Origin of the sequence: Bradyrhizobium agreste (assembly GCF_016031625.1) — a bacterium.
Taxonomy (GTDB): Bacteria; Pseudomonadota; Alphaproteobacteria; order Rhizobiales; family Xanthobacteraceae; genus Bradyrhizobium; species Bradyrhizobium agreste.
Window position 1 is genome coordinate 1 of sequence record NZ_JACCHP010000034.1, and the last position, 49,382, is coordinate 49,382.

At 64.7% G+C, this 49,382-nt stretch carries 45 protein-coding genes and 1 pseudogene; 22 read left to right on the forward strand and 24 right to left on the reverse strand.

Features of this window, described 5'->3' with window-relative positions; all coding sequences use genetic code 11:
• The 3 genes and pseudogenes from HZZ13_RS33710 to HZZ13_RS33720 form a co-directional block, all read left to right on the forward strand.
• Positions 1–226, forward strand: a pseudogene (locus HZZ13_RS33710) (IS481 family transposase); the annotation flags it as partial.
• Positions 227–519: 293 nt separating this feature from the next.
• On the forward strand, positions 520–2,109 hold the full coding sequence (locus HZZ13_RS33715) for a gamma-glutamyltransferase family protein (protein WP_197963758.1): 1,590 nt from the start codon (positions 520–522) through the stop codon (positions 2,107–2,109).
• Between the two features lie 143 nt (positions 2,110–2,252).
• Complete coding sequence (locus tag HZZ13_RS33720) at positions 2,253–2,474, forward strand: hypothetical protein (RefSeq protein ID WP_197963759.1); 222 nt, start codon at positions 2,253–2,255, stop codon at positions 2,472–2,474.
• Between the two features lie 50 nt (positions 2,475–2,524).
• Here the strand turns inward: HZZ13_RS33720 and HZZ13_RS33725 are convergent, their stop codons facing one another.
• The 4 genes from HZZ13_RS33725 to HZZ13_RS33740 are packed head-to-tail and all read right to left on the reverse strand — an operon-like array spanning position 2,525 to position 5,992.
• Positions 2,525–3,808, reverse strand: coding sequence for an NAD(P)/FAD-dependent oxidoreductase (locus HZZ13_RS33725; RefSeq protein ID WP_197963760.1), 1,284 nt, complete (start codon positions 3,806–3,808; stop codon positions 2,525–2,527).
• A gap of 12 nt (positions 3,809–3,820) precedes the next feature.
• A complete protein-coding gene (locus HZZ13_RS33730; protein WP_197963761.1) occupies positions 3,821–4,552 on the reverse strand; it encodes an amino acid ABC transporter ATP-binding protein in 732 nt (243 codons plus the stop codon).
• Complete coding sequence (locus tag HZZ13_RS33735; RefSeq protein WP_197963762.1) at positions 4,549–5,202, reverse strand: amino acid ABC transporter permease; 654 nt, start codon at positions 5,200–5,202, stop codon at positions 4,549–4,551. Before HZZ13_RS33735 ends, HZZ13_RS33730 begins: the two co-directional genes overlap by 4 nt.
• 31 nt (positions 5,203–5,233) lie before the next feature.
• Positions 5,234–5,992: an ABC transporter substrate-binding protein gene (locus tag HZZ13_RS33740; protein WP_197963763.1), complete on the reverse strand. Its 759-nt coding sequence runs from the start codon at positions 5,990–5,992 to the stop codon at positions 5,234–5,236.
• A 177-nt stretch (positions 5,993–6,169) separates the two neighbouring features.
• On the opposite strand from HZZ13_RS33740, the gene HZZ13_RS33745 reads away from it, so the two are divergent.
• A complete protein-coding gene (locus tag HZZ13_RS33745; protein WP_197963764.1) occupies positions 6,170–6,820 on the forward strand; it encodes a helix-turn-helix domain-containing protein in 651 nt (216 codons plus the stop codon).
• Positions 6,821–6,917: 97 nt separating this feature from the next.
• Here the strand turns inward: HZZ13_RS33745 and HZZ13_RS33750 are convergent, their stop codons facing one another.
• Both HZZ13_RS33750 and aptA read right to left on the reverse strand, forming a co-directional pair.
• Positions 6,918–8,183, reverse strand: coding sequence for a D-amino acid dehydrogenase (locus tag HZZ13_RS33750; protein ID WP_197963765.1), 1,266 nt, complete (start codon positions 8,181–8,183; stop codon positions 6,918–6,920).
• A gap of 66 nt (positions 8,184–8,249) precedes the next feature.
• Positions 8,250–9,578 carry an omega-aminotransferase AptA gene (gene aptA, locus HZZ13_RS33755; protein WP_197963766.1) on the reverse strand — a complete coding sequence of 443 codons (1,329 nt, stop codon included), beginning with the start codon at positions 9,576–9,578 and terminating at the stop codon, positions 8,250–8,252.
• Positions 9,579–9,726: 148 nt separating this feature from the next.
• On the opposite strand from aptA, the gene HZZ13_RS33760 reads away from it, so the two are divergent.
• Positions 9,727–10,275: a cupin domain-containing protein gene (locus HZZ13_RS33760; protein WP_197963767.1), complete on the forward strand. Its 549-nt coding sequence runs from the start codon at positions 9,727–9,729 to the stop codon at positions 10,273–10,275.
• Between the two features lie 154 nt (positions 10,276–10,429).
• On the opposite strand, the gene HZZ13_RS33765 is transcribed toward HZZ13_RS33760, so the two are convergent.
• From HZZ13_RS33765 to HZZ13_RS33775, 3 genes are read right to left on the reverse strand one after another with little or no spacing between them, the layout of a single operon-like run.
• On the reverse strand, positions 10,430–12,691 hold the full coding sequence (locus HZZ13_RS33765; protein ID WP_197963768.1) for a xanthine dehydrogenase family protein molybdopterin-binding subunit: 2,262 nt from the start codon (positions 12,689–12,691) through the stop codon (positions 10,430–10,432).
• Positions 12,684–13,739 (reverse strand): FAD binding domain-containing protein, encoded by a 1,056-nt coding sequence (locus HZZ13_RS33770; protein WP_197963769.1) that lies wholly within the window; start codon positions 13,737–13,739, stop codon positions 12,684–12,686. Before HZZ13_RS33770 ends, HZZ13_RS33765 begins: the two co-directional genes overlap by 8 nt.
• Entirely contained in the window at positions 13,736–14,233 is a 498-nt protein-coding gene (locus HZZ13_RS33775; protein WP_197963770.1) for a (2Fe-2S)-binding protein, read from the reverse strand. The genes HZZ13_RS33770 and HZZ13_RS33775 overlap by 4 nt, the downstream gene beginning before the upstream one ends.
• 241 nt (positions 14,234–14,474) lie before the next feature.
• On the opposite strand from HZZ13_RS33775, the gene HZZ13_RS33780 reads away from it, so the two are divergent.
• From HZZ13_RS33780 to HZZ13_RS33795, 4 genes are all read left to right on the forward strand, one after another.
• Positions 14,475–15,113, forward strand: coding sequence for a TetR/AcrR family transcriptional regulator (locus HZZ13_RS33780; protein ID WP_197963771.1), 639 nt, complete (start codon positions 14,475–14,477; stop codon positions 15,111–15,113).
• 1,029 nt (positions 15,114–16,142) lie between these two features.
• On the forward strand, positions 16,143–17,120 hold the full coding sequence (locus tag HZZ13_RS33785; RefSeq protein WP_197963772.1) for an ABC transporter substrate-binding protein: 978 nt from the start codon (positions 16,143–16,145) through the stop codon (positions 17,118–17,120).
• 461 nt (positions 17,121–17,581) lie between these two features.
• Positions 17,582–18,988: an FAD-dependent oxidoreductase gene (locus HZZ13_RS33790; RefSeq protein WP_197963773.1), complete on the forward strand. Its 1,407-nt coding sequence runs from the start codon at positions 17,582–17,584 to the stop codon at positions 18,986–18,988.
• A gap of 131 nt (positions 18,989–19,119) precedes the next feature.
• Complete coding sequence (locus tag HZZ13_RS33795; protein WP_197963774.1) at positions 19,120–19,524, forward strand: DUF4864 domain-containing protein; 405 nt, start codon at positions 19,120–19,122, stop codon at positions 19,522–19,524.
• 231 nt (positions 19,525–19,755) lie between these two features.
• On the opposite strand, the gene HZZ13_RS33800 is transcribed toward HZZ13_RS33795, so the two are convergent.
• Entirely contained in the window at positions 19,756–21,021 is a 1,266-nt protein-coding gene (locus HZZ13_RS33800; protein WP_197963799.1) for an MFS transporter, read from the reverse strand.
• Between the two features lie 149 nt (positions 21,022–21,170).
• On the opposite strand from HZZ13_RS33800, the gene HZZ13_RS33805 reads away from it, so the two are divergent.
• The 9 genes from HZZ13_RS33805 (at position 21,171) to HZZ13_RS33845 (ending at position 31,464) form a co-directional block, all read left to right on the forward strand.
• The gene (locus HZZ13_RS33805; RefSeq protein WP_197963775.1) at positions 21,171–21,599 is read left to right on the forward strand and encodes a hypothetical protein; all 429 of its coding nucleotides are present in this window, start codon (positions 21,171–21,173) and stop codon (positions 21,597–21,599) included.
• Between the two features lie 76 nt (positions 21,600–21,675).
• On the forward strand, positions 21,676–21,957 hold the full coding sequence (locus tag HZZ13_RS33810) for a hypothetical protein (RefSeq protein ID WP_197963776.1): 282 nt from the start codon (positions 21,676–21,678) through the stop codon (positions 21,955–21,957).
• 9 nt (positions 21,958–21,966) lie between these two features.
• On the forward strand, positions 21,967–23,394 hold the full coding sequence (locus HZZ13_RS33815; protein WP_197963777.1) for a TolC family protein: 1,428 nt from the start codon (positions 21,967–21,969) through the stop codon (positions 23,392–23,394).
• Between the two features lie 14 nt (positions 23,395–23,408).
• Positions 23,409–24,746, forward strand: a complete 1,338-nt coding sequence (locus HZZ13_RS33820; protein WP_197963778.1) for a copper oxidase — start codon at positions 23,409–23,411, stop codon at positions 24,744–24,746.
• A gap of 32 nt (positions 24,747–24,778) precedes the next feature.
• The gene (locus HZZ13_RS33825; protein WP_197963779.1) at positions 24,779–25,234 is read left to right on the forward strand and encodes a cupredoxin domain-containing protein; all 456 of its coding nucleotides are present in this window, start codon (positions 24,779–24,781) and stop codon (positions 25,232–25,234) included.
• A gap of 16 nt (positions 25,235–25,250) precedes the next feature.
• A complete protein-coding gene (locus tag HZZ13_RS33830) occupies positions 25,251–25,550 on the forward strand; it encodes a copper-binding protein (RefSeq protein ID WP_197963780.1) in 300 nt (99 codons plus the stop codon).
• A gap of 335 nt (positions 25,551–25,885) precedes the next feature.
• Positions 25,886–28,027 (forward strand): flagellar biosynthesis protein FlhA, encoded by a 2,142-nt coding sequence (flhA, locus tag HZZ13_RS33835; protein WP_197963781.1) that lies wholly within the window; start codon positions 25,886–25,888, stop codon positions 28,025–28,027.
• A 294-nt stretch (positions 28,028–28,321) separates the two neighbouring features.
• Positions 28,322–28,522 carry a hypothetical protein gene (locus tag HZZ13_RS33840; protein WP_197963782.1) on the forward strand — a complete coding sequence of 67 codons (201 nt, stop codon included), beginning with the start codon at positions 28,322–28,324 and terminating at the stop codon, positions 28,520–28,522.
• Between the two features lie 2,132 nt (positions 28,523–30,654).
• Entirely contained in the window at positions 30,655–31,464 is an 810-nt protein-coding gene (locus tag HZZ13_RS33845) for a response regulator transcription factor (protein ID WP_197963783.1), read from the forward strand.
• A 22-nt stretch (positions 31,465–31,486) separates the two neighbouring features.
• On the opposite strand, the gene HZZ13_RS33850 is transcribed toward HZZ13_RS33845, so the two are convergent.
• The 9 genes from HZZ13_RS33850 to fliI all read right to left on the reverse strand — a co-directional run bounded on the left by HZZ13_RS33850 (position 31,487) and on the right by fliI (position 42,116).
• Complete coding sequence (locus HZZ13_RS33850) at positions 31,487–32,722, reverse strand: ABC transporter permease (protein WP_197963784.1); 1,236 nt, start codon at positions 32,720–32,722, stop codon at positions 31,487–31,489.
• Positions 32,719–33,420: an ABC transporter ATP-binding protein gene (locus HZZ13_RS33855; RefSeq protein WP_283817202.1), complete on the reverse strand. Its 702-nt coding sequence runs from the start codon at positions 33,418–33,420 to the stop codon at positions 32,719–32,721. Before HZZ13_RS33855 ends, HZZ13_RS33850 begins: the two co-directional genes overlap by 4 nt.
• Complete coding sequence (locus HZZ13_RS33860) at positions 33,421–34,800, reverse strand: efflux RND transporter periplasmic adaptor subunit (protein ID WP_197963785.1); 1,380 nt, start codon at positions 34,798–34,800, stop codon at positions 33,421–33,423.
• 823 nt (positions 34,801–35,623) lie between these two features.
• Positions 35,624–36,850, reverse strand: a complete 1,227-nt coding sequence (locus tag HZZ13_RS33865) for an NAD(P)/FAD-dependent oxidoreductase (protein WP_197963786.1) — start codon at positions 36,848–36,850, stop codon at positions 35,624–35,626.
• 131 nt (positions 36,851–36,981) lie between these two features.
• Entirely contained in the window at positions 36,982–37,941 is a 960-nt protein-coding gene (locus tag HZZ13_RS33870) for a helix-turn-helix transcriptional regulator (RefSeq protein WP_197963787.1), read from the reverse strand.
• A gap of 150 nt (positions 37,942–38,091) precedes the next feature.
• Complete coding sequence (locus tag HZZ13_RS33875) at positions 38,092–39,156, reverse strand: anti-sigma factor (protein ID WP_197963788.1); 1,065 nt, start codon at positions 39,154–39,156, stop codon at positions 38,092–38,094.
• A gap of 233 nt (positions 39,157–39,389) precedes the next feature.
• On the reverse strand, positions 39,390–39,935 hold the full coding sequence (locus HZZ13_RS33880; protein ID WP_197963789.1) for a sigma-70 family RNA polymerase sigma factor: 546 nt from the start codon (positions 39,933–39,935) through the stop codon (positions 39,390–39,392).
• 314 nt (positions 39,936–40,249) lie between these two features.
• Positions 40,250–40,669 carry a flagellar export protein FliJ gene (fliJ, locus tag HZZ13_RS33885; protein WP_197963790.1) on the reverse strand — a complete coding sequence of 140 codons (420 nt, stop codon included), beginning with the start codon at positions 40,667–40,669 and terminating at the stop codon, positions 40,250–40,252.
• Positions 40,670–40,790: 121 nt separating this feature from the next.
• Positions 40,791–42,116 carry a flagellar protein export ATPase FliI gene (fliI, locus tag HZZ13_RS33890; protein ID WP_197963791.1) on the reverse strand — a complete coding sequence of 442 codons (1,326 nt, stop codon included), beginning with the start codon at positions 42,114–42,116 and terminating at the stop codon, positions 40,791–40,793.
• A 433-nt stretch (positions 42,117–42,549) separates the two neighbouring features.
• Here fliI and ctrA point away from each other — a divergent pair, with 433 nt between their 5' ends.
• From ctrA to HZZ13_RS33910, 4 genes are all read left to right on the forward strand, one after another.
• A complete protein-coding gene (ctrA, locus tag HZZ13_RS33895; protein ID WP_016848562.1) occupies positions 42,550–43,251 on the forward strand; it encodes a response regulator transcription factor CtrA in 702 nt (233 codons plus the stop codon).
• 163 nt (positions 43,252–43,414) lie between these two features.
• Entirely contained in the window at positions 43,415–43,819 is a 405-nt protein-coding gene (locus tag HZZ13_RS33900) for a DUF350 domain-containing protein (protein WP_197963792.1), read from the forward strand.
• Between the two features lies 1 nt (position 43,820).
• Positions 43,821–44,216: a hypothetical protein gene (locus tag HZZ13_RS33905; protein ID WP_197963793.1), complete on the forward strand. Its 396-nt coding sequence runs from the start codon at positions 43,821–43,823 to the stop codon at positions 44,214–44,216.
• A gap of 3 nt (positions 44,217–44,219) precedes the next feature.
• The gene (locus HZZ13_RS33910) at positions 44,220–45,380 is read left to right on the forward strand and encodes a glutathionylspermidine synthase family protein (RefSeq protein ID WP_197963794.1); all 1,161 of its coding nucleotides are present in this window, start codon (positions 44,220–44,222) and stop codon (positions 45,378–45,380) included.
• Positions 45,381–45,562: 182 nt separating this feature from the next.
• Here HZZ13_RS33910 and HZZ13_RS33915 read toward each other — a convergent pair whose 3' ends face one another.
• From HZZ13_RS33915 to HZZ13_RS33935, 5 genes are all read right to left on the reverse strand, one after another.
• Positions 45,563–46,435, reverse strand: coding sequence for a CheR family methyltransferase (locus HZZ13_RS33915; RefSeq protein WP_197963795.1), 873 nt, complete (start codon positions 46,433–46,435; stop codon positions 45,563–45,565).
• Entirely contained in the window at positions 46,432–47,628 is a 1,197-nt protein-coding gene (locus HZZ13_RS33920; RefSeq protein WP_197963796.1) for a protein-glutamate methylesterase/protein-glutamine glutaminase, read from the reverse strand. Before HZZ13_RS33920 ends, HZZ13_RS33915 begins: the two co-directional genes overlap by 4 nt.
• 75 nt (positions 47,629–47,703) lie before the next feature.
• A complete protein-coding gene (locus HZZ13_RS33925) occupies positions 47,704–48,069 on the reverse strand; it encodes a response regulator (RefSeq protein ID WP_007600538.1) in 366 nt (121 codons plus the stop codon).
• 64 nt (positions 48,070–48,133) lie between these two features.
• Entirely contained in the window at positions 48,134–48,601 is a 468-nt protein-coding gene (locus tag HZZ13_RS33930) for a chemotaxis protein CheW (RefSeq protein WP_197963797.1), read from the reverse strand.
• Positions 48,602–48,635: 34 nt separating this feature from the next.
• Positions 48,636–49,382: response regulator (locus tag HZZ13_RS33935; protein WP_197963798.1), on the reverse strand; the 747-nt coding region annotated here is incomplete at its 5' end.

Consider the following 49,382-nt stretch of genomic DNA (forward strand, 5'->3'; position numbering starts at 1 on the left):
ATTGCCAAGCAAGCTGCCCGAGCCTGAGTACGAGGAAGGAGCAATCGTGCGCAGGGCCAGTCAGCTCAAGGCCAACTTACGCTTCGGCAAGCGGCGCTGGCGCGTCCCGGAGGCCTTCCGCGGCGAGCTTTTGGCCATCAGGCCACTCGCCACCGATGGGCAATTCGGCGTCTACTTCGGAGCCCATCAAATCGCATCCATCGATCTACGAGGTGATGCAAAATGAACCCGTTACCCATGTCTCCGAACGGTGTTACCCATGTCCCCGGTCCGCACACTTGTCCCGGCCATCCACGTTTTGGGAGCGCGGATACGAAGACGTGGATGCCCGGGTCAAGCCCGGGCATGACGGTGGGGACAGCCCCCGCACCTCACATCCCGCGCCTGTTTCACACCAGCCATGTCGCGCCTCCCTTTGGATGTTCTCGTTGGCGGCAATGTGCCATTGTCCGCGCGCTTCGCCAATTGCGGAGCCTCGCATTCAACGCAGCGAACCATCGACGAGCATCAGACGACATCATGCCTCAGCAGTTCAGCCTCAACCAAACAATCCGCAAGCCCGCCGTCACATCCAAGGGCGGCATCGTCGCCTCGCAATCGCGGCGGGCGGCTGAAGTCGGGGCAGAGGTGCTGGCCGCGGGCGGCGATTGCGTCGACGCGATCGTCGCGACCACGTTTGCCCTCAACGTCCTCGAGCCCTGGAACAGCGGCATCGGCGGCGGCGGTGCGATGGTGCTCTACCGCGCCAAGGAAAATCGCTACCAAGTGATCGACTACGGCATGTGCGCACCGCAGAGCCTGCGCGCCGCCGATTATCCGCTCAGCGGCGAAGGCGCGGCGTCCGATCTGTTTCCATGGCCGCGGGTGAAGGATGACCGCAACGTCCACGGCCCCGGCTCGATCGCCGTGCCCGGCGTCGTCGCCGGAATGGAAGAGGCGCACCGCCGCTACGCCAAATTGCCGTGGAAGGATCTGGTCACGCCGGCAGCTCGGCTCGCCGGCGAAGGCCTGCTGGTCGATTGGTGGACGACGGTGACGATCGCGGGCTCGGCCGCCGATCTCAGACGCTACCCCGCGAGCGCGGCCGCATATCTGAAGGACGGCCTGCCGCCGACCGCGCCATGGGGCATCAAGGCCGAGACGCGGCTGCCGCAGGACGCCCTGAAGGCGACGCTGTCACATCTCGCCGACGCGGGCCCGCGCGATTTCTATCAAGGCGATCTCGCCAGGAGCATTGCTTCCGACATCCAGACCGACGGCGGCTCGCTGTCGGTGGAGGATCTCGGCGCCTTCCGCGCCCACCTGCGCGAGCCGCTGGCGATTCCCTATCGCGAGGGCAAGGTGTTCGCGACCCCGGAGCTCACCGCGGGCCCCACCATGGCGCACGCGCTGCGCCTGTTGCAGCAGAGCTTGGCGCCGGCAGGCGCGCCGGATGCCGGCGCTTATGTCGAATATGCGCTGGCCCTGCAGGCCGCCTTCCGTGAGCGGCTCAAGGACATGGGCGATGCCGACGGCAAGCGCTCGCTCGGCGCCGAATATCTGGCGCCGGCCTGCACCACGCATTTCTCGGTGGTCGATCGTCACGGCAACATCGCGGCGGTGACGCAGACGCTGCTCTCGTCCTTCGGCTCGCGATACGTGACACCGCACAGCGGCATCACCATGAACAACGGCATCATGTGGTTCGACCCGACGCCCGGCACCACCAACTCGCTGGCTCCGGGCAAGCGCTGCCTCTGCAATTACACGCCCGTCATCGCCGAGACCAAGGACGGCAAGCGCCTCGCGGTCGGCGCCTCCGGCGGCCGTCGCATCCTGCCCGCGGTGACGCAGCTCGTGTCCTTTGCGATGGATTACGGCATGGACCTGGATGCCGCCATCCACCAGCCGCGCATCGACGCCAGCGAAGGCGCAGTGGTGATCGGCGATGCGCGCCTGCCTGAGGAGGTGCGCAAGGCGCTTGCGGCGCGCTTCGACTATGAAGAGAGCCGGGTGCAGGCGGTGCCGCAGAAATTCGCCTGTCCGAGCGTCGTGATGCGCGATGGCGCGCTCAACTCCGGCGCGGTCGAGATTTTCCAGCCGTGGGCCGATGCGGTGGCGGAGGCTTGAGTCGGCTGGAATTGCCAGCGCGCGTTGAGCTCCAGCGCGATTACGCATCCAGGAGAGCGTCACGACTCCTCCACATTCGCAGGGAACTTACCTGCCCGGCGTTCGTTCACTGAACGGACAATGCGCTCGCCCCACTGGAGGACATGATGAAGAAACTTGCGCTCGCCGCGTCGCTGATCATTGCGGCCGGCTTCACCTTTGCGAGCCCGGCGCTGGCGAAGGGTGGGCATGGCCACGGACATGGTCATGGCTATAAGATAGGCCATCATCACTATGGCACGCCGCCCGGATGGTACCATGGGCGCAAGGTCGGCTGGCGCGGTTACGGCTGCCCGCCCGGACTGTGGAAGCAGGGCCGCTGCTGATGCCATCTTGCAATTCTTGAGAAGGCGCCGCCCTCACAAGGCGGCGCCTTTCATATGCCGAGCCGGTCCCGCACCCGGCCCGCAATCACGGCGGTGGTCACGCCGACCGGCCAGAACGCGTGCATCGGGATCGGCTTGATGCCCGTGATGGGCATGTCGATCTCGGCCTTGGTGCCGCCGATCAGGCGGCGGGCGAGCTGCGCGCCCATCGCGGTCGAGAGCGCGACACCGCGGCCGTTGCAGCCGAGCGAGATCAGGACGCTCTCAGCAGGCTCGTGCACGTGGGGATAATGGTCCTTGGTGATGGCGAGCCGGCTGTTCCAGCCGTGGGTCCAGGCAATGCCCTTGAGCTGCGGCCAGAGCCGCTCCGCGTAACGCATGAGATAGGCGACGTCATGCGGCGACTTGATCCAGCGCATCGGGCCGCGTCCGCCCATCAAAAGACGATTCTGCTGATCGATGCGATAGTAGACCGTGATGTGGCCGCTCTCGTAGAGCACCGGACGCGTCGGCATGATCGAACGAGCGACCGCGTCGGAGAGCGGCGCGGTGGCGGCGATCGAGGAAAACACCGGCACGATGGTGCGGCGGAGCGCCGGCCAGAGATCGTCGGTGAAGCCGTTGGTGGCGAGCAGGACCTTGTCGGCATGAACCACCGCCCGCGGCGTCTCGATGCGCCAGCGCGTTCCCTCGTGGCGGAGCGATAACGCCGGCGTCTCGCCATGAACCTTCGCGCCCGCCGAAATCGCGGCGCGCGCAAGACCACGGGCGTAGCTGAGGGGATGCAGATCGCCGCCGCGACTATCGAGCATGGCGCCGATGTAGCGGTCGGTACCGGTCATCTCGCGCAGCTGCGCGCGGTCGAGATACGTCACCGGCATGCCGCGGCGGATGCATTGCTGCGCGGTCTGCTCGATCGCGGCGGCGCTGCTCTCATTGTAAGCCGCGCGCAGCGTGCCATTCTGCCGCGCCTCGCACGGGATCTGGTAGCGGCGGATCAAATCGTGCGTGAAGTTGGTCGTGCCGTAGGCGAACGCGATCATACGGCGGCCGAGCTCAGTGCCGAAATCGGCCTCGATCTTGTCAGGATCGTGCTTCAGTCCGGGATTGGTGTGGCCGCCATTGTTGCCGGACGCGCCCCAGCCCGGCTCCTGCGCCTCCAGCACCAGCGCCTCGACGCCCTGCTCCGCCAGATGCAGCGCCGTGGAGAGGCCGGTGTAGCCGCCGCCGACGATCGCGACGGAGACGCTCTTGTCGACGTCGAGCGGCGGCGTGGCGACCGGCGCGACGGCGGTGTCGGCATAGAGCGAGGGTGGCAGAGGCAGGCGCGTCATGGCAAAGCCCGGTCAGAGCGGATGCAGCACGCGGCGCAGAAAGTCCTGCGTCCGCGCGTGCTGCGGTTGATTGAGCACCGATTTAGCCGGCCCCTGCTCGACGATGACGCCGCCATCGATGAACAGAACACGATCGGCGACATCGCGGGCGAAGCCCATCTCGTGGGTCACGACGACCATGGTCATGCCGTCGTCGGCGAGCTTGCGCATGACGCCGAGGACGTCGCCGACGAGCTCGGGGTCGAGCGCCGAGGTCGGCTCGTCGAACAGAATCGCCTTGGGCTGCATGGCGAGCGCCCGCGCGATCGCGACGCGCTGCTGCTGGCCGCCGGAGAGCTGCGGCGGATGCGCGTCGGCCTTTTCGGCAAGCCCGACCTGGGCGAGCAGCGCCCGGCCGCGCTCCAGCACCTGGGCTCGCGGCTCCTTCTTCACGAAGAGCGGCCCTTCGATCACGTTCTCCAGCGCGGTGCGATGCGGGAACAGGTTGAAGCGCTGGAACACCATCGAGACCTGGGTGCGGATGTTCACGATCGACGGCGCATCGCGATCGACCTTCAAGCCTTCGACGCTGATCTCGCCACGGTCGTAGCTTTCGAGACCGTTGATACAGCGCAGGATGGTCGACTTGCCGGAGCCGGAGGGGCCGATGATGCAGACCACCTCGCCCTTCTCGACCGAGGCCGTGATGCCCTTGAGCACCTCGACCTTGCCAAAGCTCTTGTGGACGTCGCTCAGCTCGATCATCGCTTGCCGGCCCGCTTCTCGAAGTGACGGACCAGCAGGATCAGCGGAATGCTCATGGTGAGATACATCAGGGCGACCAGCGTGAACACGCTGGTGTTCTTGAAGGTCGAGGAGGCGATCAGCTTGCCCTGCAGCGCCAGCTCGGCGACCGTGATGGTCGAGGCCTGCGAGGAATCCTTCAGCATCATGATCATGACGTTGCCGTAAGGAGGCAGCACGATGCGCACCGCCTGCGGCAGCACGACGCGGCGCATGGTGAGCCACCATCCCATGCCGATCGACTGCGCCGCCTCGATCTGCCCCTTGTCGATCGCCTCGATGCCGGCGCGGAAGTTCTCCGCCTGGTAGGCCGAATAGGCGATGCCGAGCCCGAGGATCGCGGCCTGCAAGGCCGACAGCGTGACGCCGAGATCGGGCATCACGAAGTAGAGGTAGAACAGCAGCACGATGATTGGGATGCCGCGGATCACGTTGATCAGGCTGGCGCTGAGCATCGACAGCGCTCTGATGCCGGAGACCCGCATCATCGCCCAGACGAGGCCGAGCACCGTCGAGAGCAGCAGCGAGCCGATCGTGACGATGATCGTCAGCGCGACGCCGTTCAAGAGGATCGGGAAGAACTCGACGGCGTCGCGCCAGAAGCCTTTCATCGGGCAGCCTTCATCGATCAGACGCTGACGATCAACCCTGGGCCTTCAGGCCCCATTTATCGAGGATCTTGTCGATGGTGCCGTTGGCTTTCAGCTTCGCGAGCGAGGCGTTGATCTTGCCGAGCAGGGCGGTCTCGCCCTTGCGGACGCCAATGCCGACCGAGCCGACCGTGACCGGCTTGTAGCCGTCGACCAGGCGCACCTCGGGGAAGCCGCCCTGCTTCAGATTGTAGGCGAGGATCGGATAATCGGCGTAGCCAGCCTTGAGGCGGCCGGTGTTCACGTCGCGCAGGATGTCCGGGATTGTGTCGTAGGCCTTTACTTCGGCGAACAGGCCGGTCTTCTTCAGCGCGTCGACGAAGGCGGTGCCGACCTGGGCGCCGACCGTCTCGCCTTTCAGATCGTCCTGGGTGGCGTAAGCCTTGGTGTCGGTCTTCGGCACCACGAGGCCCTCGCCGTAGGTGTAGATCGGGTCAGAGAAGTCGATGACCTCCTTGCGCGGCGCGGTGATGAACATCGCGGCCGCAATGATGTCGATCTTGCTCGAGGTCAGCGAGGGGATCAGCGCCGAGAACTGCATCGGCTCGATCTGCACGTTGAAGCCGGCATCCTTGCCGATCTCGGTGATGAGATCGACCATGATGCCCTGGATGGTGTTGGTCTTGGTGTCGAGGAAGGTGAAAGGGATGCCCGTCGGCGTCGAGCCGACCTTCAGCACCTGTTGCGCCGAGGCCGGCACGGCTATGGCAATGGCGAGCGCCGCGAAAACGGCTTGAACAAAACGCTTCATCGCATCCCCCTTTTGGGCCTGGCCGGCGGCGGCGCGCGCATGTCGCGGTCAGACGTTGCGGGCGGGGCCGTTTCGGCCTATTTTCACCAATATGAAAATTGGTCACACTTTCGCGGATGATGCAAGCGGTTTTCATGCACATGAAGGAAGCGGTTTGACGTGAGCGGTGGCAAAAGAATGCGCAAACCGGCCGCCGCAAAGCCGGCCAGGAAAAAGCCGGCTAAGGTGAAAGCCAAAGCCAAGCCGGCCGAGCCGGCGATGGACGTCGCGGTCGGTCGCCGCATCCGGGATCTCAGGCGGGTCAGGCAGTTCTCGCTCGAGACGGTCGCCGCGCGCTCGGATTTGTCGATCGGCTTCCTCAGCCAGATCGAGCGCGGGCTGTCGTCGCCGTCGCTGCGCGTGCTGGCGACGCTCGCCGACGTGCTCGGCGTCGGCATCGCCGCGCTGTTCGGCGCGAGCCCGAGCGCCGACGGCGCATCGGATCAGGTGGTGACGCGCGGATTGCAACGGCCCGAATTGAAGCTGTGGCGCACCGGCGTGTCCAAACAATTGCTGAGCCCGGCCAGCAGCGACAACAAGCTCAATCTGTTCCTGGTGCATCTGGAGCCGGGCGGATCCACCGGCGACGAGCTCTACACCCACGACGGCGAAGAGGCCGGGCTCGTGCTCGAAGGCGAGATGATGCTGACGGTGGACAGCCAGACGTGGTCGCTGAAGACCGGCGACAGCTTCCGCTTTGCGAGCCGACGGCCGCACCGGTTTTCGAACCCGGCGCAGGATGCGAAGGCCGTGGTGCTGTGGGTGAACTGCGTGACGGGGGCGGGGTAGCCGATTGCTGTCATTCCGGGGCGATGCACAGCATCGAACCCGGAATCTCGAGATTCCGGGTTCGCCTCTTCGAGGCGCCCCGGAATGACAGCATCAATTACCCGAACCTGTACTTATACCGCTCCACCGTCAGCGCACTGACGTCGATCTCCGGCTTCCTGCCCGACAGCATGTCGGCGAGCACGCGGCCCGAGCCGCAGGACATGGTCCAGCCCAGCGTGCCGTGGCCGGTGTTGAGGTGGAGGTTGGCGTAGTGGGTCGGGCCGATCACGGGCGGGCCGTCCGGCGTCATCGGGCGCAGACCGCTCCAGAACGTCGCCTTGGACAGATCGCCGCCGCGCGGGAACAGGTCGGTCAGCGAATGATCGAGCGTGGCGCGCCGCGCAGCGTAGAGCTTGTCCGAATAGCCGGAGATTTCGGCGGTGCCGCCAACGCGGATGCGATTGCCGAGGCGGGTGATCGCGACCTTGTAGCTCTCGTCCATCACGGTCGATTCCGGCGCGCCGGAGGCGTCCTTGATCGGCACCGTGATCGAATAGCCCTTCACCGGATAGACCGGCAGCGAGATGCCGAGCGGCGCTACGAGCCGCGACGACCAGCTGCCGAGCGCGAGCACGTAAGCGTCCGCCTGCAACAGGCCGGCACTGGTCGCGACGCCGCTGACGCGCGCACCCTCGGTGACGATGCGGTCGATCGAGGTGTTGAACAGGAAGCGCACGCCGAGCGCCTGGGCATGCTTGGCGAGCGCCTGCGTGAACATGTGGCAGTCGCCGGTCTCGTCCTGCGGCAGGCGAAGCCCGCCGACGAACTTCTCCTTCACGCCCGCGAGCGCCGGCTCGACCGCGATGCAGCCCTCGCGGCTCAGCACCTCGAAGGGCACGCCATATTGCTTGAGCACGGCGATATCTTCGGCGGTGCCGTCGAGCTGGGCCTGGTAGCGAAACAGCTGCAGCGTTCCTTGCGAGCGCTCGTCATACTGGACGCCGATGTCGCGGCGCAGATCGCGTAAAGAGTCACGGCTGTATTCGGCGATCGGAATCATCCGGCTCTTGTTGACCGCGTAGCGCGCGCTGGTGCAGTTGCGCAGCATCTTGAGCAGCCAGACCCACATCACCGGATCGAGCTTCGGCCGGATCACCAGCGGGCCGTGCTTCATCAGAAGCCACTTGATCGCCTTCACCGGCACGCCGGGGCCGGCCCAGGGCGAGGAATAGCCGGGCGATACCTCGCCGGCATTGGCGAAAGAGGTCTCCAGTGCCGGCTCCGGCTGACGGTCGACGACCGTCACCTCATGACCGGCACGCGCGAGGTAGTAGGCAGAGGTGACACCGATGACACCGCTGCCGAGGATCAGAACTTTCACGCTTCGTCAAACTCCCGCGGCGCTCGCCGCTGCAAGGACACAACTCGCTAGCGGCGAGAGCAAATATCAGGCCACCTTCTTGATGGCGTCACCGAGGATCGACATCATCTGGTCGATGTGGCTCTTCTCGACGATGAGCGGGGGCGACATCGCGAAGCTGTCACCGCTCATGCGCAGATAGAGGCCGGTGTTGAAGCAATCGACCATCACGTCATAACCGCGCGCGCCGACCACACCGTCGCGCGGCGCCAGCTCGACCGCGCCCATCAGCCCGCAATTGCGGATATCGACGACGTTGGGCAGACCTTTGAGCGAATGCAGTGCATCGCGCCAGTATTCCGCGATCGAGGCACCGCGCGTCAGCAGGCCTTCGTCCTTGTAGATGTCGAGCGTCGCGATGCCCGCGGCGCAGGCGGTCGGATGCGCGGAATAGGTGTAGCCGTGGAACAGCTCGATCTGGCTCTCGGGACCGACCATCAGGCCGTCGTGCACCTTGCGGCTGGCGAACACGGCGCCGCAGGGAATGGTGCCGTTGGTGATGCCCTTGGCCGTCGTCATCAGGTCCGGCGTCACGCCGAAGAAATTGGCGGCGAACGGCGTGCCGAGGCGGCCGAAGCCGGTGATGACCTCGTCGAAGATCAGGAGGATGCCATGCTTGTCGCAGATTTCGCGCAGGCGCTGCAGGTAGCCCTTCGGCGGCGGCAGCACCGCGGTCGAGCCAGGCACCGGCTCGACGATGACGGCGGCGATGGTCTCGGCACCATGCAGGGCGACCAGACGCTCGAGATCGTCGGCGAGCTCGGCGCCATGCTCCGGCTGGTCCTTGGCGAAGGCATTGCGGGTGAGATCATGGGTGTGGCGGATGTGGTCGACGCCCGGCAGCAGCGTGGTGAAGGCGCGGCGGTTGGCGACCATGCCGCCGACCGAGGTGCCGCCGAAGCCCACGCCGTGATAGCCGCGCTCGCGGCCGATCAGCCGGGTTCGGCTGGCCTGGCCGTTGGCACGGTGATAGGCCAGCGCGATCTTCAGCGCGGTGTCGACCGACTCGGAGCCGGAATTGGTGAAGAAGACGCGGTCGAGGCCTTTAGGGGCGATCTCGGCAAGACGCTCGGCGAAGTCGAACGCCAGCGGATGGCCCATCTGGAACGACGGCGCGAAGTCCAGTGTCATCAGCTGGCGCTCGACCGCGGCGGCGATCTGCTTGCGACCGTGGCCGGCATTGACGCACCAGAGCCCGGCGGAGCCGTCGATCACCTGACGGCCGTCGACGCTGGTGTAGTACATGCCCTCGGCCGAGGAGAACAGGCGCGGCGCCTTCTTGAACTGCCGGTTGGCCGTGAACGGCATCCAGTACGAATCGGTCTTGATGGTGTTCGGAATCTGATGAAGGGTCACGGCCGCGCTCCTTTGCTGATCCCATAGCTGAGCCATGGCTTGGAAAGCGCAACAAGCCCTTTTCTGGCGACCTGCAAGCCATTGATTTGGCTGGGGCTGCCGGTCCATATTTGCGCGATCCGCAACACCTGCAACACGGGACTTGGATATGAGCGTCGACATCGGTGGACGGCTGCGATTCATCCGGGCGCGCCACAAGCTGTCGCAGCGCGAGCTGGCCAAGCGCGCCGGCGTGACCAATTCGACCATCTCGCTGATCGAATCCAACCAGATGAACCCGTCGGTCGGCGCGCTCAAGCGCATCCTCGACGGCATCCCCATGGGGCTCGCCGAGTTCTTCGCGTTGCAGCCGGAGTCCAGGCGCAAGATCTTCTACCGCGCCGAGGAGCTCACCGAAGTCGGCAAGAAGCCGATCTCGTATCGGCAGGTCGGCGACAATCTGTTCGGCCGCAGCCTGCAGATCCTCAAAGAGCGGTACGAGCCCGGCAGCGACACCGGCCGCGTGCATCTCGTCCATGACGGCGAGGAAGGCGGCATCGTGATCTCAGGCAAGCTCGAGGTCACCGTCGAGGACGAGCGCCGCATCCTCAATCCCGGCGATGCCTATTATTTCGAGAGCCGCCGCCCGCATCGCTTCCGTTGCGTCGGCGGCAAACCGTGCGAAGTGATCTCGGCCTGCACGCCGCCGACGTTCTGACGGCGAGATCGGCGCATCCGGCACGGCTCGTTCACCTCTCCCGCTTGCGGGAGAGGTCGCGCCCACAGGGTCGCGCCGAAGGCGCGCCCGATGACAGGCTCCGGCGCGGGTGAGGGCTTTCTCGTCTTGGGGATTGTCCCATTGTGGAACCGCTTCAGAGCTGCGTCAGCAACTCCTCGATCCGGATCGGAAATTTGCGGACGCGCACGCCGGTGGCGTGCCAGACGGCGTTGGCGACCGCGCCGGCACTGCCGGTGATGCCGATCTCGCCGACACCCTTGATGCCGAGCGCGTTGACGTGCGGATCGTGCTCCTCGACGGTGATGACGTCGAGCGGCGGCACGTCGGCATTCACCGGGAGGTGGTATTCGCCGAGATTGGCATTCATGATCCGCCCGGTCCGCCGGTCGGTGATGGCCTCCTCGTGCAGCGCAAAGGACAGGCCCCAGATCATGCCGCCGAACAGCTGGCTCTGCACCATCCGCGGATTGATGATGCGCCCGGCGGCGAAGGCGCCGACCATGCGGCTGACGCGGATCTGGCCCAGCTCGGGATCGACCTTCACCTCGGCGAACACCGCGCCGTGGGCATGCATCGCATATTGCTCCATCGCCGCAGGGTTCGCTGCGCCGGTGCCGCGGGCCTCGATCTCGGCGACGCCGGCGCGCGCGAGAATCTCGGAATAGCTCTCGCTCCGACTCTCGTCGTCGCGGCGGATCAGCCTGCCCTCGCGCGCGATCACGCCGGCATTGCCGGCGCCGAACAGCGGCGAGCGCTCGTCGCTGGTGGCGAGATCGGCGAGCTTTGCGATCACGGCCGCACCGGCGCTGTGGATCGCAGCGCCTGCCGTTGCCGTGTGCGCCGAGCCGCCGGCAATACCGGCGTCGGGCAGGTCGGACGTGCCGGACTTGAAGTCGAGGCTGTCGATGTCGAGACCGACGGCGTCGGCCGCGATCTGGGCCAGCGCCGTCCAGGCGCCCTGCCCCATGTCGTGCGCGCCGATCTCCATCACGCCGGAGCCGTCGCGGCGGATCGCCGCGCGCGCCTCGGCCTGGAACATCAGCGCCGGGAAGGTCGCCGTGCCCATGCCCCAGCCGACCAGGAGCCCGGCATCGTCGCGCATCTGCCGCGGCTGCAGCGGACGCTTGGCCCAGCCGAAGCGCGCCGCACCCTGCTCGTAGCAGGCGCGCAGCGCCTTGGAGGAGAAAGGCCGTCCCGTCATCGGCTCGACCTCGGCGTAGTTCTTCAGGCGGAAAGCCAGCGGATCCATGCCGCAGGCCCAGGCCATCTCGTCGATCGCGCTTTCGAGCGCGATCGAGCCGGTCGCCTCGCCCGGCGCGCGCATGAACAGCGGCGTGCCGGTGTTGACGCGCACGGCATCGTGCGAGGTGCGAATCGCGGGCGCCGCGTAGAGCGTGTGCGAAGCACCGGCCGCAGGCTCGTAGAAATCATCGAACGTGCTCGATACGGTCCGCGCATGGTGATCGAGCGCGGTCAGACGTCCCTCGGTGTCGGTGCCCAGGCGCAGGCGCTGGCGCGTCGGCGCGCGATGGCCGACCGGGCCGTACATCTGCTCGCGGCGCAGCACCAGCTTGACCGGCCTGCCGACGAGCTTTGCCGCCATGATGCCGAGGACCGGCGGCCCGCCCATGAGCCCCTTCGACCCGAAGCCGCCACCGAGGAACGGGCTACGAACGTGGATCTTGTCGTGGGCGATACCGAACAGCTCGGCGATGCGCGCGAGCGACAACTTCAGGCCCTGGGTTGGCATGTCCACGGACAGCCTGTCGCCATCCCAGTGCGCCACGACCGCATGCGGCTCCATGGCGTTGTGATATTGCGGCGGCGTCTCGTAAGTCGCATCGATCTGCTTGTCGGCTGCAGCGAGGCCCGCTTCGACATCTCCGTGGTAACTTTCCGCGGGATTGCCGACGCCGACGACCGGCGGCACAAAACTTTCGCCCGCGTCGAGTCCGACCAGCGGAGGCAGGGTCTCATAGCGCGGCGCCAGCAGCGCGGCACCTTCCGTCGCGGCTTCGAGCGTCTCGGCGATCACGACGGCGATCGGCTGATTGGCATAGCGGACTTCGTTGCTCTGCAACGCCTCCATTCGGAACACGAACGGATTGGTCTTGATCTCCGGATCGATCGCGAGCGGCGGCTTGTGCTCCGGCGTCATGACGTCGACGACGCCGGGATGACGCTTGGCCGCGGCAACATCGAGCGAGACGACGCGGCCGCGCGCAATGCTGGCCGCAGCGATCACCGCAAACAACATGCCGGGCGGATGATTGTCTGCGGCATAGGTCGCCTGCCCCGTCACCTTGAGGATGCCGTCACGACGCGTCAGCGGCTGGCCGATATTCGAGCCGTGCCTGAGATGGGCGGGAGCGCTGGTCAAATTGAGCTCAGACATGGAGGGCTCCGGAAATCGAGGCAAAGGGAGAGGCCGGCAGCGCGGGGATCCGCGCAGGCGTACCAGTGGCGGCCAAGGTCAGCGCGCGCAAGACGATGCGGCGCGCGAGCTCGATCTTGAAGGCGTTGTCGCCGGACGGCTTTGCGCCCTTGAGCGCGTGCGAGGCCGCCTCCTGGAACGCGTCCGCGGTCGGCGCCATACCCTTGAGGACGTCTTCCGCGGCGCGGGCGCGCCAGGGCTTTGCGGCAACGCCGCCGAGCGCGAGCCGCGCTTCCGCGATCCTGCCATTCTCGATCCGCAGCGCAGCCGCGGCCGAGACGACGGCGAAGGCGTAGGAGGTGCGCTCGCGGACCTTGAGGTAACGCGCATGCGCGGCAAAGCCGCGCGCGGCGGGCGGCAGGCGCACCGCGACGATGAGATCGCCGGGCTCGAGCACGGACTCGCGCTCGGGCGCTTCGCCCGGCAGGCGGTGCAGCTCGTCGAGCGCGATCTCGCGCCGGCCGCCCCTGCCCTCGATCTCGACGATGGCACCGAGCGCGACCAGCGGCACGCAGAAGTCGGAGGGGTGCGTAGCGATGCAGCTCTCGCTCCAGCCGAGCACGGCATGGCTGCGGTTCTCGCCGTCGCGCGCGTCGCAGCCGGAGCCAGGTGCGCGCTTGTTGCAGCGGCTGGCGGTGTCGTAGAAATAGGCACAGCGCGTCCGTTGCAACAGGTTGCCGCCGACGGTGGCGGCATTGCGCAATTGAGCCGACGCTCCGGAGAGCAGCGCTTCGGCCACCGCGGGATAGGACCGCGCGAACTCCGCATCATGGGCGAGATCGGCGTTGCTCACCAACGCGCCGATGCGCAAAGACCCGTCAGCGAGAGTCTCGATTTGATCGAGCCCGTCGAGATGCGTGACGTCGACCAACCGGTCCGGACGGCTGACGCCGCCTTTCATCAAATCGAGCAGGTTGGTGCCAGCGGCGAGATAGGCCGCACCCGGCTGGGCCGCGGCAGCAACGGCTTCCGTGACCGTGGCCGGCCTGACATAATCAAACTGTTTCATGCGGAGCGCCTCTGATTGGTCTCGTCCATCTGTCCTTGCGCTTCCAGCACCGCATCGACGATGCCGACGTAAGCGCCGCAGCGGCACAGATTGCCGCTCATACATTCGCGGACGCGTTCGGGATCGTTGCCGGCTTGGCCTTCGCCGATCATGCCGATCGCGCTCATGATCTGGCCGGGCGTGCAGAAGCCGCACTGAAAGCCGTCATGGGCGATGAAGGCGGCCTGCACCGGGTGCAGCTGGTCGCCGCGCGCGAGGCCTTCGATGGTGAGGATGTCGGCGCCGTCATTGCTGATGGCGAGCGCGAGGCAGGAGTTGATGCGTTTGCCGTCGACCAGAATGGTGCAGGCGCCGCATTGGCCGCGGTCGCATCCCTTCTTGGTTCCGGTCAGATCGAGGCGCTCACGCAGGAGATCGAGCAGCGTGACGCGCGGATCGTCGAGGACGAAATCGCGCCGCGCACCGTTCACGGTGAGGCTGATGGAGTGGTTCATACAAGGCTCCGATCAGATTTGGACATGAGTGATCGCGCAGCGCGCCACCGCCGTGGCCGCTGTCGAATAGCGCCGCCCGAACACGATGCGGCCGGCGCTTGATCCGAAGATACGGAGGCACCCTCCGCTTAACAAGGGCCGTGCGAAAAAATCTGGAATTCGTCAAAAGCGCGTGCGCCACCAACGCGATAAGACGACCTGAGGGTTCAATCTAACCAATTCGTGATCTACATTGCGCACCATGGACGACCACACCGACCAGACCCGAAAGCCCCGCGCCGACGCCGTGCGCAATCGCGAGCGCGTGCTCGAAGCGGCGAAGCTGGTGTTCAGCGCTGGCGGTTCGGAGGCGAGCCTGGAAGCCGTGGCGAAGCGGGCCGGCGTCGGCATCGGCACGCTGTATCGGCATTTTCCGATGCGCGAGGCCTTGTTCGAGGCGGTGTACCGCCGCGAGGTCGAGCAGCTCGGCGAGCTGGCCGAGCAATTGAAGAACGAGAAAGACCCGATCGAGGCGCTGCGGCGCTGGTTGCACTCAGGGGTCGCGTTCGTTGCGACCAAGAAGGGAATGATGGCCGCGCTGGCGCTCGCGGTGCAGAGCGGGTCGGAGCTGCATGCTTTCTCCTTCGAGCGTCTGACCAAGGCGATCGGCTCGCTGCTGGACCGGGCGGTCGCAGCCGGCGAGATGCGCGCCGACATCAACCCCGAGGATCTGCTGCGCGCCTTCTTCGGCATGTGCTACGTGCACGACCAGCCCGGCTGGCAGGCGACGGCGCTGCGCCTGCTCGACGTGTTCGTCGACGGCTTGCGCGTGCAGCCGCCCGGCAAAGCCAAGGCGCGCTCGTCCAAGATGGCGAAGCCGGCGACGAAGCGAAAGCGCTAGCGGCGCGTAGAGCGACTTACGCCGCAGGCGAAGCGCTTTGCGACGCGGGTCGCAAATCACAATCCAAGATCATGTGAAAACCGGCAACACGATCTCTGATTTATGAAGGCGCTCTTTTCAGGAGCGCCTGCCCACGCTGGTAGCGTGTTTCGGCTCCAGACTAGGTCTGGATCGCTGCTACAACATTGTTCATGACTGCCCTACAAAGGTGACGAGCACGCCATGTGCGGCGAGCACAGATATAAGTTGTGAGGGCTCAACTCATGACGCACTTTTCAAACAGCGTTGTGCCCCATGTCCTTGTAGTCGCCATATCCATAGTGACGATCACGATTGCAGCAACATCGGTGGGTGAGTCAGTTATTGAAGGCATCGCTGCTTCTATACCAGGCCCATTCCATCTCGCACATGCAGGTGCGGTATCGAACCAACCGAAGCTCGCTCGTGCGCCAACAGGTTGTGGGCTTCGATCTGCTCCTCTGCAATGGAAGGTGGACTGGCTTTTCGAGCCTGGGCATCCCGTGCCATGAGTCCTCGCCAGGAGCCGCAGGCCGCAACTCTTCGGCTTAACTTGGAAGAAGGCAAGCCGACGCTTTGCCTCTCTTCGCTGCACCGCATCACCGTCACCTCCGCCGAAGATAGTGACTGCTTGTGAAGTAGTTTACATCTCCTCGCTCATGGCGCGGCCTAGTGTGAAGACAAGTTCTTGCTTTGACGGAGGCCTCCCATGCTCTCAGCAATCAAGTGGAATTCTCGGCGCAGCACTCGCGAATGGGCAATGCTGGCTATGACATTTGTTGTCGGCCTACAGGCAAACCGGCAGGAGGACGAAAGGAAGCAAAGGAAGCCACTCTGGAAGCATTTCGACGATACCCATCATTGGGATGCGACCGCTGAGGAATGGGTCCCCAACCAAGATCACTGATCGTGCAATGCGCCAAAGCGGCGCCTATGACAGTCAACGGACATTTCCCTTCTGATGAATTGCTCGGTCTCTACGATGGCTTTTAAGTACAGCTGGAGTCGGGGATGAACCGGAGGCAGTTCATTGCAGCCGCGGTTTGCACGATCGGGTGGCCACTCGTTGGGCTGGCGCAGCGGACGGGGAGTGTTCCTCGCATCGGATTTCTCGGTCTTGGTAAGTCCGAGGATTGGACCGACCAGATCGAAGCCTTGCGCCTGGGACTGAAGCGCTTCGGATATCGCGAAGGTCGCAATCTGCTGATCGAGTTTCGATGGGCCGCCGAAGTTGCTGAACTAGATAGACACGCCGAAGAACTTTCGAAGTTGAATGTCGACATCATCATCGCGCCGGCGTCGACGCAGGTTGAACCCGCACTACGGGCCACGAGGACGATCCCGATCGTTTTTGCGCAGCACGCGGATCCGGTCGGAGTTGGACACGTGGCCAGTCTCGCGCACCCGGGCGGCAATGTTACCGGGGTATCCATGGTCCTTACCGAAATGGCTGCCAAAGGATTGGAAATTCTAGTCGAGGCACAACCGGGGACGAAGCGTGTGGGGGTGCTGTGGAATTTGACCACGCCAACGCACGCCCGTGTACTGTCCGCCCTTGAAGAAGCGGCTATGCGCAAGAGCATCGATTTGGTGGGAGCGCCGATCAGAACGGCCGACGATTTCAACCGAGCTTTTGAGCTGATGGTGAACGACAACGTTACGTCGGTGCTTGTCCCATCGTCGCCGATTACAAACGCTCGCCGCCGGTCGCTCGCCGAGCTGGCTATCAAGCACCGATTGCCGACCATGTTTGCGAACAGAGCGAACGTGGAAGCCGGTGGGCTCATGAGTTATGGACCGAACTTCAACAGCATGTATCGTTATGTCGCCTTCTTTGTCGACAAGATACTGAAAGGGGAAAAGCCAGGCGACCTTCCTGTTGAGCAGGCTTCAAAATACGAGCTGGTACTCAACCTTGCGACGGCACGTCTCATTGGAGTCGACTTGCCATCGATACTCATTGCTCGCGTCGATGAGGTGATAGAATAGCGTCGGAATGTCTGAGCGGGCCTCTCGCCTCAAGCTGCAGCCACGCTTGGCGCAATGCGGTCGAGCAGCTCGCAGCGTTGATGCTGACCTGTCGGACGACGAGCTGCAAGGGTGAGACCACTTCTGACCCCATACTGACATTCCTTGTTGGCCACGGACGGCCGGCTTCCGAGGGCTGAGCGAAGGAATGCCGGCTCCTGAGGCGCGAGCCGAAATCTGGCGACCGGTCAAGGCATTGCTGCTTGCGGATCCGGGAGCGGAGCAATGCGACGTCACCAATGACAACCGCATCTTGAAGGCAAAGCTGAGACACGCTTGAACCTCCGGTTCGCCACACCGACTCAATCTCTTGAGGAACCCGTGGCCACGTGAGTGGGCGTCGTTGTCGTTCGCCCGGAGGAGACGATGACGATTCACCGCCGCTTCTGCGGCCCGCCGAACCCGAACAGGTGGGGAAGAAGATGAGCAAGATCGTAATTTGCGGTGGAGGCGTGATTGGATTGAGCGCAGCGACGATGCTCGGTCGCGACAGCCACGATATCACGGTCCTGGAGGCTGATCCGGCCGGTCAACCTGTGGCCTCTGCCGAGGGATGGGACACGTGGGAACGTCCAGGAGTTGCTCAATTCAGGCAACCACATAACCTCAGTTCGCGCTTTCGGATGATCAGCGATCTGGAATTGCCAGGATTGACGGATGATTTGCTGCGCGCCGGATGCGTTTGGGTGGACTATCTCGACAGTCGATCTCTTCCCCCAACGCTAACGGACAAGACACCGCGTCCGGGCGATGAGGCCATGCGCTTCGTCACTGGCCGGAGGCCGATTGTAGAATGGGCCGTAGCTGCAATGGCGCAAGCCGCGCCTAACGTGACTATTCGTCGGGGGACCAAAGTTCGCGAAATTATCATTGGCGCATCGGCGGTCCCGGGTGTGCCGCACGTCACGGGGGTACGCACGACATCCGGCGAAGAGATTCGCGCCGATTTGGTCATCGACGCCATGGGACGGCGAAGCGCGGCTTGTGACTGGATCCGCTGCGCGGGTGCCCGCAGCCCGTTCGAGGAAGCCGAAGACAGCAACTTTGCCTATTTTACGCGGTATTTCTCGGGGCAGCAGCGGCCTCGCAGGATGGGACGCGCGCTCACTCCGATGGGCTTGTTCTCGATCCTTACCCTGGACGGGGACAACGACACCTGGTCGGTCACATTGTTTACCTCGTCGAAAAACAAGGCGATGCGCGGCTTGCGGGATACGGCGACATTCCATCGCGTCGTCTCAGCGTGCCCACGGCAAGCCCATTGGCTCGACGGCGAGCCAATAACACCCGTCCTTCTGATGGCGGGAGTTATCGACCGATACCGGCGATTTGTCGTCGATGGTCGCCCCGTCATCACGGGATTCGCTGCTGTCGGCGATGCATGGGCGTGTACCAACCCGTCCGCCGGACGGGGCTTGAGCGTCGGCCTTCTGCACGCACAGGTGCTTCGCAACGTTGCCCGCCGACACCTCGACGATCCCGAAGCCTTCTCCCGGGAATACGACGCCGAGACCGAAATCCAAGTCGGTCCGTTTTATCGCAACCAGATCGCCGCGGATCGCGCGCGGATCGCTGAGATGAACGCTCTGGAACACGGCACGCCGCTGCCCGCACCCAACCCGGTCATGGCCAAGCTTCTCGCTGCCTCGTCTCAAGACGCCGACGTACTCCGCGGCATGATTGAAATCGCAATGTGCGTTGCGCTGCCTCAGGAGGTCATCACCAGACCGCGTGTCGCCGCAAAACTGGCCGAAATGGACGGCTATCAAATACCACCCGATCCCGGCATCATCGACCGACACCGTATGGCAGCGCTGCTGGACGGCTGATCATAAGCAAGCCAGACCATCATTCCCGCGTGTGGCGCTAACGCACCAAGTCAAGCGCGGGATGAGTGCCCGCCCTGGCGTCGCAAATGTGCTAGGATCGCCTCCGCCGGGATCTCAACGCGGAGCTTGTCATGCGCATCGCAGCTTTGCTGGTCGCTCTCATCGTTGCCTGTCATCATGCAGCGTTTGCCGGCGATGTCGCGGCGGCCCAAAGCGTCATCCGCGCCCAGGAGCGGGCCTTCGTTCGCGACGATGCGACGGCGGCCTATTCCCATGCGGCACCGGCGATCAAAGAGATCTTTCCCGCGCCCGACATCTTCATGTCGATGGTGCAGAACGGCTACGCGCCGGTCTATCGTCACAAGAGTTTCGAATTCGGCGAGAGCAAGACCGAGGGCGGCTGGATTGCCCAGCGCGTCCATATCATCGATGCCAATGGCGAGGCCTGGGAGGCGCTCTACACGCTCGAGCAGCAGGGCGACGGCAGCTACAAGATCACCGGCTGCTCGCTCCTGAAGGCGGGACAGGCCGTTTAAAGCGGAATGGCTTTAGGTTGAATCGATTGTCGCGGCTCGTTCACCTCGCCCGCTTGCGGGAGAGATCGGCGCGTCCGGGCGATGCGCAGCATCGTCCCACGCGCCGGGTGAGGGCTTTCTCCTCTTGGGGATTGTCCCATTGCGGAAGCACCCTCTCCCCAACCCTCTCCCGCAAGCGGGAGAGGGAGCGCACCTCCGTCGTTGCGCTATCAAACCTCAATTCATCGCGCTTTAGGTGGCAAAACCAGGGCCGGTCTCGACCGAGCCCGTCCGCGCGCGGATCAAGAGCAGCACGACGATGCCGATGTTCAGCGCATTCCAGGCGACGCCATTGGCGAACGCCGCGGCATAGGAGCCGGTGGCATCGAAGATGACGCCCGACACCCAGCCGCCGAAGGACATGCCGAACACGGATGCAAAGATCACGATGCCGACGCGGGTCGCCGCCTCGCTCGCCGGCATGGCCTCGCGCACGATGATGGCGTAGCTCGGCACGATGCCGCCCTGGAACAGGCCGAACATCGCGGAGATCAGATACAGCGAGGTCAGGCTGTCGAAGAACAGATAGAACACCAGCGCAAAGCCCTGCGCCAGCGATCCCACCAGCAGGGTGCGGATGCCGCCGATCTTGTCGGCGAGGTAGCCGGAGCCGATCCGGCTGACGATGCCGCAGCCCATCATCAAGGACAGCATCTCGGCGCCGCGCGCGACGCCGTAACCGAGATCACCGCAATAGGCCACAATGTGCACCTGCGGCATGGCCATCGCCACGCAGCAGGAGATGCTGGCGATCGAGAGCAGCACCGTCAGCGTATTCGTCGACAGCCTGAGATCGACCCGCGGCGGCGGCGCGTTGGCATGATCGTGGACGGTGTCGCGGCCCATTTGCGCGCGCAGGATCAGCACCAGCACCGACATCAGGCCGGCGCAGACGAGACCGATGCCGATGTGGGTGTAACGCCAGCCGATCTCCTGCGTGCCCCAGCTCACGATCGGCGGCCACATCGCGCCGGCGACATAATTGCCGCTGGCCACAATGGTCACCGCCAATCCGCGATAGCGTTCGAACCAGTGCGAGGCTTCGGCCATCAGCGGCGCGAAGGTCGCGGAGGTGCCGAGCCCGATGAAGAAATAAGCCGCCACGAACTGCCAGAGCTGGCCCGAGAGGCCCGCGAGCACATTGGCAACGCCGAGGAAGGCGATGCTGATCGCCATCGCCGGCACGATGCCGAACCGGTCGGTGATCTTGCCGGCGATCACGCCGCCGAGCCCGAAGCCGAACATCATCAGGGTGAAAGCCAGCGACACCGCGCCGCGCGTGGCAGCGAACTCGGCCTGCACGATCGGAATCACGACCACGACCGCCCACATGCCGACGGCGCCGATCGAGCCGATCACGAGGGCAAGGACGAGTCGCACCCAGGCCTGACGGGAGTCAGGGGTGAAGGAAGCAGGTGTTTGTCCTGGATGATTTGGCGCGTGCACGGGCAGGACCATGTTCGCGGACCGTCCCATGGTCAACCAGCGTGCCGCGATATTGGGCATGCGCGGTGCACTGCGGTAATAAGCTCTTGGCGAATGCGTCTTTTGCCATTAGTTTGCAATATGCGCGTGCAACATTGCCGCGCGAGGAGCATATCGGCGGGATGTTGTCGCGATTGACGCGATCGGTGCGGATCAGGGTGGGGCGAATCATCGCCCTCGCCTATCTGTTCTGCGTGCTCGCGCCAGCCGCAAGCCTCGCCTGGGGCAGTGCTGCGCCCTGCCTTGGCGACGAGGCCCAGGCTGACCTCGTTCCGGCGCATCATCACATGGCTGCGAGCCATGGCGATGTTCCGCATGAGCATGCGGGCACCTCCTCCCACACCGCCGCGAAGGACGCACCTCTTCCGAATCATCACGACGGCAAGGGAACAGTCGGCCCGTGCTGCGCGATGATGTGCGTCAGCGCGCTGCCGGCCGATCTGCCCAGCGTCGCCACGCCGGTCCGGCCGATGTCGACCTGTGCGCCCGAGATCGTGCCCAGCCTGCACAGCGCCGCGCCGCCCCAGCACTATCGTCCCCCCATCGCCTGATCTGACATGACGGCGTCGGTTCGATGCGCGCTCTTGCGCGCGCGAACCTGTGGTCTTTCAGATCAGGAACTAAGACATGCTTGCGCTTTCCGGGGCGAAATCTGCCGCATCCGCGGCGGGTGAACGACATTCTCGATTCATTTGGCTGCTGCTGGCCTTTGCTGCGTCGGCGCTGTCCGGCTGCATGCCGGCAACGACGCAGATGGCCAGCGCGGATCCCGCCGATCCGGCGGCGAAAGTAGCCCCCGTCGGCTATCGCTCGACCATCGCACCCTATGCCAGCCTGCGGCCTGCGACGCCGGCACCTTGGCGCGGCCGCAACGATGCGGTGACGCCGCAGCCGAAGCAAGAGCGGTAGGAGCGCGCCATGTCACAGCATTTCGCGCGAGGCCTGCTCCTGCTCGCCGCGCTCGGCCTTTCCGGGTGCGCCGCGTTCTCGCCCGACAGCGGCATGACCGCCGTCTCGGATCTGGCGAGCCAGACCATCAACAAGGACGTCGCCTTCGTGCGCTCGGCCGAGGGCGCCGCCGCGGTCGACGCCCGCGTCCGCCAGCTGCTGTCGCGCACGCTCAGCGCCGACGCCGCCGTGCAGATCGCGCTTCTCAACAACAAGGGACTGCAGGCCGCCTATAACGAGCTGGCGCTGGCGGAGGCCGACCTGGTGGAGCAGAGCCTGCCGCCCAATCCGGTGTTCTCGCTCTCGCGGATCACGGGCGATGGCGGCAACGAGATCGAGCGCCAGGTGGTCGGCGACATCCTCGCCCTCGCCACCCTGCCGTTCCGGTCCGAGATCGCCCGCGACCGCTTCCGCGGAGCGCAGCTGCGCGCCGCGCTGGCGACGCTGCGGCTCGCCGCGGACGTGCGCCGCGCCTATGTCCGCGCGGTTGCCGGGAGCGAGATGGTGGGGCTGCTGACCGACGCGAAGGCGACGGCGGAATCGACGGCACAGCTCGCGCTCAAGCTCGGCGAGACCGGCTCGCTCAACAAGCTCGACCAGGCCCGCGAGCAGGTGTTCTATGCCGAGACCACCGCCGATCTCGCCACCGCGCGGCAGGCGGCGGGAAGCGCGCGCGAAAGGCTGGCGCGCCTCATGGGGCTGTGGGACGACGGTCTCGACTTCCGCCTGCCCAATCAACTGCCGCCATTGCCGCGCCGGCCGCTGGCGCTCCCCACGATCGAGGCCGATGCGGTGGCGCATCGCCTCGACCTGCAGATCGCGCGGCTTGAGCTGGCCGCGCTGGCGAAAGCGCTGAACCTCACCGAGGCGACGCGTTTCGTGACGCTGCTCGATCTCGCCGGCATCTCCCGCCGCACCCAGGATCCGGAAGGGCCGCCGTTCCGCGAGCGCGGCTTCGACCTGCAGTTCCAGATTCCGATCTTCGACGGCGGCGAGGTGCGCGTGCGCCAGGCCACCGAGACCTACAATCTCGCCTTCAACCGTCTGACCGAGCGGGCTGTCAATGTGCGCTCCGAGGCGCGCGACGCCTATCGCGCCTATCGCTCCACCTACGACATCGCCGGTCACTACCAGCGCGAGATCATCCCGTTGCGAAAGATCATCACCGAGGAGATGCAGCTGCGCTTCTCCAGCATGCAGGTCGATATCTTCGCGCTGCTCACCGAAGCGCGGCAGCGCCTCGCGGCGCTGCGCGGCGCGATCGACGCCAGGCAGAGGTTCTTCCTCGCCCAGGCCGACCTGCAGACCGCCGTCAACGGCGGCGGCGCGCCCGCCGCCGGCGGCGACAATCCAACCAATGTCGCCGCGGCAGCTCCTGCCGAAGGCGGCGGCCACTAAAGACGGAGGCCAAGATGTTTTCACGCCGAGGATTTTTGGGCACCGCCGCGCTTGTCGGCGCATCGGCTATTCAAGGCCGCGTCCAGGCCGCTTCGATTCCGGAAGCACCCACCATGGACAAGGTGGTGATGCAGCCGCCGCTGCACCCCACCAGCGGCCCGGATTATCGCCCCGTGGTCACGCTGAACGGCTGGTCGCTGCCGTTCCGCATGAACGGCGACTGGAAGGAATTCCATCTCGTCGCCGAGCCGGTGGTGCGCGAATTCGCGGAAGGAATGAAGGTGAATCTGTGGGGCTATAACGGGCAATCGCCGGGCCCGACCATCGAGGCGGTCGAGGGCGACAAGGTCCGTATCTTCGTCACCAACAGACTGCCCGAATACACCACGGTGCACTGGCACGGCATGATCATCCCGAGCGGCATGGACGGCGTCGGCGGCTTGACCCAGCCGCATATCGAGCCCGGCAAGACCTTCGTCTACGAATTCGAGATGAAGAAGAGCGGAACCTTCATGTACCACCCGCATTCCGACGAGATGGTGCAGATGGCGATGGGCATGATGGGCATGGTCGTCGTGCACCCGCGCGACCCGAGTTTCCGCGCCGTCGACCGCGACTTCGTGTTCGTGATGAGCACCTATCGCGTCGACCCCGGCACCTATCTGCCGCACGTCAACGAGATGACGGACTTCAACATGTGGACCTGGAACGCGCGGGTCTTTCCCGGCATCGATCCGCTGCCGGTCAGGCTCGGCGACAAGGTGCGTGTGCGCATCGGCAATCTCAGCATGACCAACCATCCGATCCATTTGCATGGCCACAGCTTTGCTGTGACCTGCACCGATGGCGGCTGGATTCCGGAGAGTGCGCAGATCCCTGAAACGACCACCGACGTCCCGGTCGGTGCCGTCAGGGTGTTCGACGTGCTCGCCGACAATCCCGGCGACTGGGCGTTCCATTGCCACAAGTCGCACCACACCATGAACGCGATGGGGCACGACGTGCGCAACCTGATCGGCGTGTCGCGCAAGGATCTCGCCAAGGCCGTCGGCAAGCTCGCGCCCGACGGCATGGCCATGGGCTCGACCGGCATGGCGATGGGCAACATGGAGATGCCCGCCCCCGACAACACGCTGCCGATGATGACCGGCACCGGCCAGTTCGGGGCGATCGAGATGGGCGGCATGTTCACGGTGATGAAGATCCGCGAAGACCTCGCGCGCGACGATTACCGCGATCCCGGTCCGTACAAGTTCCCGCAAGGCACCGTCGCCTACGAGGTCGCGGCGCCGGCCGCAGAGCCGGCGCGGCACAAACCACCCGGCAGCCCGCCGATGAAGCACAAGATGTGAGCGTTTCGATGAACCACCAACTGGAGACTACGATGAAGACCACGATCAAGCTCGCCCTCGCGCTGGCTGCACTTTCGACCGCCCCGGCCCTTGCTCACGACAAGCACGGGCACGGAAACTATTCGGCCGGCGAACCCGGCGATCCCAAGAAGCCCGCACGCACCATCGAAGTTCTGCTGAACGAGATGGACTACACGCCCGCAAAGATCGAGGTGAAGCGCGGCGAGCAGATCCGCTTCGTGCTGCGCAACGTCGGCAAGGAGGACCATGAATTCCTGCTGGCGACGACAAAGGAGAATCTCGCGCATGCCGTCGAGATGAAGAAGCATCCGCACATGGAGCATGACGATCCCAACGGCGTGCGCCTCGCCCCGAGCAAGACGGCCGAGATCCTCTGGAAGTTCAGCAAGCCCGGCACGTTCGAATATTCGTGCCTCATTCCCGATCACCGCGACAACGGCATGATCGGCCACGTCACCGTCAAGTAACGCGAAGGAGATTTCCATGAACCGCATCATCAATATCACGGCCGCGCTGGCGCTGACCGCAAGCGTTGCCACCAGCGCGCTGGCGGCCGGGGCCTCAATCAGCGGCGAGGTCAAGAAGATCGACGAGGGCGCCGGCAAGATCACGCTCAAGCATGGACCAGCAAAGAGCCTCGGCATGGATGACCCCATGACCATGGTCTATCGGGTCAAGGACGCGGCGATGCTCAAGCAGGTGAAGGTCGGCGACAAGGTGACCTTCGAGGCCGAGGAGGCGTCGTCGGGCTATACGGTGACGAAAATGGAGAAGGCGAAGTAGCTTCCACTGTCATTCCGGGGCGCGCCCCTTGGCGCGAGCCCGGAATCCATTCATCGACCAACTCTGCCGCCCGATGGATTCCGGGTTCGCCCTGCGGGCGCCCCGGAATGACGGGCAAAACACCGTCGGTCGCCCCCTTCCCACCCCCCGTTAACCCTTTGCTAACCATACACCGGGCAAAAATTGCCGGGTGAAGTCGAGTGTCGTCGGCCGCGTAGAACGGGAGGAACCCCGTGGACGCCAGTGCGGTGCCTCACTTTCGGAACGGCGGCCCTTCGGCCGCCGCGCAGACGTTTGGGGCGCGCGGGCGGCAGTCGCGCGGGGAGGCAGCTACCATGGTCGACGTCACCGCGGGACAGGGCGTAGGCAACGCGAAACCCGGAATCCCCTCCCTCAACGACATCGTCACTGTCCTCAAGCGCGGCGACATCGCGCTGGCGCTCGGCATCCTCACCATTCTGGTGGTGCTGATCCTGCCCCTGCCCGCGATCGTGCTGGACCTGTTTCTGGCGATCTCGATCACGCTCTCGATCCTGATCCTGATGACCTCGCTGTTCATCCAGGCGCCGCTCGAATTCTCCGCCTTTCCGACCATCCTGCTGATCTCGACCATGCTGCGCCTGTCGCTCAACATGGCATCGACCCGACTGATCCTGTCACACGGGCACGAAGGCACGGCTGCGGCCGGTCACGTCATCGAGGCCTTCGGCAACTTCGTGATGGGCGGCAATTTCGTCATCGGCATCATCGTGTTCGCCATCCTGATCATCGTCAACTTCGTCGTCATCACCAAGGGTTCGGGCCGCATCGCCGAAGTCGCCGCGCGCTTCCACCTCGACGCCATGCCCGGCAAGCAGATGGCGATCGACGCCGACCTCTCCGCCGGCCTGATCGACGAGAAGGTCGCCAAGGAGCGGCGCAAGGAGCTGGAGGACGAGAGCGGCTTCTTCGGCGCCATGGACGGTGCCTCCAAGTTCGTCCGGGGCGATGCCATCGCCGGCCTCCTGATCGTCTTCATCAACGTCGTCGGCGGCATGATCATCGGCGTCGCGCAGCAGGGCATGTCCTTTGCCGATGCGGGGCGCAGCTACACGCTGCTGACCGTCGGTGACGGCCTCGTCACCCAGGTGCCGGCGCTGATCGTCTCGACCGCGGCCGGCCTGCTCGTCTCCAAGGCCGGCGTCTCCGGCGCCGCCGACAAGGCGCTGATGAAGCAGTTTTCCGGCTATCCGCAGGCGCTGGCGATGTCCTCGGCGGTGATGCTGGTGCTGGCGGCACTGCCGGGCATTCCGACCCTTCCCTTCCTCGCGCTCGGCGCCGGCGCCGGCGCGCTGGCCTGGCACGCCCGCAACCACAAGAAAACAGCCGTCAAGGCCGAGCAGGCCGCCATGGCCGCACCCGCTCCGGGAACGCCGGGTGCGCCGGGCGCTGCCGCGACGGAGGAGCCGATCTCGGCTGCACTCAAGATCGACGACCTCAAGATCGAGCTCGGCTACGCCCTGCTGCCGCTGGTCAACGGCCCCGACGGCACCGACCGCCTCACCGAGCAGATCAAGGCGCTGCGCCGCTCGCTCGCGATCGAGATGGGTTTTGTGATGCCGGCGGTGCGCATCCTCGACAACGTCCAGCTCGAGGCCAACACCTACATCATCAAGATCAAGGAGGTCGACGCCGGCACCGGCAAGATCTGGCCGAACCAGTTCATGGTCATGGATCCCGGCGGCAGCCAGGTGCAGGTGCCCGGCATCCACACCACCGAGCCGACCTTCGGCCTGCCCGCGACCTGGGTCGATGCCAGCCTCAAGGAAGAGGCCTCGCTCAAGGGCTACACCGTCGTTGATGCCGCGACCGTGCTCTCGACCCATCTCACCGAGCTGCTCAAGGCCAACATGTCGGACCTGTTGTCCTACGGCGAGGTGCAGAAGCTGCTCAAGGAGCTGCCGAAGGAGCAGAGCGAGCTGGTCAAGGACATCGTCCCGGGCCAGGTCACGGTCTCCGGCATCCAGCGCGTGCTGCAGCTCTTGCTCGCCGAGCGCATCTCGATCCGCGATCTCTCCACCATCCTCGAAGGCATCGCGGATTCGCTCGCCTTCTCGCGCACCCCCGCAACCATGGTCGAGCACGTCCGCGCGCGGCTGGCGCGGCAGATCTGCGCGCAAAACACCTCGTACGCCGGCTACCTGCCGCTGATCGCGCTGTCGGCGAAATGGGAGCAGGCTTTTGCCGAATCCATCATCGGCCAGGGCGAGGAGCGCAGCCTTGCCATGCAGCCCTCGAAACTGTCGGAGTTCATGACCGCCGTGCGCGAGGCCTTCGAGCGCGCCGCCCGCGAAGGCGAGGCGCCGGTGCTGGTCACCTCCGCGGCCATTCGGCCCTTCGTGCGCTCCCTGGTGGAACGGTTCCGGGCCCAGACCACCGTGCTGTCACAGGCGGAAATCCACCCCAGGGCGAGGCTGAAAACGGTCGGAAGCATCTGATTTGGCTTAAGAAGCCGTGTGTTTTTCAGCCACAGGCAAATGGTTTTTGAGTTCCTGGCGCCTTGTCGACCAGAGGTCCAAGAGTCGAGCGGCAGGCACATTACATCTTTGAAATAATTATACAAAAGAACGGTCAAGGGTCGCCTTCGATCGCGATCTTTCACGTCCTATCACGCCCTTGTGATGGCCTCTTGGGAACGAATCCGGCCAATACTAGGTTGTTGGGCACCGGAAGCATGAACCTGCCTGAAACGGTCGGCGACTACTTCGGGTAGATGGCGGCAGGAGGCTTCCATGAACCACTCGATCTACAGCGCAGATCGCGCGACCCATTTGAAGATTGTGGTCGTCGCCCTCGTCGCAGGGATCGCGGTGGCTGGCCTCGGCATCACGGCACGCTCGGGTTCGGATGAAGGCCTGACCCAGACCGCCCGCGTCATCAAGGCCGGCAAGCCGGTCGTTGTCACCAGTTCGAATGCGAACCTCGTTCGCTAAGGAGATCTGACGAGTTTTGTGAATTCACGCGGCTCTTTACCAGCCCCCCAAAGTCGCCACGTGGATATGTAGACGACCCCAACCCCAAGTCGACTACAGAAAGCGCCCGCCCCCCACGGGCGCTTTCGCATGTCTGGGGGTCTCGTCATTTGCGGGAGCACCCGCCAAACCCATCGAACCCACCAGTCGCCCCCGCGCGTCCCGGACGCGCTGCAACGCTCCTCGCGTTGCTGCGCAGAGCCGGGACCCAGCAGGCCCCACTCACTCCGATGCATGGGCCCCGGCTCTGCAGCGCATCGTCAAAGAGACGCTGCGCTGCGTCCGGGGCACAAGAAGTGCGGATGCATCGCATGCAGAGCCTCGAAGGATGCACGGCCGAGATGCAGCTGGGCCGTTGCCCTTCGAGGCTCGCTCGCGCTGCTGCGCAACGCGAATCGCACCTCAGGGTGACGGCGAGGAATTGGTGCTCGCGGCACCGTTCGATATCGATCTTCAGATAACGGACACACCTTCGCATCCTCGCGGCTCATCATGCCCGAGCTTTGCTTGATCTCTTCACCCTCAATTGAAAGAGGGCGCAGGGAAGACCGGGAGCCCGCTGGCACCCGAGGTCCACTGTGCGGAATCTGCGTGGTGAGAAGCTGCACAGCGGCATAATACAGCATAATACAGGTGTAGCCAGGACATCCCGGCCTTCCCTGCGCAGTGGTTTGACGGCTTATGTCGCGCTCTCCCCGGGGAGCGATGCACTATTGCCCCCGTCGCCTTGCCGATGACTGACGCATGCACCCGGTCGGGCGACACGCATCACCACAAGACTTGGCGCACAGACCCCGGGCGCCAGGACCACACGATTTTGCCGTACGCCGATCACACCGGTCGTGTGCGCGACAGCCTTGCTCACGGTTGCCCGCCCTGCAAAAGCCCTTCGCGCCGATGTAACCAACGCCCACCGCCGCCCGGCCCGCGTTCGTGACGATCGCGATACGCCCCTCTTCCTTGGGCCGGGTTGCGCGACATATACGCCATTTCCGAATTTCGGTAAAGTGGAATGTTTTCGGCGACCCGGCTTGACCTGGTGGTGGGTGTTTCGCGCGTCGGACGCCGCAAGAGCTTGTGTGCTTTCCCTAGGAACTGAGGGCGGCTCCGCGGGACCGCAACACTGTGCGTGCTGCACCGTCATGTCGCTGAACCGAGAGCTGACTTTGCGGGACCGGGGGAAGCAACGCGGGCAAAGGGCCAACAGCAGACATTGGCCGGCAGACGCCTGCGTGGGGGCAGGAGCGAAAATGTCCAAGCTCACTCAGTTTGTACTTTCGCTCAAATTGAGACCGCGTCCGATATTGGCTCCGTTTTCAATCAGGCATGTGGAAACTCGCAAGCTTCTTCAGAGGCGCTGAGATGAAGGGAGGCCCTTAGGATGAGCAATGGCTGACGGCATGGTCTCGAAACCACCTCGACCGATGTTAGCGTTTCTCTGCAGCTCTGTTCCTTCATGGAACTACATCTGCCCGCGACGTTTCGACCTTCGAAAGGTTTCAAGTTGAAAAAAGATAAATTTGCTGCTTCACTTCCTGTGTGGCTGGTGATCCATCTTTTGCTGTCGTCGCAAGCGCAAACAGGACGATGATCGGCTTATGCGTTAATTGCCGCTATCAATTTTCGATCTGGCGAATGCTGCGCAGCAATTCCGATAGTGCTGGGAGGGCGATCGCGAATGTCCTCGGTAGAACGATCTAAAACAAAATAAATGCATCCGGGACCTAAACGTGTTTCCGCAATCTTCCTTGCGCTAGGGAAGGAGTAGCGCCATGACCACCCTTGATAACTCGCCGACCGGTTGCCCTCAAGGTGACCGGCTAGTACTCGTCACTGCAGATGGACAGTTGCTGTGTCCTGTACCTTGCAGTCCGACGACCCCCGTTTGTCTAAACGAGTTTAGGAAAAGCATCGGGACCATACTGTGATGCGACAACACGGTACTGCGTGCCTGGACGAGATCGACATCGGAAGTGTTCAGCAACAATAGCGCCAACGCTCTCGTTTGATATTCGTCCGCGCAGGAATGCAAGGTCCTCGGGTCGGGCCGTCGTTCGAACTACAATTAGTTTCAGCGTTCGTAGAGATGCGTCATGCGTACCAAATTCGACCGATCTCATTTCATTGAACCGGTTGTGTCGTTTGAACAAGACGGCGCCTATGGCTCCAAACGGCTCCCGAGTGGTGAATTGGCCACTCTTGTTATTGCCACCCACGACGACATCGCAGGAGCCGGAATCGAGGCTCTTTTGCAAGCGAGCGGCCATAAGGTCGTCGCGCGCTGCCCCTCCCAAGATGAACTCCTGCGCTCCTTGAACACCCATCATCCGAATATTGTTCTGCTCACAGAAGCCATCGTCCAGCACGAGACCGCGAAAACAGTTTCAGAACTGCGAGCCCACAGCACTTCCGTTTCGATCATCCTTCTGCTTGAGGAGCGCGACGCGATAATGGCTGCGGACCTGCTGAAGCCTGACGTGGACGGGATTCTACTGAGCGGCGCTCGCGCCAGCAGTTTGATCGATTGTGTCCAGAGCGTGTCCCGCGGCCGGAAATGGGTTGACCCTAACCTGTTGCACCATCTAGCAAGCGCTGAACGGTCCTCACCGATGACAACTAACCTGACATTGCGCGAAACCGATATCGTGCACCTCCTATTGCGAGGCTTGCGCAACAAGGAGATCGCCAGCAAGCTCGGTTTGTCGGAAGGCACCGTGAAGATGCGCTTGCATCACATCTACGGGAAACTTCACGTCGGCGGCAGAACGCAGTTGGCGATGTGCATTACAGGAGCACGCGCGGCGCCAGAATTGGGCACTGGAGGGCGCCGCGACGGGGAGCCCGCTATTTGGGATTCTGCGGCTGCAGCAAGGCTCAGAGGAAAGAAGTCGACCCAACTTTAAGCCATCTGCAATTTGATCGGGATCAGTCCGAGCGCAGGGCTTCGACGGGTTGCAGCAATGACGCCTTCCAGGCCGGGTAAAAGCCGAAGAAAATGCCCACTCCCGCCGCGAACGCCATGGCGACGAGGCTGAGCTGTCCATTGAGCACGACGCCCAGGTCGGCGTAGCGCTCGACGGCCACGGCGCCGCCCAAGCCCAGGACGACCCCGGCGATGCCGCCGATCAGGGACAGTATCGTCGCCTCGACCAGGAATTGCCCCAGGATGTCGCTTCGCCGGGCTCCAACCGCGAGCCGCAGCCCGATTTCGCGGATCCGCTCGGTGACCGAGACGAGCATGATGTTCATGATGCCGATCCCGCCGACCAGAAGCGACACGGACGCGATGGCAGCAAGCAGAATTCCGAGCGCCCGCGCCGAGTCCTCCTTGGCCCGCATTACTTCCGTTAGATTGATCAGGTGAAAATCGTCCTCCTGTGCGGGCAGGAGACCGTGGCGCTCGCGCACGACCTGACGAATGTCGCTGAAGGCCGAAGCCATGTTGGCGCCGTCGCGCACCTTGATGATCACGCCCGAGATCGCCCGAGGATTGGCCGGATTGCGCCCGACAACCCGATTGAGCGCGGTCGAGATCGGGATGACAGCGGTGTCGTCCGTATCGACCCCAGCCAGGCTTTGCCCCTTGGCCGCCAGTTCGCCGATCACCGTCATCGGAACGCGGTTGACGCGGATTTCCTGCCCCACCGGGCTCTGATTGCCAAACAGTTGTTCGGCCACGGTCCGCCCGAGCACGACCACCTTGCTGCCCTGGATCACGTCCTCGCGGTCAAAGGCGCGGCCCCGGCTCACCGCCCAATTGCGGATTGTGAGGTACTCCGGTGTCGTACCGGTGACCAGGGTCGACCAGTTCGCATTGCCATAGATCAGTTGCATCCCCGCGAAGTTGTGCTGCGGCGAGGTCGCGGTCACGGCCGGGACTTCGTTTTCGATGGCCTGCGCGTCGGCGAGCGTAACGCTCGGTCGTGAGCCCTGTCCCTTGGACACCCCGGCGCTCTTCAGCGCCCCCGAGTTCAACACGATGGTGTTCGCTCCGAGATTGCGCATTTCGGTCTGGATGCGCTGGCTCGCCCCGCCACCGACCGCCATCATGACGGTCACCGATGACACTCCCAGAACGATACCGAGCATGGTCAGCGCGCTGCGCAGCTTGTTGACGCGAACGGCGCGTAACGCCGCAAGGGTGCTGTTGACGAGTTTCACGCGGCGGCCCGGATGTTTTGGTTCAGATCGTCGGACACTACTCTGCCGTCCTTGAAGTGGATCACCCGACGTGCATAGCGGGCAACCTCGGCGTCGTGCGTCACGACGATCACCGTGAGCCCGCCCTCGTTGAGACGGACCAGAGTGGCCATGATCTCATCGGAAGTCACCGAGTCGAGCGCACCAGTGGGCTCGTCGGCGAGCAGAAGAAGCGGCTGGTTCACCAGGGCGCGGGCTATGGCGACCCGTTGCTGTTGTCCGCCGGACAATTGCGAGGGGCGATGGTGCTCGCGGTCCGAGAGGCCGACCTGCGCCAGGACCTCGCGCGCCCGGCGCGTGCGTTCGCGCCATCCGATGCCGGCATAAACCATCGGAAGCTCGACGTTTTCGAGCGCCGTCGCCCGCGCCAGCAGATTGAACTGCTGGAACACGAAGCCGACGCTCGTGTTGCGGACCGCCGCTAACTTGTTGCTCGACAGGCGCAGCACGTCCTGTCCAGCGAGGTGATAAGTGCCGCTGCTGGGGGCGTCGAGGCAGCCGAGAAGGTTCATCAATGTCGACTTGCCGGAGCCCGACGAGCCCATGACGGCGACGAATTCACCCCTGTCGATGGCGAGCGATATGCCCCGGAGCGCTGGCACCGCCGTCTGGCCGAGCATATAGGTTTTTGTCAGATCCGAGACGGCCACCAGCGCCATCTACATGCTCCCGATGATCCGTCGCGTGATGGTGGGCGTCGGTTCTCGCTGGTCGACCCCGACGATGACCTGCTCAACTGGCTCGGTGATGGAGATCTCGACCATGCTGCCGTCCGACAGCCCCACTCGAACCGGAACCGGCCTCGGCCGCTGATTCTCTCCCAAGGTCCAGAGGTGGGAAGCTTCCGGTCCGCGCTCTCCGGCTGGGGTAAAGCGCAACGCGGCGACCGGCACCTTATGCACGTTCGTGTGGGCGTCGATGACGATGCGGGCGTTCGCCGTCATTCCAGGCATCAGAATCTTGTCCGGGTTCGGCGCGTCGGCCACCACCACGTAGGTGATCACGTTCTGCTTCTCGTGCGAGTCCTTGCGGATCTGCTTCACCTCGGCCCGGAACTCGCGTCCGGGGAAGCTGTCCACCGTGTAGATGACTGGCTGACCCTCACGGACCTTGCCGATGTCGGCCTCATCAACTGAGATCTTGATCTGCATCTCGCGAAGATCCCGAGCCACGGTGAACAGCGTTTGGGTCTGCAAGGTGACGGTGACCTGCTGGCCCTCCTCGATAGTGCGTCCGATCACTACTCCGTCGACGGGCGAGCGGATGTTGGTACGCTCCAGCTCGGTCTGCGCAGCCTTTACGGCCGCCCGCCTTTGCTGCACGACCGCGTTGGCATGAATCACCTGCGCCTCGGCCGAGCGCCGCGCTGACTCGGCAGCCTGAGCGAGCGCGATGTTGGTGCGTTCGTCAGCCTCAGCCGACTTGTAGTTTTGTACCGCCATGTCGAACGCGGCCTGCGCCCTGGATAAGTCGACCTGCGAGATGTTGCCCGCCTTGGCCAAGGTAAGCTTGCGATCCAGTTCGCGCTGAGCCTCGGCGACGACGATGCGCTCGCGCTCGATCACGAACCGCGCCCTCTCCATCACGGAGCCGGCGCTGGCGAGATCGGCGGCCGCCTTTTCCTGAACACGCTTCTGAATCAGCACGGCCGCTTCGGCGACACTCAATTCGCTTTCCGCTTGCTCCAAAGCGATCTGGAAGCTGAGCGGATCGATCTGGGCGATCACGTCGCCCGGACGAACCTCGGTGTTGTAGTCCGCCAGGATGCGGAGCATCTGCCCGGATACCTGCGAGCTGACAAGGACGGTCGTGATGGCCGACAACGCGCCACTCGCGGTCACGGTCGTGGCGATGTCCCCCCGACGAACCGGCGCAAGAAGGTATTTAGGACTTTCAGGAGGAGCGTCCGCCAACCATTCGGGGAGGTACTGCGCCGCTTGGGTCCAGGCAAAATCCCGCGCGTTCTCGGGGAAAATCCCCCGATTGTATGCCGCCGCCCCCAAACTGACGGCGACCAGAGATGCCAGCAGCAGCTTCATGAGAGGAACTTCGCGAGCGGTCGGCGGCTCCTCCGGGAAGAGCCGCCGACTAAATTGCTAGGCCTTATTGCTTGGGCTTAGGCGTGTTCCCACCGGGGTTGGTTGTCGTTGAGGTAGTCGGTGTAGCGCCGGTATCCGAGTTACTGTTGCATGAAGACGTTTGGGTATTCGAGGTCGTGGTCGTCCAGCCGTTCGAAGGATCATTGGTATTCGTCGTCGTGCACGTCTTGGTGCTGCCTGCGTGGGCGGCCGGCGAGAACCAGACTCCCCCGACTGCAGTCAATACGGCGAGGGTCGTTGCAACCGTCAGATTTCTGAGTGCCATTGGATTGCTCCTTTAAGTGAGAGCTGGATTGCACGGTTCGATCTTCGGGAGAACATGCTTCGTGAGCAAGTCATCTTCGGATAAAATTGGGCCGTCGTTCGATATTAGTCGCTCGATAGCAATCGAAAGATATGACATGCGAGCCTGAGGGCCGTAGTGTCAGAGTGCGAGGCCAAGATCGTCGGCTGCGGGGCAGAGGTCAGCAATCGGACGCTCTTACGCATCACCGAGCCGATAGTGCTAACTGCGTTGTGCGGCGGAGGCGAAGCTTCTTATGACGCTGGTGCATCTTCATGCGCTACGCCCACCATAGGGCCTGCGCCGGTCGGTTCGCCCGGATGTCCGGCTTCGAGTCATTTGCCGACCTCTCGGCAGCGAGCGGCACAATCGGCTCAGGAGCCCCGGAGCGGACAATGGCTGGCAGTCGCTCCGCCGCAGCCGACCGCGCCAACCCGTCGCCTTCGTTTCATCGCTCGCTTGGTGAACCTACGCGCCAGCTCAACGGCGCGGTGCCCCATAGGTCGGCGGCGGCGCCTGTACCGTCGGTGCTGCCGCCGCGAACAGATCGTCCTTGCTGCCATTGAGCGGCGGATAGATGCGCTTGCGGTTGATGGTCTCTTTGGTCGCCTTCGCGGCCGCGCCGATCGTCCGCACCTCGCGATCCCAGCCTTCGGTATAGAGCGCGCCCCAATCACCGAGGTCGAGCACGGTGACGTACCAGTCGATCCGCAGCGGCAGCATGGGCTCACCTGCGAGATCGGCCACCACATTGTGGCCGGCGAAGCGGCCCATGGGGCGGGCGAACTGGCAGGACATCACGGTCGGATGCAGCCCGTCGATCACGCTCGAGGCGACATCGCCGGCCGCGAACACGCCGGGCAGATTGGCAACGCGCATGAAGGGATCGACCAGCAGGCGCCCGAGGCGATCGCGCGCGCCCGGAAAGTTTTCGGCCAGCCGGCTCGCACGCATGCCGCCGCACCAGATCACCGTCTGGGTCGGGATGAACTCGCCCGAGCTCAAATGAACGCCGGCCGCTTCGACGGAGGCGATGCGCACGCCGAGCCTCGTCTCGACATCGAGCCACGACAAGGCCGATTCGATGACGGGCCGCGCATGCGCGCCGATGCTGGCGCCCACAGTTGGATTGGGATCGACCAGGATGATGCGGCGGCTGCCGGTGATGCCGGCACGCGCCAGCCTGTCCGGCATTTCGGCCGCGACCTCGATGCCGGTAAAGCCGGCGCCGACCACCACGACCGTCGAACGCCCCGGCGACGGCGCGCTGCGCCCAAGCGCGACGAGATGGTCCTCGAGGCGGAGCGCCGCAGCATAGGTATCGACGTCGAACCCATGGTCGGCAAGGCCCGGAATGTCGGGACGCATCACCTCGCTGCCGAGCGCGAGCACGAGGCGGTCATAGCCCAGCGTCTCCTCGCCGCCGCTGGTGACGAGCGAAATTTTTCGATGCGCGGGATCGATGGCCTCGATCTCGCCGAGGCCATGCGTGACGCCGATCGGATCGAGCAATTGCGCAAGCGGAAGCGCGACCTCGCTAAGGTCGGTCTCGTAATTGCGCACGCGGATGTTGTGATAGGGATTGCGGTCGATGAGGTGGATCTCGATGTCGCGGTCGCTCGCGCCGATCTCGTCACGCTTGCGTGCAGCACCGATAGCCGCCCACAGGCCTGCAAATCCGGCGCCGAGCACGACGATACGCGCCATGTCCGCCTACTCGCACTTTCCGAGGATCCTGCGGCCTGCCCGCGCGGCTAGATATAGCCCATTCGTCAGGATCGACCAACTGCGGCGGCGCAAGGCTGCTGCACAAGATCGTAAGCCCAAGAACCGAAAGCCTACGCCTCGCGCAGTTCCGACGGCGTCGCGCCGAAACGCTTGCGGAAGGCGCGGTTGAAATAGGACAGATCGGAGAAGCCGGAGGAATGCGCGATGTCGCTGATCTTGCGCATCCTGGCGCGGGGATCGCCGAGCAGCTTGCGCGCCTGGAGCAGGCGCTGCTCCAGCACGAATTCGGTGAAGGTGGTGCCGGCCTGCTCGAACAGGCGCTGGGCCTGGCGCGGGCTGAGCCCTGCGCGTGTCGCAACCTCGGCGAGGCAGAGATCGTTGCGGCCGAGCGCGGCCATCACGTCGGCGCGCATGAGATCGAGGCGCGCCGCCGCCTGCCCGCGCCCACGTGCGCGGCTTGCATGCTCGGCATCGGTGCCGAGCAGGAGACCAACGAGATCGACCATGTGCTGCGCGGTCAGGCGCTGGCCGACCGCATCGAGATGTGGCGCGTGATTGGCGGCGAGCGCATGGTAGCGGAAGATGGTCTCGGCGACCGCGCCGTCTGACAGCATTTGCGAGAGCTTGTCCTCGGCGCGCGGACTGATGTCGAGCAGCGCACGGCGCGGCATGCGAATGGTGGTGAAGCGGTCTGCCTCGGTGTGGCCGACGGTCCCGGTCACGCTCATGTCGACCAGCACCATCTGGGCGGGCGTGAGCTCGACGGTGTGGCCGTTCGACCCGACACGGACGAGCCCCGCATGGGCCAATATCAGCACGAGATCGTCGCTGCCGTCGGCAAGGTGGCTCTGCGTGCGCGAATATTGCGCCGAGGCGCCTTCCGGAATGGCGAGCGTGATGTTGTCGACAACGCTGATCTGCAGACGGCAATCGATGCGTTCGCCATGGCTCGGCCCGATATCGAGGCCGCAGGGACCGACGGCCCGCTCGCGCCAATGCTCGAAGGCCGGACCGTGCGGCAGGCCTGCATATTGATGAACGAAGATGCCCGGCGTTCTCGCTGCATCCATCTGATTTGCTCGCCCTTTCCGGCATCACCGCGTTCAAATTCCGGGGATTTGACGCGGCGGGCCGGACGGAGGTTCAAATCGGGGGCAGATTCGGGGGCACTTGTCGGGATGCGACGGCGGGATGGACCGCGGCGACAATGGCCCTGGCAGCTATTTTTGCGCTGGCGCCTGCGGCTGGGCCGGCGGCACGGTCTCGATCAGCTTGCCGGAAAACACCGGGGCGGAGGTCGGCTGGCCGTTCGGTGAGCCGCCGGCCTGCTCCACCGTGACCGCGTAGGTCGCGCCATTGACGACCTCGGCATCGTAGGAGGCGAGCAGCGGACGCGCGGTGAAATCGCTGGCGCCGATCACGCCGAGCGAGCGCGGGCGCGGCAGCTTGTCCGAGATCAGCCAGAGCTCGAAGCTCTTGCCGGGCTCCGGTGTGGCGCCAACCTTTCGCACCGTGAAATTCCGCGTCGCGCCGTCGATGGTCATGATAAAGGCGGGACCGCCGCCCTGGCCCTGCAGCAGCGCGACATATTGCGCGGAGGCGGCGAGCGGCGCCGCCGGCGTCTTCACCTCGACCGTCTGGATGCGCGGCGCGGGACGCAAGGCGCCCGGCAGCGCCTCGGGCAGGAAAATCTGCAGCGACAGCGTCACCAGCAGCGCGGCGGCAAGCGCGCCGACAGCGGACGCGACGTTGCGCCAGCGCTTCACCCGGCCCTCGAGACGAATCACATTGCTGTCGTCGGCGACCGGCGCCTGCGGCGCACGGACGACATTGGTATCCGGCGCATGGACCTGCGGAATGAATTGCGGCGCGATGTCCGGAAGCGCATCAGGCTCGGGACGCGGCGCCTCAGGCGGCCCGGCTTCGGGATGCAGCATCTGCGGCGGCGGCGAGCTCTCGGGGGGAGCCTCCGCAGGTCCGAGCGAGAATGAGTCGGGCACAGGCGGCGGTGGCGGCGGCGAAGCCTCGGCGCGCGCGGGCTGCTGCTCCTGCGCGGCGGCCGTGCGCGTGATCTCCGCCCTGATGTTCTCCCACACGATCGGACGCGGCTCGACCGAGCCGACCATCTGGTTGAGCACGCCGAGCCGATAGGACCACGCCTGCACGATTTCGGCGAACGCCGGGTCCACCGCCATCATGGTCTCGACCTGCGCGCGCTCGTCGGCGCCGAGCGTCCCGAGCGCGTATTCCGCGGCGAGCGCGATATGGTCCTCCGTGTAGGCCATCAATGTCCTTCACCTCTCCCGAAGTGAGAGGCATAGGCCGCCTTTGGCGGCCGTTCTAAAGAACGCCGAAGCAGAGCTTCGGCTATGTCGCATCGCAAGATGCGGTCCGGGTGAGGGGTTACGGTCTCTCGGGAGATCTGCGGCCCCTCACCCGGCGCGATGCGCCGACCTCTCCCCAACGGGGAGAGGTGGACTGCCGTTGCCGCGCTGGTTCGTGCCACTCTCATCATCCTCTAAAGTCCGAGGCACTCCCGGATATCCAGCATGCTGCGCCGCAGCCACGTCTTCACCGTGTTGACGGGCGCGGCGAATTTCTCCGCCAATTGCTCGCGGCTCCAGCCGTTGTAATAGGCGAGCAGCACGAGCCTCTGACGGTCCGGCTCGAGCCGGCCGATGCATTCCAGGAGCCGCTTCAGCTCCTCGGTCATCTCGCGGCGCGCCAGCGGATCGGGACTTTCGGCCGCCACCTCCATCGCCTGAGGCTCTTCCTCGATGGAGGTCTCCGATTTTTTCCGCACGATGTCGATGGCGCGGTTGCGCGCGATCGAGGCCATCCACGTGATCGGCGACGACAGGGCCGGGTTGAACTGACCGGCGCTGTTCCAGATCTTGACGTAAGTCTCCTGAATGACCTCCTCCGCGAGATCCTGCCTGCGCAAGATACGGAGCACGACGCCATAGAGTTTCGCGCGCGTGGCCGCGTAGAGGCGCTCGAACGCGGTCTGATCGCCCTTCGCCACCGCCTCAATCAACCCGACCAGCTCCGGTGGCGTCAGCATTCAGCCCCCCGACACGCGGCCCGCCGCTTGCCTTCACCTCTCCCCGACGGGGAGAGGTCGATTTGCGCAGCAAACCGGGTGAGGGGGCGCGGGGCTAACGGCGGACCGTCACCCCTCACCCGGCGCTCCGCGCCGACCTCTCCCAATGGAGAGGTGGCACCGCCGTCGCTGGCGCAGCATTCATCTCCACCACCATAGCGCGCAGCCAAGGCAACCACCAAGGGGCGCGGCGCCACACTGTGGACAGCACATGCGAAAACCCGGACCTTGCGGGTCCGGGTTTTGGCAATGTCCTGGAGGGACGGGCTAGCGGTTCAGGCGACGGCGCCGATGCGGGCACGCATCAGGCCGATGCTGTCGAGGTCGGCCTGCTCGCGGGCGCTCTCCTCGGCGCGCTCGCGCGCCTGGTCGCGCTCGTCGAGCAGCTCGACCTTCTTCAGCTCCTCGAAGGCCTCGGCCAGCGCGGCCTTGGCTTCCTCGAGCTGGCCCTTGAGCTCGTCGGCCGAACGGGTCAGGTTCTCGCGGCGCTGGATGGCGGCTTTGGCGTAGGTCGGGTAGGCAAAGTGCGAAGGATCGTTGATCCCGGCGCGCTCCTGCTCGGTCTGGATCTCGCGTTCGAGATCGACCGACATGCGCTGGAAGTCGGCGATCATGGTCTCGATCTGGGTGACCCGGCGGCGCTTCTCGTCGACCTGAAACTTCTTCAGGCGGATGAGGGTATCTCGTGACTTCATCGACTCGTACTCCCCAGAAGTCCCCCCGCTGCACGTGGGACGATACCGGTCACCCCACGGGCCCGATGGGGGCCCAGACCGGCTCTGCTACTCTGTGGGATCGGATGATGACCGGACAAAGTTAGCGTTCCGTTTCCAAATTGCCGAGGATCTGCGCCAATTGGCGATAGCCCTCCGCGAGTGATGCCTTTTCGTCCTTGCGCTGGCGCAGGAAAGCTTCCAGCGGCTCATGCAGGCGGATCGCCTCGTCGACCTCGGGACTGGAGCCGGCGCGGTAGGCGCCGAGACGGATCAACTCCTCCATGTCGGCATAGGTCGCCATCACCGCCCGCGCCCGCTGGATGACCGGCCAGAACTGCGGATCGGCCGATTTCGGCATCGTTCGCGAGACGGATTTGAGGATGTTGATCGCAGGGTAGCGGCCGCGCTCGGCGATCGAGCGCTGCATCACGATGTGGCCGTCGAGGATGCCGCGCACGGCATCCGCGATCGGCTCGTTATGGTCGTCGCCATCGACCAGCACGGTGAAGATCGCGGTGATGGCGCCCTCGCCCAATCCCGGCCCGGCCCGCTCCAAGAGCTTCGGCAACTCGGTGAAGACGGTCGGCGTGTAGCCCTTGGCCGTGGGCGGCTCGCCGGCGGACAGTCCGATCTCGCGCTGGGCCATGGCAAAGCGCGTCACCGAGTCCATCAGGCAGAGCACGTCCTTGTCCTCGTCGCGAAAATATTCGGCGACCGCGAGCGTCAGATACGCCGCCTGGCGGCGCATCAGTGCCGGCTCGTCGGAGGTCGCAACCACCACGACCGAGCGCGCCAGGCCCTCCTCGCCGAGATCGTCCTGCAGGAATTCCTGCACCTCGCGGCCGCGTTCGCCGATCAGCCCGATGACGCTGACATCGGCATCGACGTTGCGCGCCAGCATCGACAGCAGCACCGACTTGCCGACGCCGGAGCCTGCGAAGATGCCCATGCGCTGACCGCGGCAGCAGGTGAGAAAGGTGTTCATGGCGCGCACGCCGAGATCGAGCGGGCTGCCGACACGCTTGCGCGAATGTGCGGGCGGCGGCGTATTGCGGAACGGCATCGGCGAAGAGCCCTGCGGCAGCGGCCCCTTGCCGTCGATCGGCTCGCCCAGCGCGTTGACGACGCGGCCGAGCCATGCTGCGGACGGCCGCACTTGATTGGCGGCATTGGCGATGACCGCCTTGCAGCCGCGGCGGACGCCCTCGAGCCCGGCGAACGGCATCACCACGGCATTGTTGCCGGAGAAGCCGATCACCTCGCACGGAATGGTGCGGTTGGCGCCGGTCTCGATCACCAGCCGTGCGCCGACCGACATCGCGTGAATCGGACCGGCCACCTCGACCATCAGGCCGCGAACGCCGACGACGCGGCCATAGATGTTGATGCCGTCGATGTCGCCGATCTGTTCGGCAAGCGCTTTCATCGGCAGCGCGCCTTCATATGAGGGTCCTCATGAGATGGTCGCCATCGGTAATCCCGGGACATCACGGTGAAAACCTTAAGTTTCGCCATATTTCTGAACGGCGCTTAACTTCGTGTTTACCCGCATCATTAATCATTGCGTCACTGTCTTTGAGACTGAGCGTGACTCCCCTTCAGAAGAAGGCTGAGTCGCGGGAGTCGGTTAGGCCCGTCTCTTAAAGTGGAGCTTGAACGGAATCGGGTAACGAAAGCTGCTTCGCGCGCAAGACCTTAGGGCGATTCGACAAAAATTGCACCGGGGGACTTGCGTTCCAGAATCAGACTTTGTTAACCATCTGTTGTCAGGATCCGAATCAGTTGTTCAAAGGCGTTTTGTTGAGTGCCGCGAATGCGGCCGACCTGACGCCCAGGAGCGGCGACTATGGGGAACTGGCATGCGCGTTTTGCTGATTGAAGATGACAGCGCCGTCGCGCAGTCGATCGAGCTGATGCTGAAGTCGGAGAGCTTCAACGTCTACACGACCGATTTGGGGGAAGAAGGCGTCGATCTCGGTAAACTATACGATTACGACATTATTCTCCTCGACCTCAACCTGCCCGACATGTCCGGCTACGACGTGCTCAAGCAGCTCCGGGTCTCCAAGATCAAGACACCGATTCTGATCCTCTCCGGCCTCGCCGGCATCGAGGACAAGGTCAAGGGTCTCGGCGTCGGCGCCGACGACTACATGACCAAGCCCTTCCACAAGGACGAGCTGGTGGCCCGCATCCACGCCATCGTGCGCCGCTCCAAAGGCCATGCCCAGTCGGTCATCCAGACCGGCGACCTCGTCGTCAACCTCGACACCAAGACGGTGGAAGTCGGCGGCCAGCGCGTGCATCTGACCGGCAAGGAATATCAGATGCTGGAGCTGCTCAGCTTGCGCAAGGGCACGACGCTCACCAAGGAAATGTTCCTCAACCATCTCTATGGCGGCATGGACGAGCCCGAGCTGAAGATCATCGACGTCTTCATCTGCAAGCTCCGCAAGAAGCTCGCCAACGCCTCCGAAGGCCGCAATTTCATCGAGACCGTGTGGGGCCGCGGCTACGTGCTGCGCGAGCCGCACGAGGCCGACGAGCGCATCCCCGCCTGATCTTAAAGGTTACGTCGCGAGCCCAGTCAGGCTCGCTCCTCCCTGCCTGGACCCCGCCGCAAATGGCGGGGTTTTCGTTTTGGGGGACGCTTCATCGGAAGCTTAACGTTTGAACCGCTAGCCTCCTCCTGCCGACGAATGGTCGCTGACCGATGGGGGAACGATGATCCTGCAATCACTGGCCGGCCTGCCCGCCTTCCTGGTCTATTTCTGCACCGGGTTGATCGCGGTCGTGGCCTATCTGTTCGTCTATACCCGCATCACCGCGCATAACGAGTTCCAGCTGATCCGCGACAACGAGCCGGCTGCGGCGATCGCGCTCGGGCTCAGCCTGCTCGGCTTCGTGGCGCCGCTGGTCAGCGCCATCGCGCATTCGGCCAACGTGCTGGACTGCCTGATCTGGGCGACGATCGCGCTGGTCGTGCAGGTCATCGTGTTCTTCCTCGTCAAGGTCCCGGTGCCGAACCTCTCGGAGCGGATCTCCGCCGGCGAGCTTGCCCCGGCGATCTGGCTCGGCCTGTCCTCGCTCGCCGCGGGGCTGCTCAACGCCGCCAGCATGATCTACTGACATGGCCGACAAACCCGCCAAGAAGGAGTTCGGCAAGCGCCGGCCGGTGGCCGAGCCGCCGCCGCGGCCGCCGGTGAAGCGCTCCGGCCACGTCGCGCTGCTGGTGATGGGCACGATCGCGGTCGGCACCACCGCCTACACGCTGATGCCGCGGCAGACCTGCGAGCCCTCTCCTCCCGGCGCGGATCCAACTGTGCAGACGAGCACCGCATGTAGCAGCAGCAGAATCAGCTCCTCGGGCGGCAGCGGCGGCTCGGGCTCATCGTCGCGATCGAGCTTCTACAGCAGTGATTCCTCCAGCCATTCCTCATCGAGCACGTCATCGGATTCCGGCCACAGCAGCGTGAGCCGTGGCGGCTTCGGCTCGTTCGGCCATGGCTTTTCCGGCGGCGGCTGACCAATGCAGCGCATCACCTGTCTGGAGCGCGACGACTGGCGGGAGACCGCGGCGCGATGCGGCTTCGTCTTCCACACCATGGACGGCGAGCGCTATTGGGACGAGCGGGCCTATTACGGCTTCACGCTGGACGAGATCGAGCGCGGCATCGAGGCGCCGACCGGCGAGATCGACGCGATGTGCCTGGAGCTTGCCGGCCGTGTCATCGGCGACGAGCGCTCCTTGCGGCGCTTGAAGATTCCGGAAGCGTTCTGGGGCCTGATCGCCGAGAGCTGGAAGCGCCGCGACCGCAGCCTCTATGGCCGGCTCGATCTGAGGTTCGACGGCAAGTCGCCGGCAAAGCTGCTCGAGTACAATGCGGATACGCCGACCTCGATCTTCGAGGCCGCGGTGTTCCAATGGACCTGGCTCGAACAGGCGATCGAACGCCGCGTCATCCCGGCGCGTGCCGACCAGTTCAACTCCATCCATGAGCGGCTGATCGCAGCATGGAAGGAGATCGCCGGCGGTCGCCACGTCCATCTCACCGGGATCACCGGCAACGAAGAGGACGCCGGCACGCTCGCTTATCTCGAAGACACCGCGCGCCAGGCCGGACTTACGACGACGCTGCTCAACATCGAGCAGGTCGGCTGGCGCGACGAGGCCGGCGGCTTCGTCGATCTCGACGAGAACGACATCGCGCTCGCCTTCAAGCTCTATCCCTGGGAATGGATGTTCCAGGACGCCTTCGGCGCCAAGCTGAAGGATGCGCCGACGCGCTGGATCGAGCCGCCATGGAAGGCGGTGCTGTCCAACAAGGGCATCTTGCCGCTGCTCTGGGAGATGTTTCCGAACCATCCCAATCTGCTGCCGGCCTTCTTCGAGGACGACCCGCGCGCCGCCGAGCTCGGCACGTCCTATGTGCGCAAGCCGCTGCTGTCGCGCGAAGGCGCCAATGTCACGCTGGTTTCCGGCGGCATGCCGCTCGACGAGCAGACGGGGCCGTACGGCGCCGAAGGCTTCGTGCGCCAGGCCTTGTCACCGCTGCCGAATTTTTCTGGCTTCTATCCCGTGATCGGAAGCTGGCTGGTGAACCACGAGCCCTGCGGGCTGTCGATCCGCGAGGACGAGAGCCCGATCACGGGCAACCGCTCGCGATTTCTCCCGCACGCGATTTTGTGACGGCCCGTCATTCCGGGGCGCGACGCAGTCGCGAACTATGATGCGCAGTTGCGCATCAGAGAATCCATAGCCACAGGCAGACCGAAGGGCCCCACGTCTGACCGCCTGCCCATTTCGGAGCCCTGTGGTTATGGATTCCGGGCTCCGCGCTTACGCGCGGCCCCGGAATGACGAGAAGCAGATCACCTCGCCGCAGCGACCTTCAGCGGCTGCGGCATCAATCCGCCCATGGGGCGGCCAGAGCGCGCGGGGTTGAGCTCATAGAGACCGCGGCGATCGGCGATTGGGCGGAACGCGTCCGTGAGGCCGACGACGGATTCGGCGGCGCCAAGCAGCAACGTGCCGTCGGCCTCCATCGCCTTCGCCATGCGCTCGAAAATCACCGCCTTGGTGTCCTGGTCGAAATAGATCAGCACGTTGCGGCAGAAGATCACGTCGAACGTGCCGAGGTGGGAGAAGTCCTGCAGCAGATTGAGCTGGCGGAACTGCACCATGGCGCGAATGTCGGCGTTGAGCTGCCAGAGCTCGCCGGTTTGCGCGAAGTATTTCACCAGATGCTGGATCGGCAGGCCGCGCTGCACCTCGAACTGGCTGTAGACGCCGGCCTTGGATTTCTCCAGCACCTCCTGCGACAGGTCGGTGGCGACGATCTCGATGCGCCAGCCGGCGAGAGCTGAGCCCATCTCCTTCACGCACATCGCGATCGAATAGGGCTCCTGCCCGGTCGAGGAGGCCGCCGACCAGATTCGAAGCGACCTGCGCGCCGCACGCGCCTGGATCAGCTCCGGCAGGATGGTGTCGCGCAGGTGATCGAACGGAATCTTGTCGCGATAGAAGAACGTCTCGTTGGTGGTCATCGCTTCGACCACGTCGGTCGCAAGCCGGCCGTCGCCGTTCCTGATCTTCAGAACGAGATCGGGAATGCCGGGAAGGCTTGCCTTGCGCGCGAGCGGCAGCAGCCGGCTCTCGACCAGATATTGCTTGTCGGCGGAGAGATCGAGACCGGAGCGCTCTTTCAGGAACTTGCGCAGATAATCGTAATCTGCGGGTGTCACGAGCGATCTCCCGCGAACAGGCGGTTGACCTTGGGGCCGATCTGGTTGAGCGGCAGGATCGCCGCGCAGATGCCGGCATTGGCCGCCGCGCCCGGCATGCCCCAGACCACGCTGGAGGCTTCGTCCTGCGCGATCACGCTGCCGCCGGCCGCAACGATCTCCTTGCCGCCGCGCATTCCGTCCGAGCCCATGCCGGTCAGGATCAACGAGAGGATGTTGCCGTGCCAGACCTCGATGGCGGAGGTGAAGAGCGGATCGACCGCAGGTTTGCAGAAATTGACGGCGGGGCCGTCGTCGAGCGCGATCACAGGATCAGCGCCGCTGCGCGCGACGCGCATGTGCTTGCCGCCCGGTGCGAGGTAAATCCGTCCCGGCTTCACCGGCTCCCCGTCGACCGCCTCGCTCGCCGGCCGGCGGCTCGAGCGCGCCAGATGCTCGGCCAGGATGGTGGTGAAGGTCGGCGGCATGTGCTGGGTGATCAGCACCGGGAAGCGATCGATCACGGGGCCGAGCTCGGTGACGAGCGCCATCAGCGCCTGAGGGCCGCCGGTCGAGGAGCCGATCAGCAGCACCTTGGGTGCCTGGGTCGAGAACGGACGTGTCGCGAGCGATCCTGACGACGCGGCCGGCACCGCCGGAGCGGGCGCAGGCGCCGCAGGCCGCGCGACAGGGCCGCGCGCGACGGGAGCCGGGCTCGCCGGCGCCAGCGGCGGGCTCGCAACCGCAGACTTGCGACGCAGACGCGCGCCCAGATGACGGATCTTCTGGATCAGGTCGTGATGGAAAATGTCCGCGGCCGACGCCTCACGCGTCGATTCCGGCTTGGGAATGTAATCGGCCGCGCCGAGCGACAACGCCTTGAAGCTGATCTCCGCGTTGCGGCGGGTCAGGGTCGAAGCCATGATGATGACGAGATCGCGCTTCTTCGCGAGCAGTTGCGGCAGCGCGGAGAGACCATCGAGCTGGGGCATTTCGATGTCGAGCACGGCAACATCGGGATTGATGCGATCGAGCTGGTTGACCGCCTCGAGCCCGGTGCGCAGCGACGCCGCGACCTCCATGTCGTGCTCGGCACCGATCCAGCGCGAGATCAGACCGCGGATGACGACGGAGTCATCGACGATCATCACCCGCAGCGGCCCGGCATCGCGCGACGTGCCCGTGGTCGAACTACCTGCGAACGCAACACTCATTACCCACCAACTCAGACTGAAACGGTTCAGTTGAAAACAAACGCCGAAGGATCCGTTCAGCCTCCGGGCGCTCGCTCAGATCAGGCCGACTTCCTGAAATTTCGCCGTCACGATGTCCTTGTCGAACGGCTTCATGATGTACTCGTTGGCGCCGGCGTGCAGCGCGCGCGCGATATGCGCGACGTCGTTCTCGGTGGTGCAGAACACCACCTTGGGCTGGTCGCCGCCGGGCATGCGCCTGAGATGGCCGAGGAACTCGTAGCCGTCCATGACCGGCATGTTCCAGTCGAGCAGTACTGCGTCGGGCAGGCCGCGCTTGCAGGCCTCCAGCGCCTTCTCACCGTCCTCGGCTTCGAGGATCTGGAAGTCGAGCCCCTCCAGGATCCGGCGCGCAACCTTTCGGATGACGCTGGAATCATCAACGACGAGACAAGTTCGCATGTGAACCTCTGCTTCCTTCCCCCTTTGCGGGGGCACTTAAGTCCTCGGCGGCAATGCCGCCGTATCAGGCCGCCATCATCTCGGGCGCGAGCTCGAGCACGCGGTCGACGTCGAGGACGACCATGAGCTGGCCGTCGAGGCGGTGGACGCCGCCGGCGAGCTTGGCCATGCGGGGGTCGAGGTTGACGGGGTTGTCCTCCTTGCCGTCCTCGGGCAGGCGCAGCACCTCGCCGATCTGGTCGATCAGGAGGCCATAGGATTCGCCGCGCAAATCGACGCCGACCGCCATCGCGGTCTTGCCGTCCGCGTCCTTGGGCAGGCCGAGGCGCGAGCGCATGTCGACCACGGTGACGATGCGGCCGCGCAGGTTCAGCACGCCGGCGATCTCGCGCGAGGCCAAGGGCACGCGGGTGACGCGCTCGGGCATGAACACGTCCTGGACGCGCGAGATCGGCAGGCCGAACAGCTGGCCGCCGATCATCGCGGTGACGTACTCGACCATGGCGCCTTCGCTGGACTGGGTCTTGCTCATCTTACCTCTCTCCTGATCGATCCCGCTTTGGGGCCTAAGCCGCGGCCGCCCGGCTCAGCTCGGAGGCGCCGGCGGCGCCCGCGGTCTGCTCCTTCAGCGCCGCGATCAGGCCGGGACGGTCGAACTTGGCGACGTAATCGTGGAAGCCGGCCTGACGGCCGCGCTCGATCGCCGCCGGCGACACCAGCGCGGAGAGGCCGATGATCGGCGTCGCAGCGAGGTTGTTGTCGGCGCGGACGACTTCGGCGAACTCGAACCCGTTCATGTCCGGCATCTCGATGTCGGTCAGGATCACGTCGAAGTTCTGGGCGCGCAATGCGGCGAGGCCCTCCTGCGCGGTCGGCGCGGTGCGGACGCGGTAGCCGGCGGCCTTCAGCACCGGCGCCAGCATGTTGCGGAAGAACGCGCTGTCGTCGACCAGCAGCACCGACTGCGAGTGCAGCGACGGCTTCATCTCCTTGCGGGTGAACCAGTCCGCGAACGCCATCGGCAGGAAGTGGCCGACGTCGATCACCTCGGTGGCCTGGCCCTTGATCACGGCCGAGCCGAGAATGCCGGAGGAGGAGCCGCCGACCTCGATGTTGAGCCGTTCCTCGACGATGTCGATGATCTCGTCGACGACGAGGCCCATGGAGCGGCCGTCGTCGGCGAACACCAGGATCGGCTGGGCGCCCTGGCTGGCGATGGTGACGCCGTCCATGGCGACCAGCGGCATCAGCTGCTCGCGGTACTGCACCATGTAGCGGCCGTTCGAGAACTCGATCTTGTCGGCCGGCAGCTC

Excerpts from the sequence above, each read along its gene's own strand:
- HZZ13_RS33715 (WP_197963758.1), top strand. The coding sequence starts at position 520 with ATGCCTCAGCAGTTCAGCCTCAACCAAACAATCCGCAAGCCCGCCGTC.
- HZZ13_RS33720 (WP_197963759.1), top strand. The coding sequence starts at position 2,253 with ATGATGAAGAAACTTGCGCTCGCCGCGTCGCTGATCATTGCGGCCGGC.
- HZZ13_RS33725 (WP_197963760.1), bottom strand. The coding sequence starts at position 3,808 with ATGACGCGCCTGCCTCTGCCACCCTCGCTCTATGCCGACACCGCCGTC.
- HZZ13_RS33730 (WP_197963761.1), bottom strand. The coding sequence starts at position 4,552 with ATGATCGAGCTGAGCGACGTCCACAAGAGCTTTGGCAAGGTCGAGGTG.
- HZZ13_RS33735 (WP_197963762.1), bottom strand. The coding sequence starts at position 5,202 with ATGAAAGGCTTCTGGCGCGACGCCGTCGAGTTCTTCCCGATCCTCTTG.
- HZZ13_RS33740 (WP_197963763.1), bottom strand. The coding sequence starts at position 5,992 with ATGAAGCGTTTTGTTCAAGCCGTTTTCGCGGCGCTCGCCATTGCCATA.
- HZZ13_RS33745 (WP_197963764.1), top strand. The coding sequence starts at position 6,170 with ATGCGCAAACCGGCCGCCGCAAAGCCGGCCAGGAAAAAGCCGGCTAAG.
- HZZ13_RS33760 (WP_197963767.1), top strand. The coding sequence starts at position 9,727 with ATGAGCGTCGACATCGGTGGACGGCTGCGATTCATCCGGGCGCGCCAC.
- HZZ13_RS33765 (WP_197963768.1), bottom strand. The coding sequence starts at position 12,691 with ATGTCTGAGCTCAATTTGACCAGCGCTCCCGCCCATCTCAGGCACGGC.
- HZZ13_RS33770 (WP_197963769.1), bottom strand. The coding sequence starts at position 13,739 with ATGAAACAGTTTGATTATGTCAGGCCGGCCACGGTCACGGAAGCCGTT.
- HZZ13_RS33775 (WP_197963770.1), bottom strand. The coding sequence starts at position 14,233 with ATGAACCACTCCATCAGCCTCACCGTGAACGGTGCGCGGCGCGATTTC.
- HZZ13_RS33780 (WP_197963771.1), top strand. The coding sequence starts at position 14,475 with ATGGACGACCACACCGACCAGACCCGAAAGCCCCGCGCCGACGCCGTG.
- HZZ13_RS33785 (WP_197963772.1), top strand. The coding sequence starts at position 16,143 with ATGAACCGGAGGCAGTTCATTGCAGCCGCGGTTTGCACGATCGGGTGG.
- HZZ13_RS33790 (WP_197963773.1), top strand. The coding sequence starts at position 17,582 with ATGAGCAAGATCGTAATTTGCGGTGGAGGCGTGATTGGATTGAGCGCA.
- HZZ13_RS33795 (WP_197963774.1), top strand. The coding sequence starts at position 19,120 with ATGCGCATCGCAGCTTTGCTGGTCGCTCTCATCGTTGCCTGTCATCAT.
- HZZ13_RS33800 (WP_197963799.1), bottom strand. The coding sequence starts at position 21,021 with ATGGTCCTGCCCGTGCACGCGCCAAATCATCCAGGACAAACACCTGCT.
- HZZ13_RS33805 (WP_197963775.1), top strand. The coding sequence starts at position 21,171 with ATGTTGTCGCGATTGACGCGATCGGTGCGGATCAGGGTGGGGCGAATC.
- HZZ13_RS33810 (WP_197963776.1), top strand. The coding sequence starts at position 21,676 with ATGCTTGCGCTTTCCGGGGCGAAATCTGCCGCATCCGCGGCGGGTGAA.
- HZZ13_RS33815 (WP_197963777.1), top strand. The coding sequence starts at position 21,967 with ATGTCACAGCATTTCGCGCGAGGCCTGCTCCTGCTCGCCGCGCTCGGC.
- HZZ13_RS33820 (WP_197963778.1), top strand. The coding sequence starts at position 23,409 with ATGTTTTCACGCCGAGGATTTTTGGGCACCGCCGCGCTTGTCGGCGCA.
- HZZ13_RS33825 (WP_197963779.1), top strand. The coding sequence starts at position 24,779 with ATGAAGACCACGATCAAGCTCGCCCTCGCGCTGGCTGCACTTTCGACC.
- HZZ13_RS33830 (WP_197963780.1), top strand. The coding sequence starts at position 25,251 with ATGAACCGCATCATCAATATCACGGCCGCGCTGGCGCTGACCGCAAGC.
- flhA (WP_197963781.1), top strand. The coding sequence starts at position 25,886 with ATGGTCGACGTCACCGCGGGACAGGGCGTAGGCAACGCGAAACCCGGA.
- HZZ13_RS33840 (WP_197963782.1), top strand. The coding sequence starts at position 28,322 with ATGAACCACTCGATCTACAGCGCAGATCGCGCGACCCATTTGAAGATT.
- HZZ13_RS33845 (WP_197963783.1), top strand. The coding sequence starts at position 30,655 with ATGCGTACCAAATTCGACCGATCTCATTTCATTGAACCGGTTGTGTCG.
- HZZ13_RS33855 (WP_283817202.1), bottom strand. The coding sequence starts at position 33,420 with ATGGCGCTGGTGGCCGTCTCGGATCTGACAAAAACCTATATGCTCGGC.
- HZZ13_RS33860 (WP_197963785.1), bottom strand. The coding sequence starts at position 34,800 with ATGAAGCTGCTGCTGGCATCTCTGGTCGCCGTCAGTTTGGGGGCGGCG.
- HZZ13_RS33865 (WP_197963786.1), bottom strand. The coding sequence starts at position 36,850 with ATGGCGCGTATCGTCGTGCTCGGCGCCGGATTTGCAGGCCTGTGGGCG.
- HZZ13_RS33870 (WP_197963787.1), bottom strand. The coding sequence starts at position 37,941 with ATGGATGCAGCGAGAACGCCGGGCATCTTCGTTCATCAATATGCAGGC.
- HZZ13_RS33875 (WP_197963788.1), bottom strand. The coding sequence starts at position 39,156 with ATGGCCTACACGGAGGACCATATCGCGCTCGCCGCGGAATACGCGCTC.
- HZZ13_RS33880 (WP_197963789.1), bottom strand. The coding sequence starts at position 39,935 with ATGCTGACGCCACCGGAGCTGGTCGGGTTGATTGAGGCGGTGGCGAAG.
- fliJ (WP_197963790.1), bottom strand. The coding sequence starts at position 40,669 with ATGAAGTCACGAGATACCCTCATCCGCCTGAAGAAGTTTCAGGTCGAC.
- fliI (WP_197963791.1), bottom strand. The coding sequence starts at position 42,116 with ATGAAAGCGCTTGCCGAACAGATCGGCGACATCGACGGCATCAACATC.
- ctrA (WP_016848562.1), top strand. The coding sequence starts at position 42,550 with ATGCGCGTTTTGCTGATTGAAGATGACAGCGCCGTCGCGCAGTCGATC.
- HZZ13_RS33900 (WP_197963792.1), top strand. The coding sequence starts at position 43,415 with ATGATCCTGCAATCACTGGCCGGCCTGCCCGCCTTCCTGGTCTATTTC.
- HZZ13_RS33905 (WP_197963793.1), top strand. The coding sequence starts at position 43,821 with ATGGCCGACAAACCCGCCAAGAAGGAGTTCGGCAAGCGCCGGCCGGTG.
- HZZ13_RS33910 (WP_197963794.1), top strand. The coding sequence starts at position 44,220 with ATGCAGCGCATCACCTGTCTGGAGCGCGACGACTGGCGGGAGACCGCG.
- HZZ13_RS33920 (WP_197963796.1), bottom strand. The coding sequence starts at position 47,628 with ATGAGTGTTGCGTTCGCAGGTAGTTCGACCACGGGCACGTCGCGCGAT.
- HZZ13_RS33925 (WP_007600538.1), bottom strand. The coding sequence starts at position 48,069 with ATGCGAACTTGTCTCGTCGTTGATGATTCCAGCGTCATCCGAAAGGTT.
- HZZ13_RS33930 (WP_197963797.1), bottom strand. The coding sequence starts at position 48,601 with ATGAGCAAGACCCAGTCCAGCGAAGGCGCCATGGTCGAGTACGTCACC.